This is a genomic window from Streptomyces sp. MK7, assembly GCF_032658145.1.
In the GTDB taxonomy this organism is placed as follows: domain Bacteria; phylum Actinomycetota; class Actinomycetes; order Streptomycetales; family Streptomycetaceae; genus Streptomyces; species Streptomyces spiralis.
On the sequence record NZ_JAVACL010000050.1, the window covers coordinates 1 to 54,237 of the forward strand.

The following is a 54,237-nucleotide window of genomic DNA, read 5'->3' on the forward strand; positions in this document are numbered from 1 at the left end:
GTACGGCAGACTCGGGGGCGTGCGAAAGATTCATGTCATCGGTATCGGCGCGGGCGACCCAGACCAGCTCACGTTGCAGGCGGTCAGGGCGCTGCGCGACACGGACGTGTTCTTCGTCCTGGACAAGGGCGAGGTGAAGTCGGACCTCGTGCGGCTGCGCCGGGACATCCTGCACACACACGTACCGGAGGGGACGTACCGCGTGGTGGAGGCGCGGGACCCGGAGCGGGACCGGTCGGCGGGCGGCACCGGCTACTCCCCCGCCGTCGGGGACTGGCGCAGCGCCCGCGCGGACATCTACGAGCGGCTGATCACGGAGGAGCTCGGTGATCAGGAGCGGGGCGCGTTCCTGGTGTGGGGGGATCCCGCGCTGTACGACAGCACCCTGGGCATCCTCGAGGAGGTGCTGGCGCGCGGCGCGGTGGAGTTCGCGTACGACGTCGTGCCGGGCATCAGCAGCGTCTCGGCGTTGGTGGCCCGGCACCGCACGGGGCTGAACCGGGTGGCCCGGCCGGTGCAGATCACCACGGGCCGGCGGCTCGCCGAGGGGTTCCCCGAGGGCGTGGACGACGTGGTGGTCATGCTCGACGCCCACCAGACCTTCCGGCAGTACGCCGACCAGGACATCGACATCTACTGGGGCGCCTACATAGGCACCCCGGACGAGATCCTCGCCTGCGGACCGATCGCCGAGACCGCTCCGCGCATCGAGCGGCTGCGGGCCGAGGCCCGCGAGCGCAAGGGCTGGATCATGGACACGTATCTGCTGCGGCGCAGACCGAAGGAGTAGGCCGGCGGGCACCCCTGGTCAGGGTGCGGGCAGGTGCAGCCGCTCCAGGGCGGCTCGCGCGTCCGGCACCGCCGTCACGCCCTCCGGCAGCGGCGGCCGCCGTACGACGACGACCGGAAGACCGAGCTGCCGTGCCGCCGTGAGTTTGGCGGCCGTGGCCGCTCCCCCGCTGTCCTTGGTCACCAGCACGTCGACGCGGTGGGCCCGCAGCAGCTCGGTCTCGTCGGACACGGTGAACGGCCCACGGGCCAGCACCACCCGGACGTCCGGTGGCATCGGGGGCTCGGGCGGCTCCACGGACCGTACGACGAAGTGCAGCTCGGCGAGGTGGGCGAAGGCGGCCAGGTCCAGCCGTCCCGTGGTCAGGAACACCCGGCGGCCCAGCCGCGGCAGCAGCCGCGCGGCGGCGGCCATCGAGGCGACCGGATGCCGGCGGTCCCCCGGTTCCGGCCGCCAGCCGGGGCGGCGCAGCACCACCAGCGGTACGCCGGTGGCGGTGGCGGCCCACGCCGCGTTGCGGGTGATCGACTCGGCGAAGGGGTGGGTGGCGTCGACGAGTGCGTCCACGCGGTGCTCGCGCAGCCAGGCCGCCAGCCCCTGCGCACCCCCGAAGCCGCCGACGCGCACCTCGCCGTCCAGCGGTCCCGGCCGGCTCACGCGTCCCGCCAGCGAAATCGTCACGCGTACACCGGGCCGCCCCGCCAGCGCCGCGGCCACCTCGCGCGCCTCGGTGGTACCGCCGAGGACCAGGACGTGCACAGACATGGGGTCGAGACTATGCGGCGCAGTGGAACGGGCCGGGCGTGGGGCGGGCAGGTCGGACGACGTGGGGCAGGTGCCTGGGCGATGTACGCCACGGCCCTCTCGGCGTGGAGTGCGGGTGGCTGCCGGGTGCGGCGGTCACGATGCGGAACGCGGACGGTGTGCCGGGTGCGGCGGTCACGTCGGGTGGGGAGCGGGGCGGCCGGTGGCCTGGGTGTGCTGTCGGGGTCGGGCGGCCTCGGCGTCCGGCACATCCGGGCCGTCTTCCCGGGCGATGCCGTGCTCGCGGAGGGGGCCCACCTGCCACCCCGCCTCCCGGGACGCGGTGATCAGGCCGGGGAGGGCGCCGAGGGCCGCGTGCCAGCAGTCGGGGGACGAGGCGCGGTCCGAGTCGTGCAGGAGGATCGTGCCGCCGCCGCGCAGGTCCGCGCGCACCGTCGCGCGGACGGAGGCGGCCGTCGCGTCCGCCGTCCAGTCCCGCCCCCAGGCGGTCCACAGCACGGGACGCAGTCCGAGCCGCCCGGCGGCGGCCCATCGGCCACCGGTGAGGATCCCGTAGGGGGGCCGGTACCACGTCGGCCGGCGGCCGGTGATCTCGTGCAGGGCGTGCACCGCGCGCGCGGTCTCCCGAAGGTCCCGTCCGGGGGCCGGGAACCAGGGGCGGCTGTGGGTCCAGCCGTGCACGGCGAGTTCGTGCCCGCGCTCCGCGATGTCCCGGGTGAGCTCCGGGAAGCGGACGGCGCTCTCGCCGAGGACGAAGAAGGTGGCGCGGACGCCGAGCCGGTCGAGCGCGTCCAGGAAGCGCGGCGTGGAGTCGGGGTCTGGGCCGTCGTCGAAGGTGAGCGCCACGTGGTCGGAACGGCCGAGGCCGGCCAGGCGCGGGAAGCAGACGGCGCGGAAGCGGGGCAGCCAGGTGGCGGCCGGCACGATGTGCGCGACTGCGGCGACGGCAACCGCGGCTGCGACACCGGACGGGGCGAGGATCCCCACCGCCGGGCGCACGCCCCCACGGTCCGGCCCGCCCGCGACGGCTGCTCGGTCTCCCATGTGTTCCCCTCTCCTCACGGTTCCCGCCTCCTCACGCGTTCCCGCCTCTTCACGCGCTCTCCGTGCGCACTCACGTGCTCTTCGTCCGTACGCCTCCGCCTTCGTGGTGCTCATGGCCGCCGCGGTGACCGGGGGGCGGCGGCTCGGAGTCCCACTGGCCGGACACCGCCGGAGCGCGCGCCAGGCCGACCGTGCCCGCCGCGAGGAGACCGACGCCGATCGCCTCGGGCAGCATCCGCACGCCCAGGCCGATGTGTTCCCCGAACAGCGCCCAGCCGAGCGCCACGCTGGTGAGTGCGTCCCCGAGCGTGAGGGCCGGCTGGGAGGCGACGAGAGTGCCCGCCCGGAAGGCGCACTGGAGGAGCCCGAAGGCGACCAGTCCGGTGACCGCGGTGGCGTACGGCGTCCAGTCCGCCGCCAGGTGGCCCAGTCCCCTCGGGAGCTGTCCCGTCACCTGCTTCAGCAGGGCGGCCGTCAACGCGAACATCACGGCCGAGGCCAGCCCGAGCAGGGCGGCTCGCGGCGCCCCGCGCACGAGCCGGGACGCGCCCGCCAGAGTGAGCACCAGGCACCCCACCGCCCACGCGACCGGGGCCCAGCGGCCCGGCCCGGCGGTGGTCCGTCCGGAGGACGGCGCGGCGGCCCCGAGGAACAGGGCGAGCCCGACGGCCAGGGCCAGGAACGACAGCCAGGTGGTCCGGTCCGGCCGGCGATGGAAGACGGCGCTGCCGATCGCGAGCGTGAACAGCAGCTCGGTGGCCAGCAGAGGCTGCACCAGCGACAGACTCCCCACGGCCAGCGCCGCCGCCTGCACCACCCCGGAGCCGGCGAGCAGCCCGGCACCGGCCGTCCAGAACCACCGCCGCCGCCCGCCCCGCCCGTCCCGCGCACGCCCGGTCGCCTCGTCCGGTCGTCTCTCCGTGGCCGCGCGTCTCATCAGGACCGAGGCCGCGGCGTTGGCGGCGGCGGCGAGCAGTGCGAGGACGACGGTGAGGACGTTCATCCGGCCCTACCTCCCCCTCCCCGCCTCAGGCGATCCCTCCCTCGACTCACGCGGTCCCTCCCCACGACTCGATCCGGCGCTTCCCCGCCTCACCCGAACCGTGCGGCGAGGCGCCGGTACAGGGCGGGCGCGGCGCCCCGGACCCGGCCGGGCACACGGGTCCAGCCGGGGACGTAGACCTCGTCCCGGCCGCGCGAGACGGCCTCCCACACCGCGTCGGCGACCCGGCTCGCCGGGACGGGCCTGGGCCGTGCGCGCCGGTAGGGCACCCCGCGCCGGTCGAAGAACGGGGTGTCCACCACACCGGGCACCACATGGCTGATGCCGACGCCGGTGCCGCGCAGCTCGTAGCGCACGGCGTCGGCGAACGCGCCCAGCGCGGCCTTGGCGGCGGAGTAGACGGCCTCGTCCCGGACGCCGACCGTGCCGGCCAGGGAGCCGATGATGACCACCCGGCCGGTGCCCTGCCCGATCATGTGCGGCAGCAGCAGCCGGATCAGGTGCAGGGTGGCGAGCACGTTGACGTCGAACACCTCGTCGATGGCGGGCTGCGGCATGGTGCTGAACGGCCCGGCCCATCCGATGCCCGCGCCGGCCACCAGCAGGTCGACCCGGCCGACGCTGTCCAGGGCGAACTCCGCGAGCCGCCGTTCGGCGCCCGGGCCGCACAGGTCCGCCGGGTAGGCGACGCCCGAGGTGCCCCGGGCGACCTCTTCCAGCCGCGCGCGGTCCCGCCCGTTCAGCACCAGCCGCCAGCCGCCCTCGGCGGCCAGCCGGCGTGCCACCGCGGCCCCGATCCCGGAGGAGGCACCGGTCACCAGCGCGCCCCCGCCCGGCAGCGCGCCGTCGGCGGCGCGCCGGCTCGCGGCGGTGAGCGTCGCCGGTGCCTCCACGGGGATCCCGGAGCCGGACCGAGGACGGGAAGGGGCTTGGGACATCGGGGCGCACCTCGAAGGTCGACGGGGACCGGGGTGCCGCCGGTGCGGCCCCCGGCGGTCCGGCCTTGTCCTGCCGGGGTGAAGTATCCCGGTGGCCGGGCCCGAAACGTGGGACGGGCGGGGCGTGCCCGTTCGTTTGACTGCGGTGGGTGAGGGTTACTCACTACCAGTGTCGTCCGAAACGCCCGCGCCGCCACCGCTGCCCGCCGCCCGGGGCCCGGAGACCGGGCACACCCCGGCCCGGCCCGGCCCGGATACCGGGCATGCGCTCACCCAGACCGCCCCGGACGGCCCGCCCGGGGCCGAACGCCTGCTCGTGGTCAGCGCGAGCATGGGCTCGGGCCATGACACGGTGGCCGCCGAGCTGGCGCGCCGGGCCCGCGCCGCCGGCCGGGAGGCGCGCGTCGTGGACGTGCTCGCGCTGCTGCCCTACGGCCTCGGGGCCGGGCTGCGCGGCTTCTACCAGGGCGCCGTCCGGCACTGCCCCTGGGTCTACGCCGGCATCTACGACGTCTTCCTGCGGCCCGGCCCCCGGCCCCGGCCCAGCGGCACACCGCTGGCGCGGCTCGCGAGCGAACGGCTGATGCGCCTGGTCCGCGAGACGCGCGCCGATGTCGTGGTACCCGTCTTCCATCTGGCGGCGCAGCTCACCGGCCATCTGAGGGCCCGGGGGGTGCTGCGGGTGCCCAGCGCGGTGGTCGTCGTCGACTTCGCCGTGCACCGGCAGTGGCTGCATCCGGGCAACGACCTGCACCTGTGTGTGACAGGGGAGGCCGCCGACGAGGTGCGCCGGGCTCTGGGCCGGCCGGCCGAGGCGACGGGGCCGGTGGTGGCACCCGGCTTCTTCACCGGGGGGCCGGGGGCGGCCGGGTGGCGGCGCCGGTTCCAGCGGCACGGGCCGGGCCGGCCCGCCGTGCTGGTCTCCGCGGGCGCCTGGGGCGCCGGGGCGGAGCTGGCCGGCACGGCGCGGCTGCTCGCCGCGCACGGCTTCCTGCCGGTGGTGCTGTGCGGGCGCAACGAGCGGTTGCGCCGCGCGCTGTCCGGTGTGCCGGGCGTCCTCACCCCCGGTTGGGTGAGCGACATGCCGGAGCTGCTGCACGCGTGTGCGGCCCTGGTGGACAACGCGGCCGGGCAGACCGCCGTCCAGGCGCTCGCCGCCGGGCTGCCGGTCGTCGGCTACCGGCCGCTGCCCGGCCACGGTGCGGAGGGGGTCCGCCGTATGGCGGCGCTCGGGGTGTCCGACCACGCTGCGGACGAGGCCGGTCTGCTGCTGTCCCTGACCCGGCTCACGGAGCGGGGACCGGTGCGTGAGCGGCGGATCGCGGCCGGGCGCGCGCTGTTCCGTGGGGACGCGCTTTCGTGGGTCGTGCGCGCGTCGACGCCGCCGGACACCGGCCCGACGCAACAGCCGTAGCCGTGGCGGTGGCGCGCGTGGGCGCCGGGCGTCCTCGCGCTTACGGCTGCACCGTCCTGCCGGAGTCCATCCGCCCCACGCGGGCGACGTTCTCCCGGTCCTCGGCGTCCTCGCTGGGCGCCGCCGCGAACCAGGCGTCGAGGATCTCGGCCAGCATTGGCCCGGACGTCAGCCGCAGGCCGAGCGCGAGCACGTTGGCGTCGTTCCAGCGGCGTGCGCCGTCCGCCGTGTAGGCGTCGGTGCACAGGGCCGCCCGTACGCCGGGCACCTTGTTGGCGGCGATGGACGCGCCCGTGCCGGTCCAGCAGCACACGACCGCCTGGTCGGCCCGGCCCTCGGCGACGTCCCGGGCCGCGGCCTCCGAGCACGCCGCCCACTGCGGATCGTCGCCGGGGCGCAGGGCACCGTGGGTGACGACGTCGTGCCCGCGTTCACGCAGCTTCGCGACCAGGGCGCGGGCCACGGGTTCGTCCATGTCGGAGGAGACGGAGATCCGCATGCTCCGCAGACTACGTCGATCGGGAGTGTCTTGTTCCGGTCCTTGCTCGACAGCGGCCGGCAGGGGCTGTCCTCCCGGCAACATGCGGACTCACGCCGGGAGATGAGCGACGGAGTCCGCCTGTTATGGTGCGCCGATGTCATCGATCAAGCAGTTCCAAGTCACCTTCGACTGCGCAGAACCCGCGCGCCTCGCCGCGTTCTGGTGCGAGGTGCTGGGATACGTCGTACCGCCGGTCCCGAAGGGGTTCGCCACTTGGGAGGAGTACCACCGCTCGCTGCCGCCTGAGGATCAGGTCACCTACTTCGCGTGCAGTGATCCCTCGGGTGTGGGCCCGCGCCTGCTCTTCCAGCGCGTCCCCGAAGGGAAGATCGTCAAGAACCGGGTGCATCTCGACGTGCGGGCCGGCACCGGACTCGTGGGTGAAGAGCGCCTCGCCACACTGGAGGCCGAATGCACACGACTGGTCGCGCTCGGTGCCGTACACGTGCGAACGCTGCTCGCCGATGACGACAACGAGTCGTGCATCCTGATGCAGGACATCGAGGGCAACGAGTTCTGTCTCGACTGAGCAACTCGACGACGGATTCGGCGGTTCAAGACCGGCGGACAGACGTCACTGTGCGGGCCGGTCCATCGTCTCATCAGGCGGCGGACCGTCGTCGTCGTCCTCCAGCGGGTCCAGCTCCCGAGGAGGCACTGGCCGTGGGGGGAACAGGAGGTTCTCCAAGAGGTCCAGCGCAAAGGTCACGAGCAGAAGCATCACCGGCACGAGGAGAGCTATCACGACCACGATGCCTCCCGACGAATCAGTGATCACGGGAACGTGTGCATGACGGCGGCAGGTCCAGACCCAGCATGGGCCGAATGGGGGAACCCCGCACGCTCACCTGAAGAGTTGTAGGCCGTTCGGGTGACATCAGCCTTCGGACTCAGGGCTGAGGCGGGCGATGAACACGCTACGGCCGTCTCTCGCCTCCTGCGTCTGAACGAGCACACTGACGGGGATCAACCTGCCGTCGCGGTGCAGCGCGGGCATGGTCACCGGCCGGCCGAGAATGCGCGGCTCTCCGGTGAGCAGCAGGGACGTGAAGGCGGCGATGTGGCGTTCACGCAGGTGTTCGGGGATGAGTACGGTGATGCGCTGTCCGACCAGCTCGTCCGCCGGCCAGCCGAGCAGGTCGGCCCCCGGTGCGTTCACGGCGATGATCCGGTCCGCGTCGTCGGCGGCGATGGTGGGGGTACCGCTGTCCTGGAGGCTGCCGGGGTCCCAGGGTGCCGGTTCCGGCGGGACGGCACTGGGCTCGTGGGGGGTCGAGGTCCAGGCGGTGGGAGGCCTGCCCTCGAGCTGGCTGATCAACTGATCGAGGAGCCAGGAGTTGGCCGCACGGGTCTGGGGAAGGGCCGGCCGGGTGAGCAGTCGCCCCTCGCAGGCGGCCTCCTGCGCGTGATCCAGCATGCGGTCCAGGGTGCGCAGCGACGGGGCGGCGTCAGCGGGGATCGATACGCGCAGGGTTCGCAGGTCCCCATGGGCGCTCGTCTGTTCCGGTGCGGCGGCCAGGGCCGCTTTGATCATGTGGTTGCACTCGTGCGCGGTGAGGAGGTCGTCCCGCAGGGCCGTGGGCCGGTCATCGGCCAGGGCGCCGAGCAGCGATTCACGCAGGAGTGCCTCGCGGTGCTGCTGGGCTGCCTTGTGGAGCGCGCCCGGCAGGTCGATCAGCGTCACAGCGACGGTCGGCCCGCGGGATGTGACGGAGGTGTCCCAGCCCGGCGTCGGCGGCGGAGCGGTGCCGGACCACAGCTCGAACCACACCGTCTTGCGGTCCTCACCGACATGTACGCCGTGGTTGGAGGCGAGCTGCTCGACCATGTCCAGGCCACGTCCGGTGCTGGCATAGCTGCTGAACTGCTGGGACACCAGGCCGCGGGAAGGCTTGTGATCACTGACCTGGACGTGCGCCCTGCCGTCGGTGGCCCAGGCCCGGACCTCCACCTCGGTGTTCGCATGGACCACCGCATTGGTCACCAGCTCGCTGACCAGCAGCTGCGCCGTGTCCACCAGATCCGGCGGGCTCTGTTCCAGGACATCACGGACGAACCGCCGGGCTGCCGAAGCGCTCTGCGGCCGCGGAGGCAAGCGGCATTCCGCAGCGCTCCTGGGACTGGGGCTGGCCATGCAGCCAGTGTCCCTCCGACCCGCCGCCGACGCCGCCGGCGGTGTTCACCCCCGGCTCTGACGGCACTCTGGTGCTTGCTCGGACGGCGTTTGCACCACGTCGGGCCTCCGGCGGACCGGACACGGCGGCCGGAGGAGCGACGTGCGGCGGGCTCTGCCAGGTCGCGCCCTAGAAGACACTCATCCCGACGAGGACCGCGGAGACGAACAGGACCGTTCCGCCCACCACGGCGACCGTGCGGGAGTGGCGTCGCAGCGAGGTGCGCAGGCCGGGTCGGCGCGCGGGCACCCGGTGCACGCTGGTGTTCCAGCCGGTGTCCAGCACCGGGGCCGGCGCCTGCGCCTGCGCGGCATGCTCCGAGGCGCCGTGGACGGGGGCGCGGTGGTGCGCCGGCAGGACGGCCGGGCGGGGCTCTTGGCCGATGCCCGACTGCTCCGGCGGCAGCGGTTCGGGGGTGCCGCGCCAGGCGCCGCTGCGGAACCAGTCCGCCGCCTGCCGTGCCGTGGGCCGCTCCTCGGGCCGTTTGGCGAGCATGCTCAGCAGGTAGGCCTCGAAGGCTGGAGGCAGCGCGGCGCCGCGCCGGTGCGGCGGTACGGGCGGGGCGTCGACGTGCTGGTACAGCAGCATGGTCGCGGACTCCGCCTCGAAGGGCGGGTGGCCCACGGCCAGTTGGTAGAGCACGCAGCCCAGCGAGTACAGGTCGGAGGCCGGGCTCGCGGGAGTGCCGATGGCGCGTTCGGGCGCCAGGTACAGGCCGGTGCCGACGATCTGGCCCGTGGTGGTGAGCCCCGCGGACGGGTCGTCGACGAAGCGCGCGATGCCGAAGTCACCGATGCGGACCGAGCCGTCGCGGTCGCTGAGCAGGTTGCCCGGTTTGATGTCCCGGTGCACGATGCCCTGCGCGTGCGCGGCGGCCAGGCCCTCGGCCGCGTGCTGCGCCACCTGGGCCAGCCGGTCCGGTGCCAGCGGCCCGCCGGCGGCCAGTTCCCCGGCGAGGCTGTCGCCCTCGACGAGTTCCATGACGAGGAAGCAGCGTCCCTGCCAGGTGCCGAAGTCGAGCGTCCCCACCACGTGCGGATGGTTCAGCCGTGCCGAGGTCTGCGCCTCCAGCCGGAACCGCGCCTCGGCCGAGGCGTCCGCGTCGTTCAACAGCAGTTTGACCGCGACCTGGCGGCCGAGCACCTCGTCCAGGGCCCGCCAGACCTCGCCCATTCCGCCGCGTCCGATGACCGTGTCCATCCGGTATCGATCCGCCACCAGCACCCGTAGCCCACCCTCGTTCCCCGAAAGTCCCGCCCTCAACCGGCCCATCTTAACGATCACTTGGCATGCCGACGACCGGTACCGGCGCGCCCCTACGGGTGAAATGCACAGAATCGCTCTACGTACAAATATGTAGAGCTGATCATGTATGTCATGGTCGCCGTACCCGCTGTTCCGCTCGGGAAAGGGAGGACGACCTTGGACCCTTTGACGTGGCTGCTCATCCCGCTGGCAACCGCGATCATGGCAAGCCTCTGGAGCTGTTGCACGGGGCGCCGACGGCGCGCCGACGACTGGACGGACGTACAGCGCTACGACCGCCTGCGGGCGGCACTGGCACGCGCGGCCGCCGCCGCTCCCTCCACCCCCTGAAGACCACCTGAAGACCCCCTCAAGACCCCGAAGATCCCCGAAGATCCCCCGACCAACTCCTCCTGACCGCCCCCTGACCATCGTCAACGCAGCAGCAGCTGCACGCCGCCCACGACCGTCGCCGCGATCACCAGCTGCTCGAACAGCCGCTGGTTGATCCGGTGCACGGCCCACCTGCCGAACAGTGCTCCGGGCAGCACGAACACCGCGAGCGCCGCGTCCAGGAACAGTGAGCGGCCGTCGATCAGGCCGAGCCCCGCACTGAAGGGCACCTTGGAGACGTTGACGACGAGGAAGAAGAACGCCGACGTGCCCAGGAAGCCGAGCTTGCGGAAGCCGGCCGACAGCAGGTACATCGACATCACCGGGCCGCCCGCGTTGGCGACCATGGTGGTGAAGCCGCCGAGGACGCCGTAGGAACGGGCCTTGACGCGGCCGGCCCGGGTGGTGACCGCTTCCGGTTCCACCGCCCGGTCGGCCGCCCGGCGGCGCCAGACCGTCACGGCCGCCATCAGCAGCAGGATCGCGCCGATCGAGGTCCGTACGACGGTGTCGTCGGCCCACACCAGGAACAGCGTGCCGACGACGACCCCGGCCGCGACGGCGGGGAACAGCCGCCACAGGGTGGGCCAGTGGGCGTGCCGCCGGTAGGTGAGGACGGCGAGCACGTCCCCGGTGATCAGGACCGGCAGCAGCACCCCGGTGGAGGCGCGGGCCGGAAGCACCGCCGCGAAGATCGCGAGGCTGACCGTGTTGGCCCCGCTGACGGCGGTCTTGGAGAAGCCGACCAGCAGGGCCGCGAAGGCGAGCGCCGCGAAGTCCCAGCCGGATATGTGCCAAAGCGTCATCGTGTCCATGCCGAGACCCGATGCTATGTCCGGACAAGCACCCGACGAAAGCGCTGTCTCACCAGGTGGCCGCCCGGCACCCCGCCCCGCACCGCCACATCCGTTGGACCTCTCGGGCTCAGGTCCCCCGGTATCGAAGAAACCCGTCACCACTCCCAACGACCACCACCGACGATGGTCACGCATTCGATGCAAGAGTCTCTGTTCCAGACCGGGGGCGTGTCCGTCCTCGCCGAGCTCACTTCCGGGTGTCGGAACACGCAAGACGTTGCTGCCCCGGCCGCGCGGCGCCCCTGTGATGCGAACGGGGCGCCCGTCGGCGTGCCGTGAGGTGTGATTTCAATCCTGCTCGACCAGTACGGCGGTGCCCTGCCCCACGCCCACGCACATCGTGGCGAGGCCGCGCGCCGCGCCATTGCGGCGCATGCGGTGCAGCAGGGTGGTGAGGATGCGGGCGCCGGAGCAGCCGAGCGGATGGCCGAGGGCGATGGCGCCGCCGCTCGGGTTGACGAGCTCCTCGTCGATGCCGAGCTGGTCGACGCAGGCGAGGGCCTGGGCCGCGAAGGCCTCGTTGAACTCGGCCTCCTCGACGTCTCCGATGCTCCAGCCCGCGCGGGCGAGCGCCTTGCGGGTGGCGGGGACGGGCCCGATGCCCATGACGTCGGGGTGGACGCCCGCGGAGGCGCCGGCGACGTAGCGGCCCAGGGACTCCAGGCCCAGCTCGTTCAGGGCCTCCTCGCTGACCAGGAGCAGGCCCGCGGCGCCGTCGTTCATCGGGGAGGCGTTGCCCGCGGTGACCGTGCCGCCCGCGCGGAAGACGGGCTTGAGGCGCGCCAGCTTGTCGTAGGAGGTGTCCTCGCGGATGCACTCGTCGCTGTCGACGACGACTCCGTCGGAGCGCTCGACGGGCAGGAGTTCGTGGTCGAAGTGGCCGTCCTTGCGGGCCTGGGCGGCCAGCCGGTGGCTGCGCAGCGCGAACTCGTCCTGGCGTTCGCGCGCGATGCCGTGGCGCGCGGCCACCTCCTCGGCGGTCTCACCCATGGACAGCAGGCCGTGCAGGTCCTTCATGGCCGGGTTGACCAGGCGCCAGCCGAGCCGGGTGTCGTACGTCTCGATGCGGTGCGGCAGCGCCTCGTCGGGGCGGGGCAGCACGAAGGGGGCGCGGCTCATCGACTCGGAGCCGCCGGCGAGCACGATGTCGGCCTCGCCGGCGGCGATGGCGCGGGCCGCGGCGGTGACGGCCTCGAGGCCGGAGGCGCACAGCCGGTTGACGGTGGCGCCGGGCACGGACTCGGGGAGCCCGGCGAGCAGTGCGGCCATGCGGGCGATGTTGCGGTTGTCCTCGCCGGCCTGGTTGGCGGCTCCCCAGTAGACGTCGTCGATGCGGGCCGGGTCGAGCGCGGGGACGTCGGCGACGAGGGTACGGATCACGGTCGCGGCCAGGTCGTCGGGGCGCACCGAGGACAGGGCTCCGCGCAGCTTGCCGATCGGTGTGCGGCGGGCGGCCGCGAAGTGGACGGGGCGCACGACAGGACTCCTCAGACGGCTCACGGCCACACCGGACCATTAATTAGCACTGCTAGTTTTGGACTATAGACCTCGGACCCGCCCCCTGGGAAGATCCCCTGAAGATCACCGCGGACCCCGCCGACGCTGCTGGAGGAACCATGTCCGACGCCCGCGAGCACGTCCTCGCCGGAACCCGGGGCACGCTCTTCGTGCACGAGTGGCCGCACCCGCACCCGCGCTACGTCGCCCTCCTGGTCCACGGGTACGGCGAGCACGCCGGGCGGTACGCGGAGGTGGCGGGCGTCCTCCGGGAGCACGGCGCGGCCGTGTACGCACCCGATCACATGGGCCACGGCAGATCGGCCGGCGAGCGCGTGGTCGTCGCGGACTTCGAGGACGTGGTGACCGACGTGCACACGGTGGCGGACCTGGCCCGGGGCGCGCACCCGGGGCTGCCGCTCGTGCTGGTCGGCCACTCCATGGGCGGCCTGATCTCGTCCCGCTACGCGCAGCGGTACGGCGAGGAGCTCACCGCGCTGGTGCTGTCCGGCCCGGTCATCGGCGCCTGGGAGCTGCCCGGGCGGCTGCTCGCCCTCGACGAGATCCCCGACACGCCGGTCAGCCCGGCGGCGCTCTCCCGCGACCCGGCGGTCGGAGCGGCCTACGCGGTGGACCCGCTGGTGTGGCACGGGCCGATGAAGCGGCCGACGGTGGAGGCGTTCGCGCGGACCCTCACAACAGTGGCCGAGGGCGGCCACGTCGGCCGGCTCCCCGTGCTGTGGCTGCACGGCGACGACGACCGGCTGGTGCCGCCGGCCGGAAGCCGGACCGGCGTCGAACGGCTCACCGGCGGCGGCTCCCCCGGCCACCTGACCGAGCGGATCTATCCGGGTGCCCGGCACGAGGTCTTCCTGGAGACGAACCGGACCGAGGTGTTCGCGGACGTGACGGCCTTCCTGGACCGGGTCCTCGCCGCCTGAGCGACCTCACGGGGAACGTCCTGGCCACGCCTCGCCCGCCCTTGTTTGCGGTGGTACGCGAGGGGCACCCGCCCGATACCGCCAGAGACGACCCTCCAAGGAGAAACCGCGTATGACTGTCGTGAAGAGCACGATCCCCGAATCGGCCCGCCAGGTCACCGGGGAGGCGCTGCAGAGTACGCTCGTGGATCTTCTCGGGCTCTCACTGATCGGAAAGCAGGCGCACTGGAACCTCGTGGGACCGCGGTTCCGCTCCATCCACCTGCAGCTCGACGAAGTGGTGGCGGCGGCCCGCGAGTTCGCCGACACCGTGGCGGAGCGCGCCGCGGCGCTCGGGCTGCCTCCGGACGGCCGCCCGGAGACGATCGCCTCGGCCTTCACACTGCCCGGTCCGAAGGACGGCTGGGTGCGCGACACCGATGTGGTGGAGGTGATGGTCGAGTCCCTGGAGGCCGCCATCTCCCGCCTGCGCGAGCGCATCGAGGCGACCGCGACGCCCGACCCGGTCACCCAGGACCTGCTGATCACGATCACCGCCGAGCTGGAGAAGCAGCGCTGGATGTTCGCCGCCGAGAACGTGTCCCGGGAGGACTGATCCGGCGTCCCGCGCCCGCTCTCCGCGCGGCACGCTCTCCGCGCGGCACGCTCTCCGCGCACCAGGTACGAAAGGGGCACCTGATGAGCGACGCCCTAGAAGACGACGCGCTGTGGGACGAGTTCCACCGCGTGGTGAACATGACCTCGCAGGAGCTCGCGGCCTGGCTGCGGGTCCAGGACTCCGGCGAGCGCACCGAACCCCTGCCCGACGAGGCGGGCGCGCCGATCGGGCAGCACGTCCTCGCCATCCTCCAGAAACGGCGCATGGACCTGACCGAGGACGACGTCCGCGTGATGCACGAGGTGGTCGACCTCGTCACGTCGCAGGCGGACCCGGCGAACGAGCCCGAGCCGGAGAGCGCCGAGGAGACCGACCGCCGGCACCGGCTGATGGCCCTCGGCCACGATCCGCTGAAGGCGACCCGGTGAACGCAGCCCGCGACTCCGGCGGCTCCCGTGAGTCCCGGGTACTGCACGAGCTGATCGAGGCGCACGGCGAGACGTTCGCCGAGGAGGCCGGCATCACGCTGAAGGACACCCCGCAGCCGCTGTACCGGCTGCTGGTCCTCTCCGTGCTGCTCAGCGCCCGGATCCGCGGCTCGGTCGCGGTCGCCGCGGCCCGTGAGCTGTACGACGCGGGGCTGCGCGACGCGCGCGGCATGGCCGGGTCCGACTGGCAGGACCGCGTGGACGCGCTCGGCCGCGGCGGCTACCGGCGCTACGACGAGCGCACCGCCACCCAGCTCGGAGACGGCGCCGAGCTGGTGGCCGAACGCTGGGGCGGAGATCTGCGCCGGCTGCGCCGGGAGGCCCACGGCGACGTCCCCACGCTGCGCGAGCTGTTGCAGGAGGTGCCCGGCCTGGGCCCGGCCGGCGCGGACATCTTCCTGCGCGAGGTCCAGCACGTCTGGCCCGAGGTGGCCCCCTACCTGGACGCCAAGACGCTGTCCGGCGCGGAGCGCCTCGGGCTGCCCAAGGATCCCGGCCGGCTCGTGGAGCTCGCCGGTGACACGGAGCCCGACACCCTGGCGGCGGCGCTGGTACGGGCCGCGCTGGACAAGAAGGTGGCCGACTCCGTCACCTGATCCGCCGCCCCCGCGGGGTCAGGCACCCGGCTGCGGCAGGTGGAGCAGCCGGGCGATGGTGCGCAGCACACCGTGGTCGTTGTTGGAGGGGGCCAGGTGCCGCGCCCGGCGGACGACCTCGGGGTGGGCGTTGGCCATGGCGAACGACCACTCGGCGGCGTCCAGCATCTCCAGGTCGTTGAGGTAGTCGCCGAACACCAGGGTCTGCGCGGGGGTGATGCCCAGGTCCCGCTGGAGCCGGCGTACGGCGGCGCCCTTGTCGGCGGTACGGTTCATGACGTCGACCCAGTGCTCGCCGGAGACGACCACCTTGTGGGTGGCGGCGAACGACGCCAGGGCCGGGGCGGTGGTCCGCTCCGCCGACCCGAAGTCGAACAGGGCGACCTTGATCACGTCGTCGTCGACGGCGGCCACGTCCGGCACGACCCGGTGCCGCACGTAGTACTTGCGGACCTCGGCGAGGAAGGCCTCGTCGGTCCGCTCGACGTAGGCGGACCGCTTGCCGCAGACGACGGCGCCCAGGTCCACGCCCTGGGCCGCGAGGTCGCGCACCGCCGCGACGAGACGTACGGCGACGCCCGTCTCCAGCGGGTCCGAGCTCAGCTCCTCGCCGTCACGGACGACGTACGTGCCGTTCTCGGCGATGAAGACCATGCCCTCGTCCGCGCCGGCGAACTGCTCGGCCAGCGTGGCGTACTGCCGGCCGCTCGCCGGGCTGAACAGCACCCCGCGGCGGCGCAGCTCGGCCAGCATGGGCCACAGGCCCGGCGGGATCCGCTGGGCGTCGTCGAGGAGCGTGCCGTCCATGTCCGTGACGATCAGCCGTATGTCGACGGGACCGTCGACGGCCTCGGGGCCGGTCCCGGCGTCGGTCGCGGGGGTGGTGAGCAGGGGCGAGGAAGTGCTGGGCATGTCCGGGTCTCTGTCAGGGGCGCGCGGGGCGCGCCGGGGCGGGGCGGTCGTGCGCCGGCGCCCTGGTGACGGCGCCGCGCCGATCTCCGAGGCAAACACGTTCGACGGCGCCGGGGCAAACACGTCTCACGGCCCCCGGACGAACACTCCCCCCCGCTGCCGGCGGACTCCCGCCGGCCCGGCGCCGTCGTCTCCGCCGATTCCCGGGACAGGGTGATCACCGGACGGCACAATGGCGGCGACGGCACGGACGCACCGCGAGAACGACGACAGGGCCGACCAGGACACGGGAGCGCAGACGTGAGCGAGAGCCACTCCCCCTCGGGCGAGTCGCCGAGCGTGGACACCGGTGTGGCGCACAACGCGCGCGTGTGGAACTACTGGGTGGGCGGCAAGGACAACTACCTGGTCGACCGGCAGGTCGGCGAGCACGTGGCGGGACTGTTCCCGGTGATCCGGGAGGTGGCCCGCGCGGACCGCGGGTTCCTCGGGCGGGCGGTCCGCTTCCTGGCCGCCGAGCGCGGAGTGCGGCAGTTCCTCGACATCGGCACCGGGCTGCCGACGGTCGACAACACCCACGAGCTGGCCCAGCAGATCGCCCCCGAGTCCCGGATCGTGTACGTCGACAACGACCCGGTCGTCCTCGCCCACGCCCGCACGCTGCTGGCCGGTGCCCCCGAGGGCCTCACCGACTACGTCGACGCCGACGTGCGCGACCCGGACGCCATCGTGGAGCGCGCCGCCGCGACCCTGGACTTCGGCCGGCCGGTCGCGGTCATGATGCTCGGCATCCTGAACTTCGTCCTGGACACGGGCACGGCCCGCGACATCGTCCGCCGTGTCATGGCCGCGGTCCCGTCCGGCAGCGCTCTGGCCCTGACCCACCCCACCTTCGACGCCGACCTCGGCGGCGAGGGCAACGTGGCGGCCATGCGGTTCTGGAACGAGAACGCCACTCCTGCGATCACCGCCCGCCCCCGCGCCGAGGTCGCCTCCTTCCTCGAGGGCCTGGACCTGGTGGAACCGGGCCTGGTGCCGTGCTCGCGGTGGCGGCCCGAGGCGGGCGCCCCCGCCGCGGTGCCGCAGTTCGGCGCGGTGGCCGTGAAACCCTGACGCACGGCCGCGCACCGCGCCCGAGCCCCGAGGAGGACGTATGACCCCCCTTGCCGACCCGGTCCCCGGCGGGCGTCCCGGTGACGTCGAACGGGCCACCGCGCTCGCCGGCGAGCTGGCCGGCCGGGGCGTGCACGGCGTCGTCCTGGCCTACGTCGACACCGCGGGGATCGGCAGGATCAAGACGGTCCCGGTGGCGAAGCTGCCCGCGGCGGCGGCGTGGGGCGTGGGGATGTCACCGGTGTTCGACACCTTCCTGGCCGACGACTCCATCGTCACCACCGACCTCCTCGGCTCCCCGGACGGGGACCTGCGGCTCTACCCGGACCTCGACCGTCTGGTGGTGCTGTCCGCGCAGCCCGGCTGGGCCTGGGCGCCGGTGGACCGGATCACCCAGGAGGGCGAGCGGCACCCCGGCTGCGGCCGTACCTTCCTGCGCCGGATCGTCGCCGACGCCGAGCGGCGCCACGGCCTGACCTTCAAGGCGGCCGTCGAGATCGAGTGGTCCGTGGGCCGGGCGAGCGCACCGGAGGGCGATTTCGAGCCGGCGGTGTCGGGTCCCGCGTACGGCGCGATCCGCCAGGTGGAGCTGAGCGACTACACCGCCGACCTGCTGGCGGCGTGTGCGGCGCAGGGTGTGGACGTCGACCAGCTCCACCCCGAGTACGCCGCCGGGCAGTTCGAGATCTCGGCCGGCGCCCTGGATCCGGTGGCGGCGGCCGACCGGAGCGTGCTGGTGCGGCAGACGATCCGGGCAGTGGGCCTGCGGCACGGTCTGAGGGTCTCCTTCGCCCCGGCCGTCCGCGGCGAAGGCGTCGGCAACGGCGGCCACGTCCACCTGTCCGCGTGGCGCGGGGGAACCAACCTGCACGCCGGCGGCCAGGGCCGGTACGGCATGACGGCCGATGCGGAGTCCTTCACCGCCGGCCTGCTGGCCCGCCTGCCCGCGCTCACCGCGGTGACCGCGCCGAGCCCGGCCAGCTATCTGCGCCTGAAGCCCTCCCAGTGGGCCGGGGTGTTCACCGTGTGGGGCCGGGAGACCCGCGAGGCGGCGCTGCGGGTCGTCACCGGGACCCTGGGAGTGCGCGACCGGGCCGCGAACCTGGAGATCAAGCCGGTCGACCTCGCCGCCAACCCGTATCTGGCGCTCGGCTGCCTGATCGCCGCCGGTCTGGACGGGATCACGTCGGCGGCGGAGCTGCCCGAGGAGACCACCGGCGACCCGGCACGGCTCGACGAGACGGAGGCGGCGGACCGGGGTGTACGGCGCCTGCCGACCTCCCTCGCGGAGGCCGTCGCCGTGTTCCGCACGGACGAAGTGCTGCGCGCCGCCCTCGGTCCCGTCCTGGCCGACGCGGTGACCGCCGTGCGTGAAGGGGAGATCGCGGCCGTCGCCGGACTCGACGACGAGCAGGTGGCGGCGGCCTACCGGTGGAGGTACTGATGGGTGCGCCGGCCGGAGCCGGGCCGGTCCACGAGGCGCTCGCCGCGCTGCGGCTGGTGGACCACCACTGCCACGGTGCCGTCACGGCCGACCTCACCCACGAGCAGTTCGCGTCCCTCATCACCGAGGGCGAGGCCTGGCCCGGCGTCTCGCCCTTCGACAGCCCCGTGGGCGTGGCCGTACGCCGCCACTGCGCGCCCCTGCTGGATCTCCCCCGGCACGCGTCACCGGCCGGCTATCTGGCCCGGCGTGCGGAGCTGGGCTGGCGGGAGGTCAACCGCCGTTTCCTGGCCGCCGCGGGAGCCGAGACGTTCTGCGTCGACACCGGCTACGCCCCGCACCCGGTCACCTCCCCCGCCGAACTGGGCCGCTGCGCGGACGCCGCCGGCTACGAGGTCGTACGCCTGGAGCAGATCGCCGAGACGGTGGCCGCGCGGGGCGTCGAGGCGGGCGAGTACGCGGCGCTGGTGCGGTCGGCCGCCGAGGAGGCCGTACGGCGGCCCGGTGTGGTGGCGGTGAAGTCGGTGGCGGCCTACCGCACCGGATTCGCCCTGGACCCCGCACGGCCCGCGGACACCGAGGTGACCGGGGCGGCCGCCCGCTGGCTCGCGCACGGCGGCCGCCTCGCGGACCCGGTCCTGACCCGGCACCTGCTGTGGACGGCCGTCGACCTGGGCCTGCCCCTGCAACTGCACACCGGCTTCGGCGACGCGGACCTACGGCTGCACCGCGCCGACCCCGCGCTGCTCACCGACTGGCTGCACCTGACCGCCGGCACGATCCCCGTCCTGCTGCTGCACTGCTGGCCCTACCAGCGCCAGGCCGCCTATCTCGCCGCGGTGTTCGAGCAGGTGTACCTGGACGTGGGGCTGGCGCTGCACTACACCGGCCCGGCGCGCTCCCGGGCGGTGCTGGAGGAGGCACTGGAGATCACCCCGTTCCGTAAGCTGCTCTACAGCTCCGACGCCTACGGGGTGGCCGAATTCCACCACCTGGGTGCCCTGTCCTTCCGGCAGGGGCTCGCCGGTCTGCTGCAAAGCCGCGTGGACGCCGACGAGTTGAGCCTGCCCGACGCCCTGCGGATCGCTGCCTGGACGGGCCGCGACAACGCCCGCCGACTCTACGGACCGCCCGTATCCGAACCGGCCCGCGACCCCAGCGGGCGCCTCACCCGGAAAGTATGATCAAGCAATGTCTGACATGACCGAAACCACGCCCGGTTGGCTGACCACCGACGAACTGGAGTCGGCGCGCGCCCGCATGCCGATCCTGTACGTCGAGGCGGTTCCCGTGCGCGTCGACGACAGCGGCGAAGTGACCAGCATCGGCCTGCTGCTGCGCATCGGCCCGGACGGAACGGTCAGCCGGACCCTGGTCTCCGGCCGGGTGCTCCACCACGAGCGGGTCCGCGACGCCCTGCTGCGCCACCTGGAGAAGGACCTCGGGCCGGTGGCGCTGCCCCGCGTGCCCGCCTCCCTTCAGCCCTTCACCGTCGCCGAGTACTTCCCCACGGCCGGCATCACTCCGTACCACGACCCGCGCCAGCACGCCGTGTCGCTCGCCTACATCGTCCCGGTCGCCGGCGACTGCCGCCCCCGGCAGGACGCCCTGGACCTGGTCTGGTTCAGCCCGCAGGAGGCGGCCTCCCCGGCGGTGCAGAGCGAGATGCCCGGCGGGCACGGGGTGCTGCTGAAGCAGGCGCTCGCGCACGTCGGTTACGTGTACTGAGCCCTCTGTCACGCGTACACCGCCCCGCGCTCAGGGCAGCAGCCGCTGCTCCTTGGCGACGGCGACGGCGCCCGCGCGGGTGTCGACGCCGAGCTTGTCGTAGATGCGGCCCAGATGGGTTTTGACCGTGGCCTCGCTGAGGAGGAGGGCCTTGGCGATGTCGCGGTTGGTCAGGCCGCGGGCCAGCTGGCCGAGGATGTCGCGCTCGCGGTCGGTGAGGCCGGGGCGCGGGCTGCGCATGCGGGCCATGACCCGGTGGGCGACGGGCGCGGAGAGCGTGGTGCGGCCGGCCGCGGCACTGTGGACGGCCGTGAACAGCTCCTCGGGGCGCTCCGCCTTGAGCAGGTAGCCGGTGGCGCCGGCCTCGATGGCGCGGGTGATGTCGGCGTCGGTGTCGTACGTGGTGAGGACGAGGACGTGGACCGCGCCGGCGGAGTCGGCGGTGATCCGCCGGGTCGCCTCCACGCCGTCCATCCCGGCGCCGAGTTGCAGGTCCATGAGGACGACGTCGGGGGCGAGCTTGGCGGCGAGCGCGACGGCCTCGGCCCCGCCGTCCGCCTCTCCGACCACCTCGACGCCCTCGGCGCTGCCGAGCAGGGCGGCAACGCCGCGGTGCCGAAGATCCTCCAGATCTCCGACGGCCTCACCTACACCCTCGACCTGACGAAGTCGGGCGCCGACCGCGTCGTGGCGGACTCCGTCCGGCTGGGCGGCGAGCCGATCGACCCGGCGGCCACCTACCGGGTCGCCATGAACTCCTTCCTGGCCGGCGGCGGCGACGGCTTCACCGAACTGGCCAAGGGCACCGACCAGCTGGTCGGCGAGGACGACCTGGCCGCGCTGGTCGACTATCTGACGGCGCACTCGTCCCCGTCCGCGCCGTACGCCCCGGCGGCCGCCGACCGGATCACGGTCCTGCGGTAGCCGCACCCCACCCGCCGGCCGCCTCACCCCTTCGAGGCACCCGGTGAGGCGCCTGCGCGCCTCCCGGGTGCGCGGGCCGGGTGCCGTGCGCACCGTGGGACTCACGGGTCCGTGACGGCGGTGAGGGGCGATGATCGTATCGGTGGTGTCGATGCCGGAGGGGGTCGTCACTCGTACGGACCTGTCCGGGGCGCGTGCGCGTCTCGCCGTCTCCGACTTCCTCCTGGTCGACCTGCAGCTGCCCGAGGAGGCGGCGCCCGACGAAGAGCCGGTCACCCGGCGGCTGGGCCTTCCCGCCGAGCACCTGTCCTGGTTCGGCAGGGCGGGTGAGCCCGTGCGGGCCGAGTTCTACGGGGACCGGGCCGGGGTCGTCCTGCCGGTGCTCGAAAAGGGCCGGGTCGCCCATGTGCACGCCCTGGTGACGGAGCGGCACCTGATCACGGTCCGGCGCGGACCGGCCGCGTCGGTGGAGAACCTCATGGCGCAGCTGGGGCGGGAGCGGCCCCAAGACACCGTGGCCGTGCTGTTCCTGCTGCTCCAGGAGGCGCTGGCGAGCTTCCGCCGGGCCGCCGTGGACGCCCTGCTCAGGGTGGAGGACCTGGAGGACCGGATGTTCGACAGGCGACGCCCCGAGCAGGTCTACCGTCTGGCTCAGCTGCGCCGGCGGGCCGCTCTGCTGCACCGCACCCTCCTGCCCTACCTCCGGGCGACGGACGAGACCCTCACCCGGAGGATGCTGAGCCGCAGCTTCCCGGAGGAGCGCCAGCGGCTCGCCCGGGAGTTCCAGCAGGCCGGGAGGCTGACCCTCACGGATGTCGAATCCCTCCAGGAGGCCACGCGGCGCGCGTTCACCAGCTACTCCTCCCTGGTCTCCGGTGAGCAGAACGGGGTGATCAACCGACTGGCCGTGGTGTCGGTGATCTTCCTGCCGTTGTCGTTCCTGACCGGGTTCTTCGGGATGAACTTCACCTACCTGACCGACGAGCTGGAGAGCAAGGACGTCTTCTGGCTGCTGGCGATCGGACTGCAGGTGCTCGTGCTGCTCGTCGCGATCTACGTGCTGCACCGCACCCGTCTGTGGCGCAGGCTCCGGGACGACGAGGGACTGGAGGACGACGGCGGCGGACCGGCGGGACCGGTGAACCGGTGAACCGGTCGGCCGGCCGGCGGACCGGCGGACCGGACCCCCGGCGTCAGCCGACTGCCTGCGGCGTTCCGGGCCCCGGTCCGGGCCCCAGCCCGGCGGAAGGGGGCGCCGAGGTCGGCATCCGCTCGTCGAGGAACTCCACGACGGCCATGGCGAACAGCAGCACCAGCGCGATGACGAGGACGACCCAGCCCGTCGGGTAGCTCCACAGGAGGTACGTCAGGACGGCCGCGGCCACCAGGATCCAGGTGATCCAGGTCCGGAACCGGTGGACGAAGGGCCCGACCGAGCCCGTACGGAAACCGACGTGGTCCGCCGCGCCGCGGACCGCCCTCAGCCCCGACCGCCATGCCTCCCGCACGAACCCGGCCCGCCGGCCCGGCCCGGTGAGCCAGGCCGCCAGTGCGATGACCACGGCCAGGGCCACGACCCTGCGCACGGAGGTGCGCAGATACCGGGTCAGCGTGTCGTAGATCGCCCCGGCGGCCGGCTGCGAGACGGTGTCCGGCAGCGCGTTCAGATACACCTCCCGGAAGACGGTGAGCGCGAGGCCGAGGATGAGCATGGCGACCGCCACCGCGAGCACCGCCGCGACCAGTACGCGCCGGCGGTGCACGGACAGCAGCACACCCGCGACGATGAGCAGCACCACCAGCACCGGCAGCCAGAACCCGGCGATCCGGAGCACCCGCAGATAGGTCCTCGTCTCGCCGAGCTTGTCGGAGCGCAGGACGGTGAAGTCCGTGTGGATCTGCGGAATCCTCGCGGCGGCCGTCATGCCCGCGTCGACGAGACGCTGCTTGACCCGTTCCACGACCGGGGCCAGGTCGACGGTCACCGACTGGTTGTTGATCTTCACCGCGCCCCCGCCGCCGGTCAGCGCCTTGTCGAGGGCGGTGTGGATCTGACGGTTGGCGTCGACCCAGATCCGCCGGAAGACGTCGGAGGCGATGACGTCCTGGGTCTTGTCGCGGACGAAGCTGCGGACGGCGTTCTCCAGGGTGCCGCCCAGCTTGCCGAGCGCCTTCTCCAGCAGTGGCCGGTTCTCGGGGGCGGCGCCTTCGAGCAGGGTCGGCAGGTCGATGTGGAGCATCACCGCGTCGGTGACCCGGTTCGCCGCGGCCGCCTGGACGGCGGGGTCGGACGCCAGGGGCGCCACCGTGGCGACGTAGCGGTCGGTGTCGTCGACCTCGTCCGCCGTCCAGGCGGCGACGGCGGCGAGCGGGGCGAGGACACAGCTCAGGACGATGAGGAGCGCCGAGAAGAAGGACCTCCAGCGGTGGTGGGGCGGCCGCGCCGCCCGGCCCGCCTCCAACGCTGCGACCCGGGCTCTGAGTTGCTCCAGCTCCTCGCGGTCACCGTCCCTGCCGGGCGACGGCGGCTCCTCGGGGTCGGGGCCCATGGGGTGCTCCTCGGGCAAGTCGGTGTCCCTGGTTCGCGTGCGCCATGTGCTCGCGGAGCACCGTGTCCTCGCGAAACCGGCGGCACCCGTTCTCCGGCACCACTATCCGCCGCGGCCGCGGCACCCGCCCGGTGGGTACGACCGTTACGGTCACGAGGTGCCCCGGCCGGTGGTCGAGCGGTGGTCGCGCCCGGCCTCGGCGTGTGTTCGGCGCCGGCCCGGGACGGCCGGCGTCCGCACCGGCCGGAGTGTCCTTGCCTCGGTCCCGGCCTCTTCGGGGCTACGTCGGCCAGGGTGCGTCGGTGATGCGCTCGACCATGCTGGTGCGGCGGAAACCGGGAACGAAATGTTCCAGCACGTCCGCGTTGACAGTCCCGTACGTGGTGTCCGGGCGGTTCTTGAGCCCCTCGACGAATGCCTGGAGGAATTCCTTCTTGAAATCCCCCCGGGGATGGGCGGCGACGATGTCGTCCACTTGGCCGCCGTCCAGCGCGTCCAGCCCCCAGCCGACCACGTCGGTCAGCACTCCGTAGTTCGTGGCAGCCGTCTCCGGGCCCATCCGGCCGGGGATGCCCGGTGTCGTGTGCAGGGCGATCGCCGTCCAGACCACGTCGGCGGAGCTCTCCGGGAACCCGCGGTCGCGCAGGAACCTGCGCGCGTGATCGGCGCTGTCGAGTTCGAAGCGCTGTTCCGTGTCCGAGAACGGGGTCAGAAGGCCCGTGTCGTGGAACATCGCGGAGATGTAGAGCAGCTCCGGATCGGGCCGGAGGCCGAGGGCTCGCGCGTGCAGGGAGCCGAAGAGGAAAACCCGCCGGGAGTGATGGAACAGGAGGGGACCGACCGTGTCCCGGAGGAAGTCCGTGGCCTCCGCCACGGCCGCGGTCTCGGGAATGTCCACCCCTGCGAGGATGTCGGTCATGATGTTCAGGCTCTCCCATCCTTGCGCGACGAGAGGACGGTGCTCGGTCCTCACCTTCCACGGTGCCGACCACAAGGCGTCGGGCGCCACTTCGGCCCGGCCGTGAACCACTCCGATACAGACACCTGAGGAACGGGGCCATCAGCTCCGGCACGCACGGGGTCGCTGCACTCGTCCACGAGGGGGGTCACTCGCCCGGCGGAATGACCGAGAGGCCGTGCCGGATTCCTCCGACACGGCCTCCGACCTGTGTCTTCACACGTCGGGACGACAGGATTTGAACCTGCGACCCCTTGACCCCCAGTCAAGTGCGCTACCAAGCTGCGCCACGTCCCGTTGCCCGTCTGACCTGGGGTTTCCCCCGGCCGAACGCGCAGGAAAACAATACCGCACTCGGGCCGATGGTCGCGCACCCCTTTCGGCCCGTGCGCTCGGCGAAGGCCTCGTCCAGCGGGGGAGACAACGGCACTTGACCTCAAGTTTGGTTGAGGTCGCACGATCGTACGCATGACGATCACCGAAGAACTCGGGCGCACCCACGGGTACGCCGACCTGCCCCGGCTGATGGGGCTCATGACGGGCGACGAGAAGCACGGGCCGGCCGCCACCTCCACGCTCGACGTGCTCTGGGTGCTCTACGACCGGGTGCTGCGGGTTCGTCCGGAGCAGCGGGACGACCCGGAGCGGGACCGGTTCCTGCTGTCGAAGGGCCACGGCCCGATGGCCTACTACGCGGTCCTCGCCGCCAAGGGTTTCGTGCCGGTGGACTGGCTGCCGGAGTTCGGCGCCTACGACTCCCCGCTCGGGCACCATCCCGACCGCACCCTCGTGCCGGGCGCCGAGATCGGCAGCGGGTCGCTGGGGCACGGACTGCCGATCGCCGTGGGCACCGCCCTGGGGCTGCGCGCCCAGGGACGCGACCGGCCCCGGGTGTGGGTGCTGATCGGGGACGCCGAACTGGACGAGGGCAGCAACCACGAGGCGATCGCCTTCGTCGGGCCGGCGGGACTCGAGCAGTTGCACACCGTCGTCGTCGACAACGCCTCCGCCAGCCATGCCCGTCCGGGCGGGATCGCCGCCCGCTTCGAGGCGGCGGGCTGGTCGGCGCTGACGGTCGACGGCCGCGACCACGAGGCCCTGTACGCCGCCTTCACCGCACCGCATCCCGGCCGGCCGCACGTGGTGGTGGCCCGGGTCGAGCCGAAGAACGCCTGACCTCCCGCCCTCCTTCCCTCCTCCTCCCGTCCCTCCCTCTCCTTGGAAAGGGTCCACCCTCATGGACACCATGCGTGACCGTTTCGCACCCGTCGTCTCCCGCCTGCTCGACGAGGATCCGCGGGTCGCGGTCGTCCTCGCCGAGATCGGCAAGGACGGCTTCGCCGAGGCCCGGCGCCGGCATCCCGACCGGGTGATCAATGTCGGCATCCGTGAGCAGCTCCTGGTCGGAGCCGGTGCCGGGCTGGCGCTGACCGGGATGCGGCCGGTGGTGCACACCTTCGCGAGCTTCCTCGTCGAGCGGCCCTTCGAGCAGGTCAAACTCGATCTGGGGCACCAGGGCCTGGGCGCCGTGCTGGTGAGCGCCGCCGCGTCCTTCGACTGGCCCGCGGGCGGCTACACCCACATGGCGCCGGGCGATGTGGCGCTGCTGGACACCCTGGACGGCTGGACCGTCCATGTGCCCGGCCATCCGGACGAGGCCGAGACGCTGCTGCGTCACGCGGTCGCCGCGGGCGACGACAGGGTCTACGTACGGCTGTCCGTGCAGTCCAACGCGCAGGCGCGCCCCGTCGACGGGGAGCGTTTCACCACAGTGCGCGAGGGCCGCTCCGGTGTCGTGGTCGCCGTGGGACCGATGCTCGACGCGGTGCTCGACGCGACCGAGGGGCTCGACGTGACCGTGCTGTACGCGACGACCGTACGGCCCTTCGACGCTGCCGCCCTGCGGCGGGCCACTCGGACGGCCGGGTCCGATGTCGTCCTGGTCGAGCCGTACCTGGCGGGCACGTCGACGGCCGCCGCGAACGAGGCGCTGTCCGACGTCCCGCACCGCGTCCTGGGCCTCGGCGTGGGCCGCGCCGAACTGCGGCGCTACGGGACCGTCGCGGAGCACACCGCCGCGCACGGGCTCGACGCCCGGTCGCTGCGGGAGCGGATCTCCGCGTTCCTCGGCGGCGGGCCGGTGTCGGGGCGCGCCTGAGAACCGTCGGGGCGGGCCACGTCCTGAGCCGCGCGGCCTCGGCCGGCTCCGTCGGTGGGTGGTTGCGGTCTTCCCGTGGGGGCTGTGGCCGGCGGCACCCACATGTTCCGGCTGGTCGCGGGGCTGGGGCAGGCGGCGCCGTGCCCGTCGCGGGGTGGTCGGGGAGTCCGGGCGGGGGTCTCCCCCTCGGAGCGCCTGGGAATCGACGGGGTCGCGGCGCCGTTCGCCGGGCTACGGCCTCTCCGGGTGCGCCCGCCCCGGTCCGGCCGCCGCGCCCGGGAAGCGGGCGGGAGGCCGCGCGTCGGCGCGTATCAGGTCGCGTATCGCGGGGACCGCGAGCAACGCGCTCGGTACGACCAGGCTGATCGCGGCGGACACCAGCAGCACATGGCCGGCGCCCAGGGCCGAGGCGGCGGGCCCGGCGAGGGCCTGGCCGACGGGCATCATGGCCAGGGAGCCCGCCACGTCGTAGGCGTGGATGCGGTTGAGGACGTCCGGCGGGACCTGCGTCTGGACGCTGGTCGCCCACATCACGCCCCAGAACGACATCCCGGCCCCGGCGACGGCGGCGCCCGCGGCCATGAGGGGCACCCCCAGGCCGGCCCCGACGGTCGCCGGGAACCAGACGAAGGCGAAGAGGGCGACCGCACCGGCGCGCAGCATCCGGCGGGGACGCAGCCGCAGCGCGAGGAAGCCGCCGACGACGGTGCCCGCGCCGAGGGCGGAGTTGATCAGGCCGTAGGAGCGCGGGCCGTGCTGCTGGACCACTTCCGTGGCCACCAGCGGGACGGTCGGGCCCCAGACGGCGATCATGTAGAGGCACCAGACGGCGATGACGCCCCACAGCCAGGTCCGCGCTCTGAACTCCCGCCATCCATCGACCAGGTCGGCCCTGAACGTCCCCGACCCGTGACCGGCCGCAGGGCCGCCGCCCGCGGGCAGCGGGGGCAGCCTGAGCAGCAGCAGGCACAGGGCGCTGACCGCGTAGGTGGCGGCGTGGGCGGCGAACACCCCGCCGGGCGAGGCGAGGCCGACGAGGAGGCCGGCGACGGCGGGGCCCGCGAGCTGGGCGGCGGACTCGGCGATGCGTATGGCGCCGTTGGCCCCCTGGATGTCGGCGGCGAGCCGGGGGACCGTACTGGCCACGCCGGGCTGGAACACCGCGCCGGCCACACCGTTGGCGAAGCCGATCGCGCAGATCTCCCAGAGCACCACGTGCCCGGAGTAGAAGAGGACGGCGGCCAGGGACTGGGTGCCGAGCCGGACGAGGTCGGCGCCGATCATCAGCTTGCGGGTGCTGAACCGGTCGGCGATGACCCCGCCGAAGACCACCAGTCCGGCGAAGGCGGCGGCCGTCGAGGCCATGGCGAGGCCGACCGCGCCCGCGCCGTACCCGTGTTCCAGCAGGCCCGCGGCGAGCGCGACGGGCAGCATGGTGTCGCCGAGGCGGGCGACGGCCCGCGCGACGAAGAACAGTGCGAAGTCGCGCGACCAGACCGGCCGCGCCCGCGCACCGTCCCCGGCCCCCGGCCCGACCCCTGCCCTGGCTCCGGCGTCGGTTCGCCTTCCGGCAGCGGACGGTGCCCCGGCTCCGGCAACGCTGTCATGCCGTGCTGCCGCCGCCTCCCCTGGTGACGACTGCGATGATGTCCCCGTCATCCCCTTGACGCTCCCCTCCCCGGCCGAACCCCGCCCTGCCCGTCCCCGCTCGCCCCCGGCTTCTCCCCCGCGGCGGCGGCCGAGGTCCCCTCCGCTCCGGCTGCCTCCGTCCTTCGGATCATGCCATGGCCCACTGACAACGCCCGAGAGGATTTCAGTGCACGGTGGGCGGCCCCAGTTCCGGGTAGGCCTCCAGCAGCCGGGGCGGGGCGGCCTGGCGCCAGGAGTCGGCGAGGATGTCACGCAGCTCCTCCTCGTCCTCCAGTGCGGCGAGACGGGCGCGGACCCAGGCGAACTGGGACTCGTGGTCCGCGATCCAGAACTTCTCCGGCTCGGCCAGGACCAGTTCGTCGCGCTCCTCCTTGGGGCAGCGCACGGCGATGGAGGTCTCGTCCTCCGGCAGCGTGGCGAACATCTTTCCCGCGACCCGGAACGTGGGCATGCTCCAGGCGGTCTTCTCCGTCGTGTCCGGCAGGGACAGGGCGATACGGCGTACGTCTTCGGCATCCGGCATGGCATGCACCGTAGCCGCCGCCACCGACAATCACCCGCCGCCGGCTGCCGCCCCCACATGCTTGTAGTACAGGGTCGTCGGCCGCAGCACGCCGTCGGGGCTCGCCGCGTAGTCGGGGATCATCCCTGCGCGGGTCCAGCCGGCGGAGCGGTACAGGGCCTCGGCGGGACTGTCGGTCTCGGTGTCCAGGTGCAGCAGCGTGATCCCGGCGGCGGCGGCCGCCGCCTCGGCGGTGGCCAGGAGGGCGCGGCCCAGACCGCGGCCGCGGGCACGGCGGTGCACCATCAGCTTGACGACCTCGGCGCGGTGGCGGCTGTTGGGCTTGTCCGGGAGGGCGAGGCTCACGGTGCCGGCCGGCCCGCCGGGGCCGTACGCCACCCACACCGTGAGCCGTCCGGCGGCCACGGCCCGCGCGCGCTCCCGCCACCACAGCACGGCCTCGGCCGGTTCCAGGGGCGCGAGGAAGCCGACGGAGGCGCCGCCGTCCACCGTGTCGACCAGCAGCGCGGCCAACTCCTCGGCCATGTCGTCCAGTCGGGCCGCGTCCAAGGGCTCCGGGGCCGGGGGTCGCACGGTCACGGCCGCACCACCGCCAGCAGGTAGCGCGCACCGGTGTCGTCCGCGCACCGGAACCGTGTCGGCCCCCACACCCGCGTCCGCAGGCAGTCACCGGCCCCAAGCCGGTGCACTGTGTCCCGCTCGGTCACCTCCAGGGCCCCGTCCAGCACCCAGATGTGCTGCTCCAGACCGGCGACGGGCGGACGATCGTAGGCGATGTCGGCGCCGGCATCGAGCCGGCCCTCGACGAGTTCGCCGCGCAGCCCGGTGTGCGGCGGCGACACCGAGCGCCGTACGAAGCCGGAGTCCTGGTCCTCCCACACGGGCTGGTCGGCGGCCCGTACCAGCGGGGCGGGCTCCGCCTCGACCTCGCTGAGCAGCTGGGACATGGTCCGCCCGTACACGTGGCACAGCCGGTTCAGCAGCGCGGCGGTGGGGCTGGTCTCGGCGCGTTCCGCCCGCGACAGGGTGGACCGGCTCACTCCGCTGCGCTCCGCCAGCTCCCCCAGCGACCAGCCGCGTTCGGTCCTGAGCTGGGCCAGCCGGGCGCCGAGACGGGCGTCCACCGGGTCCGGCGGGCTCATCGGGTCGGGCAGGCCCGCCGGGTCCGGCAGGCTCTCCTCGGTTTGTCTCATATCCGGGACGCTATCCCGAATATGAGACGGCCCTGTTACGGAAGCCTCACGTCCGGGCGGCCTCGCCCAGCGCGTCCAGCACCGGGCGGATCAACGGGTGCTCCTCCGCGCCCCGGCGCACGGCCGCGAAGACCCGGCGCGTGGGCGCCACACCGTCGACGGGCCGGACGACCACGCCCGCGAGATCCATGCCGCGCAGCGCGGAGCGCGGGACGAGGGCCACGCCCGCGTCGGCCGCGGCGAGGGCCACGACCGCGCGGAAGTCGTCGGAGGAGTGGTCGATACGGGGCTGGAACCCGGCGGTCTCGCAGGCCAGAACGACCACGTCATGGCACGGGTTGCCCGGGTAGGGGCTGATCCACGGGTCCTTGGCCAGCTCGGCCAGCGGCACCTCGGCCGCGTCGGCCACGCGGTGGGTGACCGGGACGACCGCGTCGAAGGGCTCGGCGTACAGCGGGACGTGGGTGAGACGGGGGTCGTCCGCGGGCGGTGCGCCCCGGTACTCCACGGCGACCGCCACGTCGACCTGCCGGTCCAGCACCATCGGCAGGCTGGCGTCGCCCTCGGCGTCCCGGACGCGGATGCGGATGCCGGGCGCGGCCTCGGCCAGGTGGGCCACCGCGGGTGCCACCACCTCGGCGATGCCGGTGGCGAAGGAGGCGACGGTGACCGTGCCGGCCGCGCCCGAACCGTAGGCCGCCAGTTCGGCCTCCGCCCGCTCCAGTTGGGCCAGGACGGCGTTGGTGTGGCTGAGCAGGATCTCGCCGGCCGGGGTCAGCCGTACGCCCTTCGCGCCGCGCTCCACCAGCCGGTGCCCGGTCTCCTGCTCCAGGGCCGTGAGCTGCTGCGAGACGGCCGAGGGCGTCAGGTACAGCGCGGCGGCAGCCGCTGTCACCGTACGGTGGTCGGCCACCGCACGGAGGATGTGCAACCGCCGCGCTTCGATCATGAGATCGATTATCGCAAGACCGCCGGCCGTCCGGGACGCGGGCCGGTCAGCCGTGCGCCCTTCAGCCCTCCAGCTCCGCGCGGGCCGCGACGAAGGCGTCGACCGCGCGTTCGACGTCCTCGGTGGAGTGCGCGGCGGACAGCTGGACGCGGATGCGGGCCTGGCCCTGGGGCACCACCGGGTAGGAGAAGCCGATCACGTACACGCCCCGCTCCAGCAGCAGCTCGGCCATCCGTCCGGCCTTCGCCGCGTCGCCGATCATCACGGGTGCGATGGCGTGGTCGCCGGGGAGGATGTCGAAGCCCGCCTCGGTCATGCGGGAGCGGAACAGCGCGGTGTTCTCGGCCAGCCGGACCCGCAGGTCGTCGGCCGACTCCAGCAGGTCCAGAACCTTCAGGGAGGCCGCCGCGATCACCGGCGCGAGGGTGTTGGAGAACAGGTACGGGCGGGAGCGCTGGCGCAGCAGGGCGACGATCTCGGCGCGCGCGGCGACGTACCCGCCGGAGGCGCCGCCGAGGGCCTTGCCGAGGGTGCCGGTGATGATGTCGACGCGGTCCATCACGCCGTGCAGCTCGGGGGTGCCGCGGCCGCCGGGGCCGACGAAGCCGACGGCGTGCGAGTCGTCGACCATGACCATGGCGTCGTAGCGGTCGGCGAGGTCGCAGATCTCACGCAGGGGGGCGACATAGCCGTCCATGGAGAAGACGCCGTCGGTGACGATCAGCTTGCGCCGGGCGCCGCCCTCGTTCGCCTCCTTCAGCTGGCGTTCCAGGTCCGCCATGTCGCGGTTGGCGTAGCGGAAGCGGCGGGCCTTGGACAGGCGGATGCCGTCGATGATGGAGGCGTGGTTGAGGGCGTCGGAGATGACCGCGTCCTCGGGGCCGAGCAGCGTCTCGAACACACCGCCGTTGGCGTCGAAGCAGGAGGAGTACAGGATCGTGTCCTCCTGGCCGAGGAACGCCGACAGCCGCGCCTCGAGTTCCTTGTGCACCTCCTGCGTGCCGCAGATGAAGCGCACGGAGGCCATGCCGTAGCCCCAGCGGTCCAGGGCCTCGTGGGCGGCGGCGATCACCTCGGGGTGGTCGGCCAGGCCCAGGTAGTTGTTGGCGCAGAAGTTCAGGACCTCGCCGGGGCGGCCGCCCGCGGTGACGCTGACGGTCGCGGACTGAGGGGTGCCGATGACGCGCTCGGGCTTGTGCAGACCGGCGGCACGGATCTCGTCGAGGGTGGCGCGGAGGTCGTCGCGGACGGTGTCGAACATAGGGGGGATCTCCTGAAGGTGCTTGCGGGTGACGGGGGGGTTACGCGGTCCAGTCGAGGATGACCTTGCCGCCCTTGCCGCTGGCCGCGTCCGCGAACGCCGCCTCGAAGTCGCGGTAGCCGTACCGGCCGGTGATCACCGGGGCGAGGTCCAGCCCGCCCTCCAGCAGCACCGACATCGCGTACCAGGTCTCGAACATCTCACGGCCGTAGATGCCCTTGACGGTGATCATCGAGGTGACGATCCGGGCCCAGTCGACCGGGAACTCCTCGGCGGGCAGGCCGAGCATGGCGATCCGGCCGCCGTGCGTCATGTTGGCGATCATGTCGCGCATCGCCTCGGGGCGGCCGGACATCTCCAGGCCGATGTCGAAGCCCTCGCGCAGGCCGAGCGACCGCTGCCCCTCGGCGATCGTCGACTCGGCGACGTTGAGCGCGAGGCTCACGCCGACCTTGCGGGCCAGCTCCAGGCGCTCCTCGCTCACATCGGTGATCACGACGTTGCGGGCGCCGGCGTGCCGGGCCACGGCCGCGGCCATCAGGCCGATCGGTCCGGCACCGGTGATCAGCACGTCCTCGCCGACCAGCGGGAAGGACAGCGCGGTGTGCACGGCGTTGCCGAACGGGTCGAAGATCGCGGCGATGTCGAGGTCCACGGGAACGCGGTGCACCCAGACGTTGGAGGCGGGCAGGGCGACGTACTCGGCGAAGGCGCCGTCGCGGCCCACGCCCAGACCGATGGTGGCCCGGCACAGATGGCGGCGCCCGGCCAGGCAGTTGCGGCACTTGCCGCACACCAGGTGACCCTCGCCGCTGACCCGGTCGCCGGCCTTGATGTCCCCGACGGCGCGCCCGGTCTCGACGACCTCGCCGACGAACTCGTGACCGACCACGAGCGGCGTGCTGATCGCCTGCTGCGCCCAGCCGTCCCAGGCCCGGATGTGCAGGTCGGTGCCGCAGATACCGGTGCGCAGCACCTTGATCAGTACGTCACCGGGCCCGATGGCGGGCTCGGGGACGTCCGCGAGCCACAGTCCGGGCTCCGCCTTCTGCTTGACCAGCGCCTTCAACGCAACGGCTCCTGTGGTTGGCGCCCCGGACGGGATCCGGGCATGCCGGAGGGACCCGCGTCCGGGGAGAGGGGTGGGATCGCACAGCAATCTGCCGTACGACGGCGCGCCGGTCCATCGAGGATTTCTTAAACGCGGCCACAGCTTTCCTTCACACCGCCCTCGTCAGCCACGCGGCAGCCACCCGCGCCGGCCGCCCAGCACCGACCCGGCCACCCCGCCCGTCACACACCGAAGCCGTCCGGCTCCCTCTCCTCCAGCCGCCGGGTGAGTTCGGCCGCCGCCGACTTGATGGTGTCCAGGCCTTCGCGGCCCCACGGCCGCGGCGCGACATCGACGACGCACACCGTGCCCAGCACCATCCCCGCACTGTCGATGAGCGGGGCGCCGAGGTAGGAGCGGATGCCGAACTCGTCGACCACCGGATTGCCCGCGAACCGCGGATAGTCGCGGACGTCCTCCAGCGCCAGTGCCCTGCGCCGGGCCACCACATGAGGGCAGAAGCCGTGATCGCGGGCGAGGTAGCGGCCCACCTCGGGCCGCGGGCCCTCGCCGTCGGCGGGGGCGGTCGCGTCCGCCGGCACGGTGGGGGCCGTAGGGCCGTCGCCGCCGGTGGAGGTGGCGGGGGCGGCGGGGGCGGGAGTGTCGACGTTCAGGACGTCCCGCGCGGGCCGGTGCAGCCCGGCGAAGAACTGCCCGTTCTCACCGGGGAAGTTGACCATCGCGTACGGCGCCCGGGTGCGCTCGGCGAGCCGGTCCGCGAAGGCATCGAGGGCGGGTTCGGGGCGCTCCCCCAGACCGAGCCTGCGCAACCGCAGGGTGCGGGCGGGGGCCTCGGTGTCCTCGGGGGTGAGCAGCAGGCGACCGGCCGGGCGCGGCGGGCCGTAGCTCATGGCCGGGCTCCGGCGCCGTGCGGGGCCTGGGCGAGGAGGTGCCGTACGAGGGTCAGCAGGGTCTGCACCCCCGAGCTGGAGATACGGGCGTCGCAGCGGACCACGGGGATCTCCGGGTCGAGGTCGAGGGCGGAGCGCACCTCGTCGGGGTGGTAGCGGTGGGCGCCGTCGAACTCGTTGACGGCGATGACGAAGGAGAGACCGCGCTGCTCGAAGAAGTCGACGGCCGCGAAGCACTCCTGGAGGCGGCGGGTGTCGGCGAGGATCACCGCGCCCAGCGCGCCCTCCGACAGCTCGTCCCACATGAACCAGAACCGCTCCTGACCGGGTGTTCCGAACAGGTAGAGCACGTGCCGCGGGTCGAGGGTGATGCGCCCGAAGTCCATCGCCACGGTCGTCTCGACCTTGTTCTCGATGCCGTCGAGATTGTCGGTGCCCTCGCTGACCGTGGTGAGGAGTTCCTCCGTGCTCAGCGGCGCGATCTCGCTGACGGCGCCGACGAAGGTCGTCTTGCCCACGCCGAACCCGCCCGCCACCAGGACCTTGAGCGCCGTCGGAAACGGGTCCGAGGCGCCGCCCTGGTCGTGCGCGCCACGGTCGTGTCCCCCGTAGTCGCGCCCGCCGTAGTCGCGCCCGCCTCCGTCGTACCCGCCGCCGCGGTCGTGGCCGCCGCCGTGGTCAGAGCTGTCGTCGTAGTCCATCGAGCACTGCCTCCAGAAGAGCCCGGTCACTGGGGTGGTGGTGGGTCACGGGGGGTTTCGTGGTGAGGGCGCCGCAGTCGACGAGGTCGGACAGCAGCACCTTGGCCACCGCCGCCGGCAGCCTCAGATGGGCGGCGATCTCGGCCACCGAGACGGGGGCGAGGCACAGTTCGAGCGCCTGCCCGTGCTCGGGGCCGAGATACCCCAGCGGCGTCACCCCGGTCGCCATCACCTGCGACACGAGGTCGAGTGCGATGCTGGGCCGGGTTCGGCCGTTGCTGACCGTGAAGGGGCGCACCAGCCGTCCGGCCGCGTCGTCGAGCCAGGGCCCGTCGCCGGCCGCCGCCGCGCTCAAGGCCGCAGCGCCGGGGGTTCGACGGTGTACTGGCGGGGCGCGGTCACGAGATAGGGGCGGACGCTCTTGACCAGCATCGCCATCTCGTAGCCCAGGACCGCCGCGTCGGCCTCGCGGCCGGCCAGCACGGCGAGGCAGGTGCCGGAGCCGGCCGTGGTGACGAACAGCAGGGTCGAGTCGAGTTCGACGACGACCTGCCGTACGTCACCCCCGTCGCCGAAGCGGATTCCGGCGCTGCGGCCGAGGGAGTACAGACCGGAGGCCAGCGCGGCCATGTGGTCGGCGCTGTCGGGGTCCAGGCCGTGGACGGACTTCACCAGTCCGTCGCAGGACAGCAGGACCGCGCTGGTGGTGTGCGGTACACACTGCACGAGGCCGCTCATCAGCCAGTCGAGGTCGGAAACTTGGCCGGTCGGCGCATCGCTCGCCATGGTGGATCGACTCCTTGGGGTACGAAGGTCTGCGGGAGCGCTGGAGGTGGGGGTGGGGGTGGAAGTGGGAGGGGGAGGGGGAGGGGGAGGGCGAGTGGGGGTCGGCTTGGGGGTGCGGGCGGATTCTCGGGTGGGCGAGCACGCGTGGGCGGGGACGGGCTCCGGGGCTCGCGGGGACGGTGGGCCCGTCCTGCCGGTCATTCCGGCGATTCCGGTCGTGCTGGTGCGGGTCATCCGGGCGGCGCGCTCCCGTCGTGCCGGGCGGTGAGGTCGGACGTGGACGGCATGGGCGCGGACACGGGTGGCAGGGGCTGCCCGGACGTGGACGGCATGGGCGCGGGCCGGGGCTCGGGGGTCGGTGGCGCGTCATGGGGTGGTACGTCCAGGGAGGACACGCCGCCCCGGGATGGGGCCGCGGTCGCCACGGTCGAGGAGCCGGGCCCGTCGTCCGGGCGGTTCGCCACCGTGTCCGCCTCTGCCCGCGTCTCCGTCTCGTCCCCCGACCCCGCGTCCGCCGGACGCGGTTCCCGGCGTTGCTGGGACTCGGCGAGTCCCATCCCGCGCTGGAACGCGGCCATCAGGCCGGGATCGTGCCCGGTGAAGACCTCGCCGTCCTGACGGGGCGCCGGGCCGCCGCGCAACTGGGGCACGATGTGCTCCTGCGCACGGCGCTGCGGCAGCTGCGGCTTGCCCATCGTGCCGCGCACCAGGCCGCCGCGCGGGGTGGGCACGACCCCCGCGTTCGCGGCCACGGCGGCGCGGTCCCCGGGCCGGATGCCGGGCACCGCCTCCGCAGGGTTCGCCCGCCCCGAACGGGCGCCGCGCCGGGGCAGGGGCGCGGGACCGCCGCCGGCCGCCGGTGGTGCGTGCGTGCCGGTCGGCGGAAGCTCGCGGGCGGCCTCCGCTCCGGTCGCCGCAGGGCCGTCCGTCCCGTTGTCCCCGGCCGACGGGACGGGGCCGAGGACGCGCCCGCCGCCCGCAACCGGCACCGATGCGGAACCGGCCGGGGGCGCCGAGTGCTTCTCGACACGGCCGTCACGCCCACCGCCGCCCTGCCCGCCCCCGTCACCGGCCGGGGCGTAGCCCGGACCGGCCGCGTACGGCGGTCCTGCAGCCGGGGACCGGCGTGGACCGTCGCCCGGCGCGGGCTGCGTTCGCTGCGGTTGCCGCGGTTGCCGCCCGTCCGCGGGAGCCTCGGATGCCGTCCCCGGCCCGGCCCCCAGCAGCGCCTGCGGAATGACCAGGACGGCCTGCACTCCGCCGTAGATGTTGGTCTGCAACCGGACGGTGATGCCGTGCCGCTTGGCGAGCTGGGAGACCACGAACAGGCCGATCCGGCCGTCCGCGAGCAGACTGGCGACGTTGACCTGGTCGGGGTCGGCCAACAGGGAGTTCATCCTGACCTGTTCGCCGACGGGCATGCCGAGGCCCCGGTCCTCGACCTCCACGGCGAGCCCGGAGGTGACGAGGCCCGCGCGCAGCAGGACCTGGGTCTGCGGGGCGGAGAACACCGTGGCGTTCTCGACGAGTTCGGCCAGCAGATGGATGACGTCGGCGACGGCGTGGCCGCGCAGCCGTCCGTCGACGGGCGGGACGAGCTTGACCCTGGAGTACTGCTCGACCTCGGCGATGGCGGAGCGGAGCACCTCGGTCATGGAGACGGGACGGCTCCACTGGCGGCGGGAGACCGCGCCGCCGAGGACGGCGAGGTTCTCGGCGTGGCGACGGATCCGGGTGGCGAGGTGGTCGACGTGGAAGAGGCCCTTGAGCAGGTCGGGGTCCTCGATCTGGTTCTCCAGCTCGTCGAGGATGGAGATCTCGCGGTGCACCAGGGACTGCAGGCGCCGTGCGAGGTTGACGAAGACCTCGAGCTTCTGCTCGCTGCCCGCATGGCTGGAGAGCCGGCTGGCTTGGACGACGGCAGCGACCGCCCCGTCGTGGGCGCGGGCCAGGTCGGCGGCGAGCAGTTCGAACTCGTCGGCGCCGTCCGGCGGCCCGCCGCGCGGCCGGCGTTCGGGCGGGCTCTCGCCGTGGCGCAGCGCGTCGACGAGGGCTTGCAGGTCGCCCTCGCGGCGTGCCGTGCCGCGGCGCAGCGCGTCGATCCGCTCGTTCACCGACCGGACCGCGCGCCCGGCGGCGACGGCGGCGGTGACGATGCCGGCGAGCGTCACCGCCGATGCCCCGGCGAGCACCGCCCACAGGGCGAGGCCGGGGCGGGCGCCGGTGGAGCGGACGGTGAAGAGCACGGCGGCGCCCGCCCCGAGGGCGACCGCGGTCGGCGGCAGCACCGCGAGGCGGAGCAGCTGGGGCCGCATGTGGGTCTCGGGCAGCGAGGGGACGGTGCGGGTGACCGGCCGCCCGTGCCGTCCGCCCTCACGGCGGTCTGCGCGGGCGGCCGGTGCACGGAGGTGAGACATCTGATCCTCGTACTGGTCCATCGGGCCTGTGAGCTCGCGCGTGGGGCGCGAGCGGGCATGCGCCATCGCTGTGCCGGTCGGCCGGTCCGCGGAGAGCGGCACTGCGTCTCCCGACGGCCACTCACCGTAGTCACCCGCGCATCATGTGCGGTGGGCAGTTGACAAAATCGCCCGGGGATCATCCCGCTCTGGTATGAGGGGTCGTACGACAGTCCGGAATCAGAGGTCGTACGGCAGACCGATCACCCGGACTCAGCCGCTCGCCAGGCTCAGCCGACACCTCGGGCCCAGCCGACACCCCGGGCCCAGCCGACGCTTCGGGCTCAGCCGCGGATCTCGCCGCCGGCCGCGAGGCGGGTGACCAGCGGGCCGAGGGCGTCCACGCCGAGGGCGCCGGTGCCTACGGCGGAGCGCAGGGCCGGCTCCTGGTCGGCCTGTCAGGCCGGGTCGGCACCGGCACCGGCGAACGTCTGCGACACCCAGTACACGACGGTCGCGAAGCCGCCCGAGCGCGTCCTCGGCAGCGCCGTAGCCTACGGCGCTGCCGGCACCGAACCACTTCATGACGCAGGTGGTCCAGTCCGGCCTCGTGGGCCCTGTCCAGGCGGAGGAGCTCCGAGGCCGGGAAAGTGGTCTAGTCCCTTTTTGGTCCAGACCATTGACCCACCCGGTGAGCGGGCGATATCCCATAGGCGTCAACCACTCCCCTCCGTAAGGGAATTGGCGAAACCCCCCTCCTCACACCGGGACTGACATGAGACTCATGCGTTCCTTCCGCGCGGCCCTGACCGCGGCCGCCACGGCCGCGGCCTCGGTGGGCCTCGCGCTGTCGAGCACCGGCACGGCTCAGGCGGCGACACCGCTGCCGAGCCATGTCTTCGCTCCCTACTTCGAGGCATGGACCGGCGAGAGCCCCGCCGCCCTGTCCGCCCAGTCCGGCGCCAAGCACCTGACGATGGCGTTCCTGCAGACGGCCTCCAAGGGCTCGTGCACGCCGTACTGGAACGGCGACACGAGCATGCCGATCGCCTCGTCGACCTTCGGCAGCGACATCAAGACCATCCAGGCGAACGGCGGCGACGTCATCCCGTCGTTCGGCGGCTACACCGCCGACACCACCGGCACCGAGATCGCCGACAGCTGCACCGACGTCGCACAGATCGCCGCCGCGTACGAGAAGGTCATCACGACCTACGACATCTCGCGCCTCGACATGGACGTCGAGGTCGACTCGCTGGACAACACCGCCGCGATCGACCGGCGCAACAAGGCCGTCAAGATGGTCGAGGACTGGGCGGCGTCCAACGGCCGCAAGGTGGAGATCTCCTACACCCTGCCGACCACCACCAGCGGCCTCGCGGACAACGGCAAGGCGCTGCTGCGCAACGCGGTGAGCAACGGAACCCGGGTCGACGTCGTGAACATCATGACGTTCGACTACTACGACAACCAGCCCCACGACATGGCGAAGGACACCCAGACCGCCGCCCAGGGGCTGTACAACACGCTCGCCTCGCTCTACCCGGGCAAGACTCCCGCGCAGCTGTGGGGCATGATCGGCGTCACCGAGATGCCGGGCGTCGACGACTTCGGGCCGGCCGAGACCTTCAGCCTGGCCAACGCCCGTACCGTCTACGACTGGGCGGTCTCCAAGGGCATCAACACCCTCTCCTTCTGGGCGCTGCAGCGGGACAACGGAAGCTGCGCGGGCGGTTCGGCCGCGGACAACTGCTCCGGCATCCAGCAGAACACCTGGGACTTCTCCCACATCTTCGAGCCCTTCACCGGCGGCAGCACCACCCCGTCCAGCGACTTCTCGGTGGCGCTCAGCCCGGCCTCCGGCTCGGTGACGGCCGGTCAGTCCACCACCGCCACGGTGAAGACGGCCGTGACGCGGGGCAGCGCCCAGACGGTGAACCTCAGCGTCAGCGGAGTTCCGGCGGGGGTCACCGCCTCACTCAGCCCCACCTCCGTGACCGCGGGCGGCTCCTCCACGCTGACCCTGTCCACGACCTCGGCGGCCCTCAACGGCACGTACACCGTGACCGTCACCGGCTCCGGCGCCTCCGGCAGCCACTCGGCGACGTACGCCCTGACCGTCACCGGCGGCAGCGGCAACCAGTGCACCGCGGCCCCCTGGGACAAGAACAAGGTGTACACCGGCGGTCAGACGGTCTCCTACAAGAGCCACACGTGGAAGGCCAAGTGGTGGACGCAGGGCGAGGAGCCCGGCACCACCGGCGAGTGGGGCGTCTGGCAGGACCTCGGTCCCTGCTGACCGGCGGCCCGCTCCCCCGGACCGCCTCCCCTCCCCTCCCCTCCCCTCCCCTCCCCTCTCTCTGCCCTGGACCGCCTCCCCTCTCCCCCGGAACCGGCGGCAGCCTCCCCCCGGGACCGCCGGTGCCTTCCAGTGAGCGGCCCGGAGCCTGCACCCCAAGGCAGGCTCCGGGCCGCTCGCCCGTCTCCGGCCGGGCCGGCCGCCACGGTGATCGCATCCCGGCCGCCATCGACCGGTGGAGGCGGGCGCACGGGTCGCCCTGGGCTCCCACTGGCCGATCGCCCCCACCCACCGCTCGCCGTCATGGCCGGCGGCCGCCACCGCCGCCCGAGCCGGGACCTCACCCAGCCCCCGCACGGAGCCGAGCAGGCCCTCACCCCGCTGCGGGCGCTCCAGGCCGTCACCGTCAACGGCTGCCCGTGCTGCTCACCGTCCTGGCCGGCCGCCCCACCCACCGGGTCGCGGACCTGTGACCCGTCCGGACGGACCCCGGCGCCGGACCACGATGAAGTCGCGCATCCGGGGAACAAGAGAAGGAGTCCAGTCCCGGAATCCGAGATTCCCGTGATCCAGGAGCCCCGGAGCACCTTCCCCTGGAGGTCAGTGATGTTCGAGGCCGGCGACATCCGTGAATGGCGCGGACGCGACGTCGTCGATATGGACGGCGGCAAGATCGGCACACTGGAGTCCGTCTACGTCGACACCACGACCGACGAGCCTTTCTTCGCGACCGTCACGGTGGGCGTGCCGACCCGGCGCCGCCTGGCGTTCGTCCCGCTCATCGGCGCGACCGTCGGCCCGGGCTATCTGAAGGTCGCCTACACGAAGAAGGTGGTGAAGCAGGCACCGTCGATCGACACCGACGGCGTACTGCCCGCCGCGGAGGAACCCTCCGTCTTCAGCCACTATGAACTCGCCTACAACCCCGGTGCCGGCGGCGAGCGGCGCCTCGCCCGCCGCTGACCGGGCGGGGTCCACCGTCGGGGTCGGAGGACGAACATGCAAGGCGGCATGGTGTGGATGTGACCCCAGAGGGCCGGGACGACCCCTCCGGCGCGGAACGGCTGCGGGACACCGCCGCGCACCTGCCCCATCAGGTACGTGAGGAACTGACCCGCAGGCTCCACCGGAGCAGGCGCGCCCTGCGCGAGGAGGACGTCCGGATCGTGGAGCCGCCGCTGCTCAGGCGCGCGGTCGGGGCCTCGGCCCTCGGAAACTGCATGGAGTGGTTCGACTTCGGCGTCTACAGCTACCTCGCCGCCACCATCGGCAAGGTCTTCTTCCCCGGCGCCTCACCGGGCGCCCAGGTGATCTCCTCCTTCGCGACCTTCGCCGCGGCGTTCGTGGTGCGGCCGCTGGGCGGTCTGGTGTTCGGGCCCCTCGGCGACCGTCTGGGCCGGCAGAAGGTCCTCGCCACCACCATGATCATGATGGCGATCGGCACGTTCGCCATCGGTGTGATCCCCGGTTACTCGACCATCGGCCTCGCCGCACCGGTGCTCCTGCTACTGGGCCGTATGGTCCAGGGCTTCTCCACCGGCGGCGAGTACGGCGGCACCACCCCGCTGGTCACCGCTGCCCTGGTCAACGGCACCGGTGACGACCTGATGCCCGCCTACTACCTGATGCTGGCCGGTGCCATCGGCCTGCTGACCGTGAAGTTCCTGCCGGAGAGCGCCCAGGTGCCGCTCAACGGCTCCCAGCCGATGGTGGGCTCCGAGCAGGAACAGCGCGAACTGATCACCACCTCCGAGGCCCTCTACCGCGCCACCCGGAAAGCGGCCTGACCGGGCGCGGCAGCGGTCCGAGAGCGCGGCGGTGCACCGTTCCTTGTCCTGACGGTGAGCGACGATCAGCGTGAGGTGGTCTCGGGGCGGCCGTCACAGGATCCCCCCATCGGCGGTTCCGCGGCTCAGGAGCGGTCCGAGGGCGGTACGTGGATCAGCGTGTCCTCGACCAGGTCGCCCTGGTCCGGGAGCATGAACCCGCACAGCCGTTCCACCGGTGTGTACACGGGACGGCCGTCCTCCTCGATGCCGTCCTCGTCGGGGAACTCCTCCAACCGCTCGAACGGCTGGATGACGAACGGGCGGACGGGCGGATCGACCGCGAGCGCGTCCGGGTGCCACTGCCACACCGACCCGTAGTGCCGGTTGTGGACCTCCCCCAGATACCAGGAGGCGACCTGCAGGAAGTCGCTGTCCTTGTCGGCGTCCGCCCGCGCACAGCTGCCGTCGTAGACGTCCCGCACCAGCGCCTGGAGGCGCCCGATGGACGCCAGGCCGAAGTCCCAGCCTCCGCCGTGCCGTTCGTTCCAGGCCGGGAACCTCTCCCGCATCGACTCCAGCCAGCCGTTCAGCTGCGGATTGTCCGACCGCAGCCGGTCCAGCTCCCGCAGGTTCTCGTAGTCCTCTTCGGTCATGGCAACCGACCGTAGCGCCCGCCGAGCGGTCACTCTTGTAACGGTCCTGCGAGGGAACGGAGTTGACCGTGTACGCGTCGAACGTGTCGGCGATTTCGGCACACAGGAACTTCTAAGGTTGGGGTTGCTCTGCGGCGTCACACATTGCACGGGGGCCCCTGACGCCACGGAGCCCTGCTCTGCTGGGCCCCCAGGGGGACACACGCATCGTGACATTATCGACCAGAACAGGGCGACTGCGCGCTCTGGGCCGCTCCTCGCTCACCCTGATGTGCGTATCGGTCATGGCCGTCACCGGCCTGACCGGGCTGACGTCCGCGCAGGCCGCTCCGGCGCCCAAGCCGCTGGACCCGGGCAAGCGCTGCGACGAGATGTACGGCCTGCCCAGCACCACCAGTCCGACCGTCGGCCTGCCGGAGTTCGACGCCTCCCGGGCCAAGTCCCAGTGGGACACCTACGAGTACGTCAACCCGGCCAAGCAGTGGGACGGCCTCCAGGGCCCGTCCCAGGAGGACATCGACCGGCTGGACAAGCTGGCGAAGCAGCCTCCGAAGTCCAAGCCGGTCGACCGGATCTGGTGGTCCTGGCTCCAGGCCAGGAAGAAGAACCCCACCGCGTGGGCCGACTTCACCGACTGGCGTGACGCCAAGTACATCACCAACTCCGGCAACTACCCGCGCGGTTACGCCTTCGAACGCAAGGTGATCAAGGATCACGGCCTGGTCGGGCCGGACTGGATCTGCCAGAAGGAGGTCGAGTTCAAGGACCCCGACACCGGCAAGACCTACCGGCGCAAGCTCGACGCCTACAACAAGAGCACGAAGCAGATCCTGGAGATCAAGTCCAACGGCTCCCCCGAGCGGGAGCAGATACCCAAGGACCGGGCCTGGGCGAAGGACCCCGCCTGGAAGGACTCCCGGATGAAGTACGTCTTCGCCGAGGAGCAGAAGAGCGACGCGAAGAACTTCCTGAGGGAACTGAGGCAGACCGCCGGCGGAAACCGGGTCACCGAGTACAACTACCGCTCCGACCGCGTGGAACTCGCCCCGAAGGGCGGTCAGCGCGCGACGAGCAACCTGTTGCAGCCACCCGGCCGGTCCGGCACCAGCCGGGGCGGCGCCACCGACCTGATCCGCCAGTCCCGGCCCACTCCGGCGGACATGGCACGGCAACTGGAGCGCACGCGGATGGCCAACCCGGGCGGCCTTCCCCGCGGCCCCGGCGGCGTGGACTTCTCCACCCTGGACCTGAAGTACATCGGCAAGCCGGTCAAGGGCAAGGGCGTCGACTTCGCGTTCGACGCGAAGGAGGACCCCAGCGAGCGGTCCGGCTGGGGCGGCAAGGCGAAGGCCCAGCTCATCTCCGACGCGTTCTTCACCTGGCTCGCCCTGACCCCCGACAAGTTCTGGGTCAACCTCAACCCGGACGAGCCCGACCGCATCATGGACGCCAGGTTCGGCAGGACCGACGCCGGCCGGGTGCTGCTGGAGGCCGACCTCCAGATGAAGCACGACTTCTACAAGGCCATGGACCCCAAGACCGACCTGGGCAAGCGGTACTGGGCGGCGCTGCCCAAGCAGAACGGCCGCCCGTGCATGCCCGGCCTGCGCAACTGGATCGAGCCGAAGACCGCGCAGGTCCGCGAGCAGGACGGCGGGATCTACATCCTCGACACCCCCCTGCGCCTGAAGTCGACCGCGCAGACCACGCGCACCCCGGGCCCCGGCGAGCCGATCTGCACGCCGAACGAGGCGGAGACCAGGGCGGCCCAGCGCGTCATCGACCGCATGATCGTGCCCGCGGTGGAGAAGACCATCAACACCGCGCCCCAGTACGCGGATCTGCGGCGCGTCTACACCGCCCGTGTCGCGGCCGAGTACATCCGCCAGCAGGACGCCAAGGCGCCCACCGACTACCACAAGATCATCAACAGTGGTGACGTCTCCCGCTGGCCGCTGCGCGCCCCCAACCAGAACTGGACCCGCGAGGCCCTGTTCCAGAAGTACCGCTACATCTACACGCACGGCGAGTTCCAGTACGACGTCCCCGCGAACGGCACCACGCAGATCTACATCGTGGGCGGCGTCGACATGAGCAAGCAGCCCAAGCAGAACGTCAGCAAGGTCCGCTTCACCGTCGAGCACCGCTATCTGCCCCGGCAGACGCAGACCGGCGTGAGGACCCTCACCGACGACACCGAAGCGAAGGGACACCTGCTCCTCGGCGGCAACACCGCCGCCGACGACACCGGCAGCGGCGGCGGGGGACAGCCGACGCCCACCCCGACACAGACGACCGGGCCGACCCCCTCCCCCACCCACAGCGGCCAGGGCGGCGGCAGCACCCCCAGCCCGGCACCCACGGCCAGTGCGCCCGTGTCCCGGGCCCCCGCACCCGGCCAGCCCGGCGGCGGCCTCGCCCACACCGGCAACGACGCGCCGGTCGGCCTGATCGGCGGCATCGCCGCGGCACTCGCCGTGACCGGCGGAGCCCTCCTGTGGTGGATGCGACGCCGAAAGACCGCCCGGGAGTAGTTCCTCCGACGAAGGAGCACCGCACCGGGGGCCCGTACACAGCCGGCGTACGCACACAGCCGGCGTACGGGCCCCCTCCCGGCCCACGGCGTTTCCCTCGTCGGCGACCTGACGGAAGGCGCCCAGCAGGCTGTCGGCCGTGCGATGGCTCGCCCGGTCGCGCAATTCGAGGAATACCTGGAGCGAGTGGCGGGTGTTCGAGCGCGGTGAACGCGGGCCTGCCGGCGACTGGCATTCCGGTGTGTCGTCGGGTAGACCCTTGACGTGCTGTTTCGTCAACTCGAGTACCTCGTGGCCCTGTCCCGGGAACGCCACTTCGCGCGTGCCGCGCAGGCCTGCTACGTATCGCAGCCGGCGCTGTCGGAGGCGATCCGGAAGCTGGAGGAGGAACTGGACGTTCCGTTGGTCCGGCGCGGCCGGAAGTACGAGGGCCTCACGCCCGAGGGCGAGCGCATCGTGGTGTGGGCGCAGCGGATCCTGGCCGACCGTGACGCCCTCAAGGACGAGGTGGGCGCCCTGCGCACCGGGCTGAGCGGCACCCTGCGCATCGGCGTGATTCCGACCGCGACCGGCGCGGTCTCGTTGCTGACCAGCCCCTTCTGCGTGGCGCACCCGCTGGTCGGTGTGGAGGTCATGGCGGACCTCCAACACGAGGACATTCTCCGGCAGGTGCAGAACTTCGAGTTCGACGCCGGTATCACCTACCTCCACAAGGATCTGCCGGAGGGTTTCCGGACGACGCCGCTGTACCAGGAGCGGTATGTGCTGCTGACCACCGCCGCGGACGGTGTGGGCCACCGGGCGACGGCGACGTGGGCGGAGGCGTCGCTGCTGCCGCTGTGCCTGCTGACCGGGAACATGCAGGGCCGCAGGGTGCTGGACGAGCTGTTCGCCGAGGCCGGCGTGCGGCCTTCGCCCCGCGTGGAGACCGACTCGGTGGCCACCTTGTTCGCCCACGTCAGGACCGGGCAGTGGGCGAGCGTCGTGCCGCACGCCTGGCTGCATGTCTTCGGAGTGCCGCCCGGCATGCGGGCGCTACCCCTGGTGGAGCCCGCCCGGACGGTGCGGGTCGGCCTGGTGACCACCGCCCGGGAGCCGGGTTCGGTCATGGCCCGGGCCCTGACCGGCATCGCCCGCCGCGCCGACATCACCGCCGCACTGGACCGACTGTCGGAGGCGTGGGCCTCCGACTGACCACGCTCCCGTCCCCTTCTTGCCGCGATCCTTCTCGCCGCAGTCCTTCTCGCCGCGGTCCTTCTTCCCTCGGTCGTTCCTTCCTCGGTCGTTCTTCCTTCGGTCGACCGGCGAGCCGGGGCGGCAGGCGCTCGGCTCCCGTGTAGACGTTCATCGAGGAACCGCGCAGGAAACCGACCAGGGTCAGCCCGCTCTCGGCGGCCAGGTCCACGGCCAGTGAGGACGGCGCGGAGACGGCCGCGAGCATCGGGACGCCCGCCATGACGGCCTTCTGCACCAGTTCGAACGAGGCCCGGCCGCTCACCATCAGCACCGTTTCGCGCAGCGGCAGCAGCCCGGACCGCAGGGCGTGGCCCACCACCTTGTCCACGGCGTTGTGCCGGCCCACGTCCTCGCGCACGCAGAGCAGTTCGCCGTCGGCCGTGAAGAGGCCCGCGGCGTGCAGGCCACCGGTGGTGTCGAACACCCGCTGTGCCGCCCGCAGCCGGTCGGGCAGGAGCGCCGGCAGTTCCGGTGCCACGCGCAGCGCGTCCTCGGCCACCGACCATGCCGCCGAGGTGCGTACCGCGTCCAGGCTCGCCTTTCCGCACAGCCCGCACGAGGACGTGGTGTAGAAGTTCCGCTCCAGCGAGGCGTCCGGTGCCGGCACGCCGGGGGCCAGGGCGACGTCCACCACGTTGTAGGTGTTGCCGCCGTCCGCTGTGGCGCCGGCGCAGTAGCGGATCGCGGTGACGTCCTCGACGGCGTGCACGACGCCCTCGCTCACCAGGAACCCGGCGGCCAGGTCGAAGTCGTCGCCCGGGGTGCGCATGGTCACCGTGAGCGGCCGTCCGCCGACCCGTATCTCCAGGGGTTCCTCGGCGGCCAGGGTGTCCGGCTGGTACGAGGACACGCCGTCCCGTATGCGCAGCACCCTGCGCCGCGCGGTCACTCGGCCCATGATCACCGCTCGCTTCCGGCGGTCACGCTCTGCTGCTCCTGCTGCTCCTGCTGCTCCGTGCCGCGCGCGGCAATGGGTTCCAGGCGTACCACGACGGCCTTCGAGGTGGGTGTGTTGCTGATGTCGGCGACGCTGTCCAGCGGTACCAGGACGTTGGTCTCCGGGTAGTAGGACGCGGCGGAGCCCCGGGATGCCGGGTAGGCGACGACGGTGAAGTCCTCCGCGCGGCGCTCGGTCCCGTCGTGCCAGACGCTCACCAGGTCGACCTGGTCCCGGTCGGCGAGTCCGAGGGCGCTGAGGTCGGCCGGGTTGACGAGGACGACGCGGCGGGCGTTGTGGATGCCGCGGTAGCGGTCGTTCATGGCGTACGGAACGGTGTTCCACTGGTCGTGGGAGCGCAGGGTCTGCAGCAGCAGATGCCCTGCGGGCACGTGCGGCATGGTGAACTCGTTGCGGGTGAAGACCGCCTTGCCGCTCGGTGTGCGGAAGACCCCGCGGTTGACGGGGTTGGGCAGCTTGAAGCCGCCCGGTTCGGCGACGCGGGCGTTGAAGTCCTCGAAGCCCGGCACGACACGGGCGATCCGGTCCCGGATGGTGCCGTAGTCGGACTCGAACTCCTCCCAGGGGATGGCCGGCTCGTCCCCCAGCGTGCTGCGGGCCAGGCGGCTGATGATCGCGACCTCGCTGAGCAGGTGCGGGGAGGCCGGCGCCAGGCGTCCGCGGGAGGCGTGGACCTGGTTCATCGAGTCCTCGACGGTGACGAACTGCTCACCGGTGGCCTGGACGTCCCGGTCGCTGCGGCCCAGCGTCGGGAGGATGAGGGCGGTGGCACCGCAGACCGTGTGCGAGCGGTTCAGCTTGGTGGAGATGTGGGCGGTGAGCCGGCACCGTCGCATCGCCTCCTCGGTGACCAGGCTGTCGGGTGTCGCGCGGACGAAGTTGCCGGCGACGCCGAGGAAGACCCGGGCGCGGCCGTCGCGCATGGCCCGGATGGCGTTCACCGAGTCCAGGCCGTGCGGGGCGGGCGGGGTGAAGGCGAACTCGCGGCCGAGGGCGTCCAGGAAGGACCGGGGCATCTGCTCCCACACGCCCATGGTCCGGTCGCCCTGCACGTTGCTGTGGCCGCGCACCGGGCACACACCCGCGCCGGGCCGGCCGATGTTGCCGCGCAGCAGCAGGAAGTTGACGACTTCCCGGATGGTGGGAACGCCGTGCTTGTGCTGGGTCAGCCCCATCGCCCAGCACACGATCACCCTCCTGCTGTTCAGGACCCGCTGGTGGACCTGCTCGATCTCCTCGCGGGTGAGCCCGGTCGCGGTGCGGACGTCGTCCCAGGAGACCGTCCGCGCGTGCGCGGCGAAGTCGGCGAAGCCGGTGGTGCGGTCGTCGATGAAGTCCTGGTCGAGCACGGTGCCGGGCGCCGCGTCCTCGGCCTCCAGCAGCAGGCGGTTGAGCGCCTGGAAGAGGGCGAGGTCGCCGCCGGGCCGGATGTGCAGGAACTGGTCGGCGATCTGCGTGCCGCGGCCGATCACCCCGCTGGGCTTCTGCGGGTTCTTGAAACGGATCAGGCCGGCTTCCGGCAGCGGGTTCACCGCCACGATCCGGCCGCCGTTGCGCTTGGTCTGCTCCAGGGCGGAGAGCATGCGCGGATGGTTGGTGCCGGGGTTCTGCCCCACGACGAAGATCAGGTCCGCGTGGTGGATGTCGTCCAGCGAGACGCTGCCCTTGCCGACGCCCAACGTCTCCTGGAGCGCGAATCCGCTGGACTCGTGGCACATGTTGGAGCAGTCCGGCAGGTTGTTGGTGCCGAAGGCACGGGCGAACAGCTGCAGGAGGAAGGCGGCCTCGTTGTTCAGCCGCCCGGAGGTGTAGAAGAGGGCCTGGTCGGGAGAGTCGAGGTCCCTCAGTTCCCGGGCCAGCAGATCGAGCGCCTCGTCCCATCCGATGGGTTCGTAGTGGGTCGCGCCGGGCCGCTTGACCATGGGTTCGGTGAGCCGGCCCTGCTGGTTGAGCCAGTAGTCGGACCTGCCGGCCAGTTCGGCGATCGGGTGTTCGCGGAAGAAGTCCGCGGTGACCCGGCGGGTGGTGGCCTCGTCGTTGATGTGCTTGGCGCCGTTCTCGCAGTACTCGTTGCGGTGCCGTCGGCCCGGCCCGGGCTCCGGCCAGGCGCAGCCGGGGCAGTCGATTCCCTTGACCTGGTTGATGTTCAGCAGTGTCAGAGCGGTCCGCCGCACCGAGGTCTGTTCCAGGGAGTACTCCAGCGCGTGGGCCACCGCCGGTACGCCCGCGGCCCAGTGCTTGGGCGGGGTGACGGACAGGTCGTCGCTCGGATCCTCGATGCCGCTCATCGTCCGGTCTGCCTCTTCCTGTCGTATTGTCCGCGAACATTCACTCGGGCTGCGAGGCAAGCCTCCGCCCCGTCACGGCAGGCAGTCAAAGAGGGATTTTCGATGAGCTGATCGGCGCCGTTTATCACTCCTCTGGGGGCTGGTTCACCCGGTGAGACAGCCGCCGTTTATCAGGCGATCGACGGGCCCTCTTTGACCGGAGCGGCACATCACGCGATGCTGGTGCTCAGCGCGTGAGGACTCCTGCGACGAGATTGATGGCGGTCGCCAGAATGCTCGTGCCGAACACATAGGAGAGAAGACAGTGCCGCAATGCCATGGCACGGATCCCCGAACGTGAAATGCCGGTGTCCGACACCTGGTACGTCATACCGAGGTTGTAGCTGAAGCAGAAGAAGTCCCGGTACGCGGGTGGGACGCCGGAGTTGAAATCGATCCCGCCCTCGGACGACCGGTAGGAGAGGTACGCGTAGCGGGTGGCGTACATCAGGTGCAGCGCCGACCAGGCCATGAACACGCCGCAGAGCGCCGTCGCGGCATGAACGGGGTCCGAGTTGCTGAGCAGTAGCACCGCGATGCCGAGCAGTCCGCAGCAGGCCGCCGCGATCACGACGAGTTCCTCGGCCACGGGCCGCAGGTCCTCGCGTCCGGCATGGCGGTGTGTCTCGGCCGCGTCCATCGGCCACAGCACGATCCAGCCCACCACCACGAAAAAGGTTTCCGTCGCGGCGATGCCCGCCAGGACGCCCATCGGGATGTCGGTCGGCAAGGCGACGACGGCGCCGATCACAGCGCCCACGGTCACCGCGCAAGCAAGCCGCGGAATTACGGAGAGCGGCAAGCACGTGCTCATGCGCCACCACACTAGCGGCATTTCCGCTGCCCGGCGCGGACCTCCGCACCCGTCCGGAGCATTGATCCCGTACGTCGGATCCTGTGCGTCGATCCCGTAAAAGCGCCGGTCCCGCACAGCATTTTTCCCGAAATCATTGATCCCCCCAGAAGCAGGGCAGAGGACACACACCGACGATGCCGTTTTCGCGCAGGCGCTTTCCCGCCGTGTTCAGGGGTGGCCGGCCGCGCCCGCTCTCCGGAGTGGGCCGGGTGCTCTCCCCACGCGGTGCACTGGCCGTGCACCAGGTGGACGGGGCCTTTCTCTTCGCATTGCGCGCGGCACTGGCCATGGCGCTGGTGGCCCTGCCGATCGTCCTTGCCGGGCGGCCCGATCTGGCGGTGTACGCCATGCTGGGCTCGTTCACCACCACGTTCGGGCGGAATCTGCCCTACCCACGCCGTGCCCGTGTGCTCGCGCTGGTCGGGGTGGCCATGACGGCGTGCGTGGGCTGCGGTGCGGCCCTGGCGGCGCTGGCCCAGCCACGGGCGGGCGGAGCCGGTGCGGTCGCGGTGGTGCCTGCGACGGCCCTGGTCGCCGGGCTGGCCAAGTTCGCCTGTGACGCCGCCCGGCTGGGCGGGCTGGGCGCGGTGCTGCTGCTCTTCTCCTTCGCGGTGGCCGCGAACAGCTCCACCGCCCTCGCCGACGTCCTGCCGAGGACCGGGCTGGCCGCCGCGGCGTCGGCAGTGGCCTGGGGGCTGGCCTTGGTGGGCCGGCTCGTCCACCCGGACCGGCCCCAGCGTCTCGCCGTCGCCGCGGCGCTGCGCGCGCTGGCGGAACTCCTGGACTCGGTCGGCGCCGGGAAGGCGACGGGGCGGAAGCGGCACCGAGCGACGGTGGCGGTCCTCAACGCGTACCACTCCCTCGGCCTCACGCCGCCCGCGGACGTGCGGTGCACCGGCCACGAGGGGGCCTGCGCGCGTCTGACGGACATGTCCTGGTGCCTGCTGATCGGCTCCGCGCGGCCGTCGCGCGATGACGTCCCCGTGACGCCGGAGCGCCTGCGGCAGCAGGCCCTGCTTCTCGCGGACCGGCGCCGCCGGGTCACCCCGCTGCTGCCCGAACTCGCGTCCCGGCCGGCGGCCGCGGCACGTGGCGGAGCCCGCCCCGTGACCGGGCAGGCCGCCCCAGAGGCCGGCCCCGCCGTCCAGCGCGCCTCCGAACTGATGCTGGGACCGCGCCACCGCGGCCCCGGCCACATCTCGGCCAGGGTCGTTCCGGCGCTGCGGATGACCCTGGGCACGGGGGTGGCCGGCGGGCTGGCCCTTCTGCTGGGCCTCGGGCACGGCTACTGGGCGGCGATCTCGGCGGCCGCGGTGCTGCACTCGGTCAACATCCGGACGACGGCGCAACGTGCCGCCCAGCGGACGCTGGGCACCGCCGTCGGACTGCTGATCGCACTCGGCGTGCTGGCCGCGCACCCGGATCCCACGACCCTCGCCCTGGTGATCGTGCTCCTGGAGTTCCTGCTGGAGTACGCCGTCGTCCGCAACTACGGTCTGGGTGTCGTCTTCGTGACGCCCCTGGCCCTGCTGCTGAGCGACATGGCCGTCCCCGTCCCGGCAGGTGAGCTCGTCCACGACCGCGGGCTCGCCAGTTTCCTGGGGATCGCCGTGGGGCTGATCTGCGCGTTGCTCGTGGTCGACGACCATGCCGCGGTGCGGGTGGAGAGCGCGCTGGCCGCGTGCACCCGGGCGGCGGAACACGCGGAGCGGGCGCTGGCCGGTCCCTGCGGACCGCCGCCCCCTGACATCCAGGTGCGCCTGGCCGAGGCCGTGGTGGAACTGCGTGAGGCCGACGACGCCGCCGCGGGCGAGCTGTGGCCGGCGGGCATCGATCCCGCCGAACTGGCCGCGGCGGAGCAACGCGGTTACCGGCTGCTGGAGCGCCTCCTGCACCATCGGCGGGAATGACCCCCGGTGGGAATGATCCGGACGCGCGGGAGCGAGCGAGGGCCGGTGCCGCTTCAGCCGGCGTCGTGCGGCTCGTCCTGGTTCAGCCACCGCGCGAGCACGGCGGCCTCGCTGTGGTCCGCGTCCTTGGTGGCGGTCAGGAGCGTGACCTTGTCATGGGCGGCCAGGTCGCGCAGTTGTTCCACTGCCTGCTGATGCTCGGGATCGTGCAACTCGGCGATGTAGCGGCGGCGGAACTCGGCGAAGCGTTCCACGTCGTGGTGGTACCAGTGGCGCAGGTCGGTCGAGGGTGCGACGTCCTTCAGCCACTCGTCCAGGTCGGCTTTCTCTTTGCTCACGCCACGCGGCCACAGCCGGTCGACGAGCACCCGCTTGCCGTCCTGCGGTGAGGGTTCCTCGTAGATCCTGCGGTAGGTGACGTGTCCGGCCATCCCGGCACCCTCCAGTTCGATCGGCCGTCGGCGGTGGACGGCGGCGCCCTGTGGCGCAGATATCACCCGGCCGGCCATTTTATCGCCGGACGACAGGAACAGCCGGGCGCGGCAACGGATCGCCGACACTCCGGCCGCGTGCGACCATGAAGAAACCAGTGCCCACGGAGAGGGCGCATCGAAGGGGCCTGGAATGGTGAAGCAGTTCGACGTCGGAGATCATGTGCGGTGGAATTCGGAGGCCGGACACGTGGAAGGCGTCATCATCAAGAAGCACACGCACGACGTGGACTACAAGGGTCATACGCGCCGCTGCTCGAAGGACGATCCGCAGTACGAGATCAAGAGCGACAGGACCGGCCACATCGCCATGCACAAAGGAAGAGCCTTGACGAAGCTGTAGAAGCCGAAGCTGTAGAAGACGAGGGCCACCGCATCCGCGGCCTCGCCGACGCCGTCGCGGGCACCGGCTGACCTCGCTCTTCACCTTCAGGCCGGAGCGACACCAGAAGTCAGGCCACTGAGCCCCGCCGTGCGCGCGATGCGACACATGACGTCTTTTGGATCGCTCGACAACGTCTGTTGTGAGGCGGTCCAGTGTTGCCCCGAGAAGCTGCCGGGGCCGGCGCCCGGGGATAGCTTGGTCGGAGAGACGGCAATTGTTGCGCACCGATCAGACCTCCGACGGGAGGCCTGTGCGACAGCTCATGACCACCCGAAATGCACATCTGGAGTTGGTTCTCATGTCGATGTCGTTCGGCTCAGGCTTCGGT

The 54,237-nt window shown here is 72.6% G+C and carries 52 protein-coding genes, 1 tRNA gene and 2 pseudogenes; 23 read left to right on the forward strand and 32 right to left on the reverse strand.

Annotated elements, in window-relative coordinates; translation table 11 throughout:
- Positions 1-19 precede the first annotated feature (19 nt).
- Complete coding sequence (gene cobF / locus R2S09_RS33995; protein WP_306188987.1) at positions 20-790, forward strand: precorrin-6A synthase (deacetylating); 771 nt, start codon at positions 20-22, stop codon at positions 788-790.
- A gap of 18 nt (positions 791-808) precedes the next feature.
- Here cobF and R2S09_RS34000 read toward each other — a convergent pair whose 3' ends face one another.
- From R2S09_RS34000 to R2S09_RS34015, 4 genes are all read right to left on the reverse strand, one after another.
- Positions 809-1,555 carry a cobalt-precorrin-6A reductase gene (locus R2S09_RS34000; protein WP_306188989.1) on the reverse strand — a complete coding sequence of 249 codons (747 nt, stop codon included), beginning with the start codon at positions 1,553-1,555 and terminating at the stop codon, positions 809-811.
- Between the two features lie 174 nt (positions 1,556-1,729).
- Entirely contained in the window at positions 1,730-2,599 is an 870-nt protein-coding gene (locus R2S09_RS34005; RefSeq protein WP_316745213.1) for a polysaccharide deacetylase family protein, read from the reverse strand.
- Between the two features lie 70 nt (positions 2,600-2,669).
- A complete protein-coding gene (locus tag R2S09_RS34010; protein WP_316745215.1) occupies positions 2,670-3,602 on the reverse strand; it encodes a DMT family transporter in 933 nt (310 codons plus the stop codon).
- Positions 3,603-3,691: 89 nt separating this feature from the next.
- Positions 3,692-4,540, reverse strand: coding sequence for an SDR family NAD(P)-dependent oxidoreductase (locus R2S09_RS34015; RefSeq protein ID WP_316745217.1), 849 nt, complete (start codon positions 4,538-4,540; stop codon positions 3,692-3,694).
- Between the two features lie 331 nt (positions 4,541-4,871).
- On the opposite strand from R2S09_RS34015, the gene R2S09_RS34020 reads away from it, so the two are divergent.
- Positions 4,872-5,954: an MGDG synthase family glycosyltransferase gene (locus R2S09_RS34020; protein ID WP_316745269.1), complete on the forward strand. Its 1,083-nt coding sequence runs from the start codon at positions 4,872-4,874 to the stop codon at positions 5,952-5,954.
- Positions 5,955-5,994: 40 nt separating this feature from the next.
- Here R2S09_RS34020 and R2S09_RS34025 read toward each other — a convergent pair whose 3' ends face one another.
- On the reverse strand, positions 5,995-6,453 hold the full coding sequence (locus tag R2S09_RS34025) for an RpiB/LacA/LacB family sugar-phosphate isomerase (RefSeq protein WP_316745219.1): 459 nt from the start codon (positions 6,451-6,453) through the stop codon (positions 5,995-5,997).
- A gap of 136 nt (positions 6,454-6,589) precedes the next feature.
- Here R2S09_RS34025 and R2S09_RS34030 point away from each other — a divergent pair, with 136 nt between their 5' ends.
- Positions 6,590-7,024, forward strand: coding sequence for a VOC family protein (locus R2S09_RS34030; RefSeq protein ID WP_306188997.1), 435 nt, complete (start codon positions 6,590-6,592; stop codon positions 7,022-7,024).
- A 45-nt stretch (positions 7,025-7,069) separates the two neighbouring features.
- Here the strand turns inward: R2S09_RS34030 and R2S09_RS34035 are convergent, their stop codons facing one another.
- The 3 genes from R2S09_RS34035 to R2S09_RS34045 all read right to left on the reverse strand — a co-directional run bounded on the left by R2S09_RS34035 (position 7,070) and on the right by R2S09_RS34045 (position 9,869).
- Positions 7,070-7,273, reverse strand: a complete 204-nt coding sequence (locus tag R2S09_RS34035) for a hypothetical protein (RefSeq protein WP_316745221.1) — start codon at positions 7,271-7,273, stop codon at positions 7,070-7,072.
- 99 nt (positions 7,274-7,372) lie between these two features.
- The gene (locus R2S09_RS34040) at positions 7,373-8,629 is read right to left on the reverse strand and encodes an ATP-binding protein (RefSeq protein ID WP_316745223.1); all 1,257 of its coding nucleotides are present in this window, start codon (positions 8,627-8,629) and stop codon (positions 7,373-7,375) included.
- A gap of 169 nt (positions 8,630-8,798) precedes the next feature.
- A complete protein-coding gene (locus R2S09_RS34045) occupies positions 8,799-9,869 on the reverse strand; it encodes a serine/threonine-protein kinase (protein WP_316745225.1) in 1,071 nt (356 codons plus the stop codon).
- Between the two features lie 222 nt (positions 9,870-10,091).
- On the opposite strand from R2S09_RS34045, the gene R2S09_RS34050 reads away from it, so the two are divergent.
- Positions 10,092-10,265, forward strand: a complete 174-nt coding sequence (locus tag R2S09_RS34050) for a hypothetical protein (RefSeq protein ID WP_229903750.1) — start codon at positions 10,092-10,094, stop codon at positions 10,263-10,265.
- Positions 10,266-10,348: 83 nt separating this feature from the next.
- Here the strand turns inward: R2S09_RS34050 and R2S09_RS34055 are convergent, their stop codons facing one another.
- Positions 10,349-11,122 (reverse strand): sulfite exporter TauE/SafE family protein, encoded by a 774-nt coding sequence (locus R2S09_RS34055; protein WP_316745231.1) that lies wholly within the window; start codon positions 11,120-11,122, stop codon positions 10,349-10,351.
- A gap of 330 nt (positions 11,123-11,452) precedes the next feature.
- Positions 11,453-12,640 carry a thiolase family protein gene (locus tag R2S09_RS34060; RefSeq protein ID WP_316745232.1) on the reverse strand — a complete coding sequence of 396 codons (1,188 nt, stop codon included), beginning with the start codon at positions 12,638-12,640 and terminating at the stop codon, positions 11,453-11,455.
- A 140-nt stretch (positions 12,641-12,780) separates the two neighbouring features.
- Between R2S09_RS34060 and R2S09_RS34065 the strand changes: the two genes are divergently transcribed.
- The 4 genes from R2S09_RS34065 (at position 12,781) to R2S09_RS34080 (ending at position 15,284) form a co-directional block, all read left to right on the forward strand.
- On the forward strand, positions 12,781-13,602 hold the full coding sequence (locus R2S09_RS34065; RefSeq protein WP_316745234.1) for an alpha/beta hydrolase: 822 nt from the start codon (positions 12,781-12,783) through the stop codon (positions 13,600-13,602).
- Positions 13,603-13,714: 112 nt separating this feature from the next.
- Positions 13,715-14,197 (forward strand): Dps family protein, encoded by a 483-nt coding sequence (locus R2S09_RS34070; protein WP_306189012.1) that lies wholly within the window; start codon positions 13,715-13,717, stop codon positions 14,195-14,197.
- 83 nt (positions 14,198-14,280) lie between these two features.
- The gene (locus tag R2S09_RS34075) at positions 14,281-14,628 is read left to right on the forward strand and encodes a DUF3140 domain-containing protein (RefSeq protein ID WP_306189014.1); all 348 of its coding nucleotides are present in this window, start codon (positions 14,281-14,283) and stop codon (positions 14,626-14,628) included.
- Complete coding sequence (locus R2S09_RS34080) at positions 14,625-15,284, forward strand: endonuclease (protein ID WP_306189016.1); 660 nt, start codon at positions 14,625-14,627, stop codon at positions 15,282-15,284. The genes R2S09_RS34075 and R2S09_RS34080 overlap by 4 nt, the downstream gene beginning before the upstream one ends.
- 18 nt (positions 15,285-15,302) lie before the next feature.
- Here R2S09_RS34080 and R2S09_RS34085 read toward each other — a convergent pair whose 3' ends face one another.
- Positions 15,303-16,196: a Cof-type HAD-IIB family hydrolase gene (locus R2S09_RS34085; protein ID WP_306189018.1), complete on the reverse strand. Its 894-nt coding sequence runs from the start codon at positions 16,194-16,196 to the stop codon at positions 15,303-15,305.
- Between the two features lie 300 nt (positions 16,197-16,496).
- On the opposite strand from R2S09_RS34085, the gene R2S09_RS34090 reads away from it, so the two are divergent.
- From R2S09_RS34090 to R2S09_RS34105, 4 genes are read left to right on the forward strand one after another with little or no spacing between them, the layout of a single operon-like run.
- Positions 16,497-17,309, forward strand: coding sequence for an SAM-dependent methyltransferase (locus R2S09_RS34090; protein WP_306189020.1), 813 nt, complete (start codon positions 16,497-16,499; stop codon positions 17,307-17,309).
- Between the two features lie 40 nt (positions 17,310-17,349).
- Positions 17,350-18,753, forward strand: a complete 1,404-nt coding sequence (locus R2S09_RS34095) for a glutamine synthetase family protein (RefSeq protein WP_316745238.1) — start codon at positions 17,350-17,352, stop codon at positions 18,751-18,753.
- Positions 18,753-19,937 carry an amidohydrolase family protein gene (locus R2S09_RS34100; protein ID WP_316745240.1) on the forward strand — a complete coding sequence of 395 codons (1,185 nt, stop codon included), beginning with the start codon at positions 18,753-18,755 and terminating at the stop codon, positions 19,935-19,937. The genes R2S09_RS34095 and R2S09_RS34100 overlap by 1 nt, the downstream gene beginning before the upstream one ends.
- 16 nt (positions 19,938-19,953) lie before the next feature.
- Positions 19,954-20,481: an NUDIX hydrolase family protein gene (locus R2S09_RS34105; protein ID WP_306189057.1), complete on the forward strand. Its 528-nt coding sequence runs from the start codon at positions 19,954-19,956 to the stop codon at positions 20,479-20,481.
- 30 nt (positions 20,482-20,511) lie between these two features.
- On the opposite strand, the gene R2S09_RS34110 is transcribed toward R2S09_RS34105, so the two are convergent.
- A complete protein-coding gene (locus R2S09_RS34110; RefSeq protein ID WP_316745270.1) occupies positions 20,512-21,111 on the reverse strand; it encodes a response regulator transcription factor in 600 nt (199 codons plus the stop codon).
- Between R2S09_RS34110 and R2S09_RS34115 the strand changes: the two are divergent.
- Together R2S09_RS34115 and R2S09_RS34120 are read left to right on the forward strand one after the other, a co-directional pair.
- Positions 21,079-21,405, forward strand: a pseudogene (locus R2S09_RS34115) (5'-nucleotidase C-terminal domain-containing protein); the annotation flags it as partial. The gene R2S09_RS34110 and the pseudogene R2S09_RS34115 sit on opposite strands and share 33 nt — an antisense overlap.
- A 130-nt stretch (positions 21,406-21,535) precedes the next feature.
- Complete coding sequence (locus R2S09_RS34120) at positions 21,536-22,555, forward strand: CorA family divalent cation transporter (protein WP_316745242.1); 1,020 nt, start codon at positions 21,536-21,538, stop codon at positions 22,553-22,555.
- Between the two features lie 43 nt (positions 22,556-22,598).
- Here R2S09_RS34120 and R2S09_RS34125 read toward each other — a convergent pair whose 3' ends face one another.
- The 3 genes from R2S09_RS34125 to R2S09_RS34135 form a co-directional block, all read right to left on the reverse strand.
- Positions 22,599-23,954 (reverse strand): hypothetical protein, encoded by a 1,356-nt coding sequence (locus tag R2S09_RS34125; RefSeq protein ID WP_316745243.1) that lies wholly within the window; start codon positions 23,952-23,954, stop codon positions 22,599-22,601.
- Positions 23,955-24,234: 280 nt separating this feature from the next.
- A complete protein-coding gene (locus R2S09_RS34130) occupies positions 24,235-24,873 on the reverse strand; it encodes an HD domain-containing protein (protein ID WP_316745245.1) in 639 nt (212 codons plus the stop codon).
- 262 nt (positions 24,874-25,135) lie between these two features.
- Positions 25,136-25,209: transfer RNA gene (locus tag R2S09_RS34135), tRNA-Pro, on the reverse strand.
- 171 nt (positions 25,210-25,380) lie between these two features.
- Here R2S09_RS34135 and R2S09_RS34140 point away from each other — a divergent pair.
- Together R2S09_RS34140 and R2S09_RS34145 are read left to right on the forward strand one after the other, a co-directional pair.
- A complete protein-coding gene (locus R2S09_RS34140; protein ID WP_316745247.1) occupies positions 25,381-26,088 on the forward strand; it encodes a transketolase in 708 nt (235 codons plus the stop codon).
- Between the two features lie 61 nt (positions 26,089-26,149).
- On the forward strand, positions 26,150-27,070 hold the full coding sequence (locus R2S09_RS34145; RefSeq protein ID WP_316745248.1) for a transketolase C-terminal domain-containing protein: 921 nt from the start codon (positions 26,150-26,152) through the stop codon (positions 27,068-27,070).
- Positions 27,071-27,301: 231 nt separating this feature from the next.
- Here the strand turns inward: R2S09_RS34145 and R2S09_RS34150 are convergent, their stop codons facing one another.
- The 12 genes from R2S09_RS34150 to R2S09_RS34205 all read right to left on the reverse strand — a co-directional run bounded on the left by R2S09_RS34150 (position 27,302) and on the right by R2S09_RS34205 (position 38,512).
- Entirely contained in the window at positions 27,302-28,729 is a 1,428-nt protein-coding gene (locus R2S09_RS34150; protein WP_316745249.1) for an MFS transporter, read from the reverse strand.
- A 154-nt stretch (positions 28,730-28,883) separates the two neighbouring features.
- Entirely contained in the window at positions 28,884-29,243 is a 360-nt protein-coding gene (locus tag R2S09_RS34155) for an MmcQ/YjbR family DNA-binding protein (protein ID WP_316745251.1), read from the reverse strand.
- Between the two features lie 30 nt (positions 29,244-29,273).
- A complete protein-coding gene (locus tag R2S09_RS34160) occupies positions 29,274-29,768 on the reverse strand; it encodes a GNAT family N-acetyltransferase (RefSeq protein ID WP_306189060.1) in 495 nt (164 codons plus the stop codon).
- Positions 29,769-29,818: 50 nt separating this feature from the next.
- Entirely contained in the window at positions 29,819-30,385 is a 567-nt protein-coding gene (locus R2S09_RS34165; RefSeq protein WP_306189061.1) for a helix-turn-helix domain-containing protein, read from the reverse strand.
- Positions 30,386-30,482: 97 nt separating this feature from the next.
- The gene (locus R2S09_RS34170) at positions 30,483-31,385 is read right to left on the reverse strand and encodes a LysR family transcriptional regulator (protein ID WP_316745252.1); all 903 of its coding nucleotides are present in this window, start codon (positions 31,383-31,385) and stop codon (positions 30,483-30,485) included.
- Positions 31,386-31,446: 61 nt separating this feature from the next.
- Positions 31,447-32,646 carry a glycine C-acetyltransferase gene (locus R2S09_RS34175; protein ID WP_306189031.1) on the reverse strand — a complete coding sequence of 400 codons (1,200 nt, stop codon included), beginning with the start codon at positions 32,644-32,646 and terminating at the stop codon, positions 31,447-31,449.
- Positions 32,647-32,686: 40 nt separating this feature from the next.
- Entirely contained in the window at positions 32,687-33,715 is a 1,029-nt protein-coding gene (gene tdh / locus R2S09_RS34180; protein ID WP_306189032.1) for an L-threonine 3-dehydrogenase, read from the reverse strand.
- Between the two features lie 224 nt (positions 33,716-33,939).
- Entirely contained in the window at positions 33,940-34,608 is a 669-nt protein-coding gene (locus R2S09_RS34185; protein ID WP_306189033.1) for a GAF domain-containing protein, read from the reverse strand.
- Entirely contained in the window at positions 34,605-35,309 is a 705-nt protein-coding gene (locus R2S09_RS34190; RefSeq protein ID WP_306189034.1) for an ATP/GTP-binding protein, read from the reverse strand. The genes R2S09_RS34185 and R2S09_RS34190 overlap by 4 nt, the downstream gene beginning before the upstream one ends.
- The gene (locus tag R2S09_RS34195; protein ID WP_316745255.1) at positions 35,287-35,664 is read right to left on the reverse strand and encodes a DUF742 domain-containing protein; all 378 of its coding nucleotides are present in this window, start codon (positions 35,662-35,664) and stop codon (positions 35,287-35,289) included. Before R2S09_RS34195 ends, R2S09_RS34190 begins: the two co-directional genes overlap by 23 nt.
- Positions 35,661-36,095 (reverse strand): roadblock/LC7 domain-containing protein, encoded by a 435-nt coding sequence (locus R2S09_RS34200; protein WP_316745257.1) that lies wholly within the window; start codon positions 36,093-36,095, stop codon positions 35,661-35,663. Before R2S09_RS34200 ends, R2S09_RS34195 begins: the two co-directional genes overlap by 4 nt.
- A 230-nt stretch (positions 36,096-36,325) precedes the next feature.
- Positions 36,326-38,512, reverse strand: a complete 2,187-nt coding sequence (locus tag R2S09_RS34205; RefSeq protein WP_316745259.1) for an ATP-binding protein — start codon at positions 38,510-38,512, stop codon at positions 36,326-36,328.
- A 754-nt stretch (positions 38,513-39,266) separates the two neighbouring features.
- Between R2S09_RS34205 and R2S09_RS34210 the strand changes: the two genes are divergently transcribed.
- The 3 genes from R2S09_RS34210 to R2S09_RS34220 all read left to right on the forward strand — a co-directional run bounded on the left by R2S09_RS34210 (position 39,267) and on the right by R2S09_RS34220 (position 42,577).
- Complete coding sequence (locus R2S09_RS34210) at positions 39,267-40,790, forward strand: chitinase (protein WP_316745261.1); 1,524 nt, start codon at positions 39,267-39,269, stop codon at positions 40,788-40,790.
- Between the two features lie 606 nt (positions 40,791-41,396).
- A complete protein-coding gene (locus tag R2S09_RS34215; RefSeq protein ID WP_316745263.1) occupies positions 41,397-41,753 on the forward strand; it encodes a PRC-barrel domain-containing protein in 357 nt (118 codons plus the stop codon).
- A 53-nt stretch (positions 41,754-41,806) separates the two neighbouring features.
- Positions 41,807-42,577: an MFS transporter gene (locus R2S09_RS34220; protein ID WP_399145300.1), complete on the forward strand. Its 771-nt coding sequence runs from the start codon at positions 41,807-41,809 to the stop codon at positions 42,575-42,577.
- Between the two features lie 125 nt (positions 42,578-42,702).
- Here R2S09_RS34220 and R2S09_RS34225 read toward each other — a convergent pair whose 3' ends face one another.
- Positions 42,703-43,212 (reverse strand): hypothetical protein, encoded by a 510-nt coding sequence (locus tag R2S09_RS34225; RefSeq protein WP_316745264.1) that lies wholly within the window; start codon positions 43,210-43,212, stop codon positions 42,703-42,705.
- 209 nt (positions 43,213-43,421) lie between these two features.
- Here R2S09_RS34225 and R2S09_RS34230 point away from each other — a divergent pair, with 209 nt between their 5' ends.
- On the forward strand, positions 43,422-45,746 hold the full coding sequence (locus R2S09_RS34230) for a hypothetical protein (RefSeq protein WP_316745265.1): 2,325 nt from the start codon (positions 43,422-43,424) through the stop codon (positions 45,744-45,746).
- Positions 45,747-46,010: 264 nt separating this feature from the next.
- Positions 46,011-46,940, forward strand: coding sequence for a LysR family transcriptional regulator (locus R2S09_RS34235; RefSeq protein WP_306189041.1), 930 nt, complete (start codon positions 46,011-46,013; stop codon positions 46,938-46,940).
- A gap of 124 nt (positions 46,941-47,064) precedes the next feature.
- On the opposite strand, the pseudogene fdhD reads toward R2S09_RS34235, so the two are convergent.
- The 3 genes and pseudogenes from fdhD to R2S09_RS34250 form a co-directional block, all read right to left on the reverse strand.
- Positions 47,065-47,880 (reverse strand): annotated as a pseudogene (gene fdhD / locus R2S09_RS34240) (formate dehydrogenase accessory sulfurtransferase FdhD); the annotation flags it as partial.
- Positions 47,881-47,882: 2 nt separating this feature from the next.
- Positions 47,883-50,228 (reverse strand): FdhF/YdeP family oxidoreductase, encoded by a 2,346-nt coding sequence (locus tag R2S09_RS34245; protein WP_316745267.1) that lies wholly within the window; start codon positions 50,226-50,228, stop codon positions 47,883-47,885.
- A 226-nt stretch (positions 50,229-50,454) separates the two neighbouring features.
- A complete protein-coding gene (locus R2S09_RS34250; RefSeq protein WP_316745272.1) occupies positions 50,455-51,081 on the reverse strand; it encodes a DUF1345 domain-containing protein in 627 nt (208 codons plus the stop codon).
- A gap of 176 nt (positions 51,082-51,257) precedes the next feature.
- Here R2S09_RS34250 and R2S09_RS34255 point away from each other — a divergent pair, with 176 nt between their 5' ends.
- Positions 51,258-53,033 carry an FUSC family protein gene (locus R2S09_RS34255; protein WP_316745268.1) on the forward strand — a complete coding sequence of 592 codons (1,776 nt, stop codon included), beginning with the start codon at positions 51,258-51,260 and terminating at the stop codon, positions 53,031-53,033.
- 53 nt (positions 53,034-53,086) lie between these two features.
- Here R2S09_RS34255 and R2S09_RS34260 read toward each other — a convergent pair whose 3' ends face one another.
- The gene (locus R2S09_RS34260; protein WP_306189064.1) at positions 53,087-53,464 is read right to left on the reverse strand and encodes a DUF488 domain-containing protein; all 378 of its coding nucleotides are present in this window, start codon (positions 53,462-53,464) and stop codon (positions 53,087-53,089) included.
- 193 nt (positions 53,465-53,657) lie between these two features.
- Between R2S09_RS34260 and R2S09_RS34265 the strand changes: the two genes are divergently transcribed.
- Positions 53,658-53,867 (forward strand): DUF2945 domain-containing protein, encoded by a 210-nt coding sequence (locus R2S09_RS34265; protein WP_306189045.1) that lies wholly within the window; start codon positions 53,658-53,660, stop codon positions 53,865-53,867.
- The last annotated feature ends 370 nt before the right edge of the window (positions 53,868-54,237 follow it).

What these genes read in the sequence shown, in the direction of transcription:
- R2S09_RS34005 (WP_316745213.1), bottom strand. Translation starts at nt 2,599, where the DNA reads ATGGGAGACCGAGCAGCCGTCGCGGGCGGGCCGGACCGTGGGGGCGTG.
- R2S09_RS34055 (WP_316745231.1), bottom strand. Translation starts at nt 11,122, where the DNA reads ATGGACACGATGACGCTTTGGCACATATCCGGCTGGGACTTCGCGGCG.
- R2S09_RS34190 (WP_306189034.1), bottom strand. Translation starts at nt 35,309, where the DNA reads ATGGACTACGACGACAGCTCTGACCACGGCGGCGGCCACGACCGCGGC.
- R2S09_RS34145 (WP_316745248.1), top strand. Translation starts at nt 26,150, where the DNA reads ATGGACACCATGCGTGACCGTTTCGCACCCGTCGTCTCCCGCCTGCTC.
- R2S09_RS34245 (WP_316745267.1), bottom strand. Translation starts at nt 50,228, where the DNA reads ATGAGCGGCATCGAGGATCCGAGCGACGACCTGTCCGTCACCCCGCCC.
- R2S09_RS34130 (WP_316745245.1), bottom strand. Translation starts at nt 24,873, where the DNA reads ATGACCGACATCCTCGCAGGGGTGGACATTCCCGAGACCGCGGCCGTG.
- R2S09_RS34000 (WP_306188989.1), bottom strand. Translation starts at nt 1,555, where the DNA reads ATGTCTGTGCACGTCCTGGTCCTCGGCGGTACCACCGAGGCGCGCGAG.
- R2S09_RS34255 (WP_316745268.1), top strand. Translation starts at nt 51,258, where the DNA reads ATGCCGTTTTCGCGCAGGCGCTTTCCCGCCGTGTTCAGGGGTGGCCGG.
- R2S09_RS34065 (WP_316745234.1), top strand. Translation starts at nt 12,781, where the DNA reads ATGTCCGACGCCCGCGAGCACGTCCTCGCCGGAACCCGGGGCACGCTC.
- R2S09_RS34030 (WP_306188997.1), top strand. Translation starts at nt 6,590, where the DNA reads ATGTCATCGATCAAGCAGTTCCAAGTCACCTTCGACTGCGCAGAACCC.
- R2S09_RS34150 (WP_316745249.1), bottom strand. Translation starts at nt 28,729, where the DNA reads ATGACGGGGACATCATCGCAGTCGTCACCAGGGGAGGCGGCGGCAGCA.
- R2S09_RS34165 (WP_306189061.1), bottom strand. Translation starts at nt 30,385, where the DNA reads ATGAGCCCGCCGGACCCGGTGGACGCCCGTCTCGGCGCCCGGCTGGCC.
- R2S09_RS34120 (WP_316745242.1), top strand. Translation starts at nt 21,536, where the DNA reads ATGATCGTATCGGTGGTGTCGATGCCGGAGGGGGTCGTCACTCGTACG.
- R2S09_RS34015 (WP_316745217.1), bottom strand. Translation starts at nt 4,540, where the DNA reads ATGTCCCAAGCCCCTTCCCGTCCTCGGTCCGGCTCCGGGATCCCCGTG.
- R2S09_RS34265 (WP_306189045.1), top strand. Translation starts at nt 53,658, where the DNA reads ATGGTGAAGCAGTTCGACGTCGGAGATCATGTGCGGTGGAATTCGGAG.
- R2S09_RS34010 (WP_316745215.1), bottom strand. Translation starts at nt 3,602, where the DNA reads ATGAACGTCCTCACCGTCGTCCTCGCACTGCTCGCCGCCGCCGCCAAC.
- R2S09_RS34070 (WP_306189012.1), top strand. Translation starts at nt 13,715, where the DNA reads ATGACTGTCGTGAAGAGCACGATCCCCGAATCGGCCCGCCAGGTCACC.
- R2S09_RS34205 (WP_316745259.1), bottom strand. Translation starts at nt 38,512, where the DNA reads ATGTCTCACCTCCGTGCACCGGCCGCCCGCGCAGACCGCCGTGAGGGC.
- R2S09_RS34170 (WP_316745252.1), bottom strand. Translation starts at nt 31,385, where the DNA reads ATGATCGAAGCGCGGCGGTTGCACATCCTCCGTGCGGTGGCCGACCAC.
- R2S09_RS34210 (WP_316745261.1), top strand. Translation starts at nt 39,267, where the DNA reads ATGAGACTCATGCGTTCCTTCCGCGCGGCCCTGACCGCGGCCGCCACG.
- R2S09_RS34125 (WP_316745243.1), bottom strand. Translation starts at nt 23,954, where the DNA reads ATGGGCCCCGACCCCGAGGAGCCGCCGTCGCCCGGCAGGGACGGTGAC.
- R2S09_RS34175 (WP_306189031.1), bottom strand. Translation starts at nt 32,646, where the DNA reads ATGTTCGACACCGTCCGCGACGACCTCCGCGCCACCCTCGACGAGATC.
- R2S09_RS34025 (WP_316745219.1), bottom strand. Translation starts at nt 6,453, where the DNA reads ATGCGGATCTCCGTCTCCTCCGACATGGACGAACCCGTGGCCCGCGCC.
- R2S09_RS34045 (WP_316745225.1), bottom strand. Translation starts at nt 9,869, where the DNA reads ATGGACACGGTCATCGGACGCGGCGGAATGGGCGAGGTCTGGCGGGCC.
- R2S09_RS34250 (WP_316745272.1), bottom strand. Translation starts at nt 51,081, where the DNA reads ATGAGCACGTGCTTGCCGCTCTCCGTAATTCCGCGGCTTGCTTGCGCG.
- R2S09_RS34040 (WP_316745223.1), bottom strand. Translation starts at nt 8,629, where the DNA reads ATGGCCAGCCCCAGTCCCAGGAGCGCTGCGGAATGCCGCTTGCCTCCG.
- R2S09_RS34095 (WP_316745238.1), top strand. Translation starts at nt 17,350, where the DNA reads ATGACCCCCCTTGCCGACCCGGTCCCCGGCGGGCGTCCCGGTGACGTC.
- R2S09_RS34200 (WP_316745257.1), bottom strand. Translation starts at nt 36,095, where the DNA reads ATGGCGAGCGATGCGCCGACCGGCCAAGTTTCCGACCTCGACTGGCTG.
- R2S09_RS34160 (WP_306189060.1), bottom strand. Translation starts at nt 29,768, where the DNA reads ATGGCCGAGGAGTTGGCCGCGCTGCTGGTCGACACGGTGGACGGCGGC.
- R2S09_RS34185 (WP_306189033.1), bottom strand. Translation starts at nt 34,608, where the DNA reads ATGAGCTACGGCCCGCCGCGCCCGGCCGGTCGCCTGCTGCTCACCCCC.
- R2S09_RS34020 (WP_316745269.1), top strand. Translation starts at nt 4,872, where the DNA reads ATGGGCTCGGGCCATGACACGGTGGCCGCCGAGCTGGCGCGCCGGGCC.
- R2S09_RS34225 (WP_316745264.1), bottom strand. Translation starts at nt 43,212, where the DNA reads ATGACCGAAGAGGACTACGAGAACCTGCGGGAGCTGGACCGGCTGCGG.
- R2S09_RS34215 (WP_316745263.1), top strand. Translation starts at nt 41,397, where the DNA reads ATGTTCGAGGCCGGCGACATCCGTGAATGGCGCGGACGCGACGTCGTC.
- R2S09_RS34100 (WP_316745240.1), top strand. Translation starts at nt 18,753, where the DNA reads ATGGGTGCGCCGGCCGGAGCCGGGCCGGTCCACGAGGCGCTCGCCGCG.
- R2S09_RS34260 (WP_306189064.1), bottom strand. Translation starts at nt 53,464, where the DNA reads ATGGCCGGACACGTCACCTACCGCAGGATCTACGAGGAACCCTCACCG.
- R2S09_RS34155 (WP_316745251.1), bottom strand. Translation starts at nt 29,243, where the DNA reads ATGCCGGATGCCGAAGACGTACGCCGTATCGCCCTGTCCCTGCCGGAC.
- R2S09_RS34140 (WP_316745247.1), top strand. Translation starts at nt 25,381, where the DNA reads ATGACGATCACCGAAGAACTCGGGCGCACCCACGGGTACGCCGACCTG.
- R2S09_RS34105 (WP_306189057.1), top strand. Translation starts at nt 19,954, where the DNA reads ATGACCGAAACCACGCCCGGTTGGCTGACCACCGACGAACTGGAGTCG.
- R2S09_RS34075 (WP_306189014.1), top strand. Translation starts at nt 14,281, where the DNA reads ATGAGCGACGCCCTAGAAGACGACGCGCTGTGGGACGAGTTCCACCGC.
- R2S09_RS34085 (WP_306189018.1), bottom strand. Translation starts at nt 16,196, where the DNA reads ATGCCCAGCACTTCCTCGCCCCTGCTCACCACCCCCGCGACCGACGCC.